Genomic DNA, 51,633 nt, shown 5'->3' with positions numbered 1-51,633 from the left:
TGCGACCACCAGCCCCGGCGCCGCCCCAGCCACCGGCACGTCCGCCGCCGCCGCCGCCGAAACCACCACCGCCACCGCGGGCCTCAGCTGTGAGAGGAAGCAGAGCAGTCGACAAAATCAGTCCAGCACTGAAGCTTAAAGTCAAAAAACGGTGCAGCATCATTACTAGGATTCAAATAATGTGGATAAAAAAATGGGGAATAATTAAGCTCGGAAGTTTCAACCGATCCAAGCATCAACTCCATGTGACCGGAGCGTGATGCCCATCAGTCTTGGCTGATGAGTTGCGCCGGCGTTCCAGAAGTTGCCAGCCGGCCACAGCGACCCCACCACCAAGAGCTAGAACGAAAAGATCCCGCATCCAACCCGGAAGTCGGCCCGCCAAGCTCTCCGGCAGGGGAGTGCCCTTGGGATCGGGGCCGTAGGCCACTTGGCATGCTGCATTGAGCAGCTGGGCCTGGGAAGCGGTGCTCGGTACCTGACCATCCAGCAGGCCCTGCTGGCAGTTGGCCGCACCCTTCACTGGCGGACTGCCAGCCACCGCATAGCTGAAGTCGGTACCGCCGGAGCCCACTGAATCCACCGTGGCGTAGTTGAGCTGGTACTCGCTATCAGGCACATCAATCACCGGGGATTGCTGTTCGGAAGCCGTATTCACCAGATCGGTGATGACCTCTGCCCCCGCCAGAGCTGCCAGCCCCCAACCAGCAGAGGAGCCGCCCCACCAATCCCAGGAATCCGGCCCCCAGTTATACCAGCCATACCCCCAAGGGCGACTGCCCCAATAGCCGTCATCTCCCCAACTCCTGTTCCAATCTCCATAGTTACGGTTGTAAAAGTTGTTCTCCAGATTCACTTGGCGATTAAAGCGATCGTTATCGAATTGATTGCCAATCCGATCATTATTCCAGCCACCTTTGTTGAAGCGGTTGAATTGATCGGGTGAGATGTTGTGCCCCGTCCACGAGCTCCGGCTACCTGCGCCGTAAAGGTGACTACTGCCGCGATAGCCTTGATCGAGGTTTCGGTCGGCTGGTCGATCGGCCCAGCTACCAGCGGAACCTTGGGTTTCACGATCAACGTCTGGGGCCGCGCGTTCCACAGGGGCCGAATCAATCCGGGGTGCAGCTTCCATAGGTGGAGCACTGAAGCGGTAGGAACCACCCCCACCACCGCCACCGCCACGAAAACCACCGCCCCCGCCCCCGCTGCCACCGCGGGCCTCCACCAGCGAGGGTGTAGCTAGGCCCCCCACCAACAACACTGAAATCCCAAGTGCGTACCAACGCTTCATCGGCAAGCTGGATCACCCAGCGATTTGAGTCGTTTCTTTGCTAGCGAATCGCTCCAGCAGCATTAGAAACTGCAGGGATCTGTTACAGAGCCCTGCTTTCCCATTCCAACGGCCACACTGACGTTGGAGCGGGGGCGTCCGAGGGTGGGGGGCAGGTGGCAACGATTAGCCAGCATCTGCATGCCAGCAAAGACATCAACCGAGCGCAGCACCAGACGGGGCGGCTGTCGACAATGACGGCCCTCGTCAGATCTCAAAACCCAACTTTTACCTTCACTGGCGCCTCGGGATCCATGTCCACCTGGATCGGTTTGCTCTCATCCACCTTGACCTGGATCGGCTGGGCATTGCTTACCTGCACCTCCACCGGCGTTCTGTTGGTCATGCTCAGATTGATCGGAGCATGCTCAACCACTTTCACCGCCAGGCTGCGGGTGTGTTCAATCTGAACCGCCCTTGGCATGTTCAGCTCCCCCTTGACCTTGCCGCTGAGTTGCAACGGCTCCGTAAAGCTGTGCTCCAGCTTCACCTGGATTGGATGTTTGCTGAGGCGCTCCAAACCGGCGAGTGCCATACCGCCGAGCGCTAGTGCTGTGACCGGCCAGCGCAGCTTCAGCCAGTGGGGAGTCATGCAGACGGTTAGAGCGATCCCAATTAAATGACGCAGAGCGTGAAATGCCTACGCGGCGGCGGGCGAGCCTGCTACTCGGCTACCACTGGGTGAACCGCTGTCCTGCTGATGCCCTCAGTTCGCCGTGTTTTTCGCCGACGGTGACGGCTTCGGCATCGAGATGGTGCAGGCCCTCGACGCTGCCCATGCCCAGGACATAGCCCGCGCCCAACACCCCACGGGGCGGCTGTTAGCAGTGCCGGCTGAGGGGCTAGGACCGTCACCAGCTGCTTACGGCGTGGCTCAGGGGGGAGGGGTTAGGTGAGGGGCGCCAAGGAGCTCCTCGCTCGCAACCACTATCCGGTAGTACTCACCGTCTTCTGAGCAGCACATATCGGCGTAGTAACGCTCAACCACCGCATAGGCCGCGTCGTAGCTGTCGAAAACCTGACCGGCTATGCCGTCACTGATGCCGTCGTCACGGCAGATCCCGTAGCTCCTCATGGCATTTGTCACTCTTCGTGCTTAGACGACAACGCCAGCCCCCGGGCCTCAGCCGGGTATGAACAGATCCCCCGTCACCGCATGAACTTCGAGGCCGGGGATGATCGCCAGCGGAATAGGGTCGCGCGTCCCGGAGCTGCCGTCAGGATCAAATAGCAGTGTCTTATTGCCTTCGTCCCAGATCAGCATGTCGCCGACTACCCCCTCACGCAACTCCCCGCCCTTGAACAATCTGCGCATGCCTTTGCCTCGCAGCAGAAGATCATCCTCCTCAGGGTTGAAGTCCGTTAGCCAGTCGTGGGATCCACGTTTGGAAATGAGAACGAACCCATCGATCCCTGCCCCACCTCTGCATTCATCGATGCCCCGGCCGCCTGCGATGCGGTTGTCGCCGGCGTTGCCGATGAGCACGTTGTCCAAGCGGTTGCCGTTGAGGTTGAGATCGCCTTCCCCGGTGAGTTCGGCATGGCGCGCGCCATGATGCCGGCGCTGCTTCAGGTCGAGATTCTTGGTGTCGCTGACAGCGGTTTGCCCCATCGTGATCCCCGGTGGGGTTCCCACAAGGGGCGAGTCGGTGATCTGCATGACAGGTTCCTCCACGATCGGCGGCTCACCGTCGTCACGCCTAACCTCGAAGTTCTGCTCTATATTGAAATAGGCTGGTTTGCCAGTTTCCGGATCGCTGCTAGAGCCAGCGCCGCCTCTTGTCTCGTCCGTCACGACTGGCAGGAGCATGGCGTCGTAGAAATCCGACTGAGTAGTCATTGATCCGTCGGCGTCGGTGAACTCCCAGAGACCTTCGTAGCCGCTGATGCTGCCGTCATCGGCCCTAAGGCCGATAAGTGTGTAATTAATGAGGCTGCCATCCACGCTGGTGCAGACGCTCTCCAGCAACCAGTCCTCGATGCTGTAGACCTCGGTTGAGGAATGTTGCAGCTCGTCGTTGCTGTATTGCTCGCTGCTGACCCCGTAGGCCACCGCGAGGCCGCTGGGGTGGGGGGCCTCCGTTCCTGGCGTGCGCAGCAAGCTGCTGCGGAAGCCGTCGCTAGTGCTGTGGGTGCTGCTCAGCAGGTTGCCGGCCGAGTCGTAGATCTCGATCGCTTCCTCCTCGTACCCGCCGGGCGAGAGGAACACGGTCCGCGAGCGCTCGCCGATGCTCTCGCCGCTGTCATCGAGAAGGTCGGTGCAGCTCCCGTTCTGCTGGTAGCCGTCGCTATTGGTGTATAGCCAACTGGTCCGCCGATCATTGAGGTCGAAATTCTCGATCCACTGATCGAACTCGCCGGTACTGATACGGCGATAGCCGATCAGCGTGCCGTACTCATCGGTGAGATCGATCCGGTTGGTCTGCTGCTGTTCGGGTAACGAATAGTCAGGCGATGGCAGGTTCGCCATGTCGGTATCGCCTGAAATCTGAGGTTCGCTTCTTGTTTCGAGCATCTAAAATTTCCTGGCTAGCTCTTCAGCCTACCAATGCTTGCCGCTAGTGGGGCGGAGAAATTGATGAGATTTCGCTGGTGCGGCTAGCGTTCCAATCGATTCGCGCCAAGCTCCCGGCCCATCTAGCCATGCCCAAGTTCGCGGTGTTCTTTGCTGACTGTGCAGGCTGCGGCATCGAGATGGTGCAGGAGCTGGACGCTGCCCACGCCGAGGACATCGCCCGAGCACAGCATCCGTAGGGGCGGCTGTCGGCAGTGCCGGCTGAGCTACTCGTCGGCCAGGACCGTCACAAGCTGCTGCGGGCGTGGCTCAGAGGGTAGGAGTGAAGGGGTGCATTACACCCCCCTCCACAGGACTCGGTTGAACTGATCCGCTTCCCGGGCGTTTTATGGCAAGAGTTGCGCGAAACGTCAAGCAAGGACGCGTTTGAACCAGGAGATGGCGACAGGGCCTTGCCCTCGCTGAGGACATCACCAAGGCGCAGGACCCCACGGGGAGACTGTCAGGCGTGCCTGCAGAGCGGCTCAATGGTCAGGGCTGCCACAAACTGCTGAGCGCGTGACTCAACGGTGAGAGATGAATAAGGACCTCGATGGCGAAGGGCTCACCAACCGACCCAGTTCCTAGACAACACAACTAATGATCAACCTCTGCGACCCATTGGGGAGCAACTCGCATCTAGCCCTGCCGCTGGAGTTTCCTCCACAGCTCCCTGGCGTCGTTACGGCGCATGTGACTGCGGGTCTTGAGCAGCGGTGGTGCGCCAGGCAGCGGCCGGCCTGAATCGACGAAGTACATCGGGTATGCGCTCCAGCTCTTGGGATCGAAGTGGAACCGCATGGTGTTGACGGACTTGGGGTCCTGGATCCACGCTTGCTTGCTCATCCAACAAGGTGGTAGTTCTGAAGTACTAGCACCCGCTGTGTCTCTACCGCGCAGGTTTGTTGGGCAGGCCTCCATTGCAGAAATTGGCCGCAATGGCTGTGCGATCACCGCCCTTGATTCTGGGACTGGTTCGCTCCAGCCATGCCAGCCCAGCGTCGTAGCACTAGTTCCACCGGTAGGACTGGCCAGCAATTGGGCCAAGCGACAAGGCAATCGAGACTGAGCTCGCTGTGGCGACCAAGGCCAGGAGAGGGAACAGGTGAGCATTGATCATTTCCCGAACGCTGAGCTTGCGTCCTTCGTGATCAGCCATTTGAGGAGGTATCGAGAAGTTTTCCATTGTGTATGGACTCGCTGCTAGGCCGATTGCTCTCGAAGCAGCAAGGGCTTTGTAACGATTTTGATGCGCTGCAGGTGTCTTCGCTTGGCTTTTTCTTGGCCATCACCATTTTGATGGACTGGAGCGCGCATGCCCCAGCTCTGTTCAAGCCATCTAGGGCTCCTGTGGTCCGCATTGGATTTTTGGAACGCTTGCTAGGCAAATTGTTAGGCAACTCAATCTCAGAATAACTGCTACTATTGACACGGCAGCGGACTTAAAATCCGCAGACGGCAACGTTGTGGGGGTTCAAGTCCCCCTGCCCCCATTGGTTTTGGTTGGACTTGCTTGGTGCTGATTCGAGAGGTTTTAAGTGGTCGCTGGAAGCTGCTGCTGCTGGTGAGCGCTGTGGCGATTGTGGTGCCGCCTGAGGCTGCGGGCCCTTTCAAGCTCCCCTATTTCCTGCTTTGCGGCCTCGCCCTGATCCCTCTGGCCCAGATCACAGCTGAGCTGGTCGATCGCCTTGTGCACCGCGTTGGTGAGCGGTTGGGAGGGCTGTTGAACGTCACCCTGGGCAATTTGCTTGAGCTGGTAATCGCCTTGACGGCCTTGAAAAGCGGCCTCTACGACCTGGTGGTGTTGAGCATCGCTGGTGCCGTCATCACCAACAGCCTGTTGGTGCTCGGTGTCAGCACGATCGTGGCTGGCCGGCGTGAGTTGGTGGTGGATCTCAATCGCCACAGTCGTGGCCTGAGCACCCGCCAGTTGCTGATAAGCGTGATTTTGATGTCGGTCCCCTCGATCTTCTTCTGGGACTCGATGCACCCGATCACCGAGGGCAGCAACACATTTGATCTATTTGCCGTCTACTCCCTGATTGTGGCGGTGATTGTGATGGTGGCTTATCTGCTTTCCTACCTATATCAACTGGGTACCCATCGGGGGCTCTTTACTGTTGAGCGGGAGCTGGCAGAAGCAAGTGCTACTAGCGAGTCCCAGGGGTCCCTTCTGGCAATTATGGGGGTGCTGGTTTTGGTGGCCCTGGCCATTGCCGGGGTTTCGGAGCACTTGGTAGCTGGACTTGAAGATCTGGTCAAAGGCAGTGCGGTCACCCCCCTATTTGTGGGCATGTTGTTGTTGCCGTTGTTTTCGGCAATTCCAGAAGCTCTGGTCGCCTTTCGGGCGGCCAGTAGAGGTCGCATGGCCCTGGCGATGGCCAGCACCGTCGAATCCAGCGTCCAGTTGATGTTGTTCGTATTGCCCGTTCTGGTGCTGCTCGGACCGCTGATGGGGCGTTTCTTGCACCTCACCTTCCCGCCCCAGGCCCTGGCCTGCCTTGGGGCCACCGCCTTTGCAGTGCACTGGGTCACGGAAGGGGATTCCCTGACCTGGTACCAGGGTTTGCTGCTGCTCAGCATCTATACGGCCCTGTTCGTGGGTGCTTTGTTGCTCAAACCCATTATTTGAATCGCTCAAGCGAAGGGGTACCTGCTTTCGGGTTATGGTTGAGGGGTCTGGCAGAAGCCGGCTAGCTCTAAGAGCTTGCGCAGGCCAGAACAAGCACCATGCATCCCCTGCGCTTCCTGGGGAAGGCCGATCAGTCTGACAAGTCAGATCTGTCTGCCAAGTCAGCTCAGTCCAGTTTGATTGTTCTGCTTAGCGATTGCTCCGTGTGAATTCCCCTTAGGGGAATGGCAATCCTTCGGTGCGAGATCCATATCGATTCGTTTTTCCATGTTTCTTGTTTCCCCGTCCCCATCTCGCTCCAGCCGTACCAGCTATCCCAGCTGCCCGCTTCACGCCCGTCCCCAAGGACGTCCCAGCGCCCAACCGCTCACTTGGGAGGAGTTGCTCGGCCAGCGCTGAGCAGGGCCGCAAAGTGGCTGCCCTCGTCTCCAGGGGTGTCGGAGGTGTTTAACAGCACATCAAGATGCTCGCCCCAGCGCACCGTCAACTCATGCAGTACGGCGTCTTGGTCAGAACCAGCAAGCCAGAGGGTGTTGAGAAATACCGTTTGGCTGCTTGCTGAAAAATGGCTGCGGGCCCCTGGCAATTCGTCGTCTGCCATCAACTCCACCTTTGGCAGACCACTGAAATCGCCCTGGGCTCGGGCCTCAGCCAAAGCGGTCAGAGCCAACGGCTCCATACCTAACCCCAGGCCTTGACCTGCTGCTGCCAGAGACCAAGCAGATCTTGGAGCTTGGTTGCAGTCATGGGGACTGCAGGCGCTGCCGCTGCAGATAGACACGAATCAACTTTTCGTCCATCAGCCCCTGGCGCGCCAGAGGTGCTTCATTGCAGCGCTCGAACAGTCCCAGCAATGTGGAGGCTTGGAAGCTGAAGCCCTGGTCGGCGGCTATGGCCACCACATCGGGAGCCGTTATCACTTCGTTTAGCTGGTCGCGCAGGGCAGAATCCTTCTGAATCTGGCCCAGAAAGGTAAAGAGACTTTCGAGCTCGTCGGGCTGGCCGGAGCCAGCTGCGGATGTTGTGGCGTCCGGATCAATCACTCTGAATGTCTGCCCGAAATCAAGGCAAAGCGTAGGTCGCAGCCCCTGGATTGAGCCCTTTCGGCGGGTGACCGTACAGAATCCCCATATCGATTCCTTGGCAGCCCTTCACCGATGCCCCTTTTGCCCAGCGCCATCGAAATCATCGTTGGCATCGTGCTGCTATTTGGTGGCGGCGAATTGTTTGTGGGTGGGTCCACGGCCGTGGCCCTGTTGTTTGGCATTCCCCAGATCGTGATCGGGCTCACGGTGGTGTCTCTCGGCACCAGCGCCCCAGAGCTGTTCGTGAGCTTGATCTCTACGATTCAAGGCGGCGATGATATCGCCGTTAGCAACATCGTTGGCAGCAACATTTTCAACGTGCTGGTTGTGCTTGGGCTCAGCGCCCTGGTGGTGCCGCTGCGAGTTAAGAGCCGGTTGGTACGCCGCGATGTGCCATTGCTGCTTGGTGTGTCGATGGCGGTGTGGGGCATGGCCTCCGGTGGCCGGCTCACTTGGCAGGCCGGTTTGGCCCTGCTGGTCGGCACGGTGATCAACATCGTTTGGGAGATGCGCACTGCCGGTGAAAATCCTGATGAAGGTGATGATATTGACGAAAACGATCGGGCTACACCGGCTGTAGCTGGGGCCAAATTGGCTGGCGGCCTTGTGTTGCTCGTGGTTGGATCCCAGATCTTGGTGAAGGGGGCCACCGCCGCTGCCGTGGGCTTGGGCGTCAGCCAAACAGTTATTGGCCTCACGATTGTGGCCGCCGGCACCTCGATGCCGGAATTAGTTACCTCACTTGTGGCTGCTTATCGCGGCAAGGCAGACCTGGCAATCGGCAACGTGGTGGGCAGCAACCTGCTCAACCAGCTGGTGATCCTTGGGCTTTGCGGTGTGGCTTCCGGTGGCCAGGGCCTCACGGTGGATCCGGTGATGGTGAACCGCGATTTCCCAATCATGGTGCTCACCACCCTGGCTTGCTTGCCGATTTTCTGGAGTCATGGCGTGATCAGCCGCCTTGAAGGTGGAATCTTGGTAGGTCTCTACGGCCTTTATCTGGTGGAGCAGGTGCTTACTAATACGGTCACATCAGCAGTTGATGAGTTCAGATTTGTGGCCCTAGTGGCAATCCTGCCGCTGGTGTTTGTGTTTCTCGTGTGGCAAACCCTGCGCTGGCGTCATCAACGGCACGCATGAGCCTCCTGGCATGCGGTGGTGTGCAAGCCCTCTTGAATCCCTCTTTGCAATCACCTAGGAGTGGCGGGCTTTTTTGCCGCCTGCCACCAGCCAGGCGCTCAGGGCCAACAACAACACGCTGCCGCTGAATACCAGCAGGTTGGTGGTGCTATGGATTGGGAAGACCAACATGGCCTTGAAGGCCGACACTATCAACGCCACTACGATCACCTTTACCAACTTTTCCTTGAGGTCATCGAGGCTGCGAATGTCGAGCAGGCCGCTGCCGCCGTCTTTGCCGTCCTCGTGCGCCGCTTCAATGTTGGAGATCAGCAGCTCATACACCCCGTAGCCAAAGATCATCAGGGCGATGCCGATCAAGTAAAGGTCGACTCCTCCCACCAACTTGCCCAGCTGCAGGGCGATTGCGTAACTGGTGTCGCCTGAGCCTTTGAGCAGCGCTTTCAGGGCCCCAAGCACCTCCAAGGTGCCGGCAAGGTATGCGGCTGCAGCACTGAGCAGGCTCATCACCACCGGCACAATCGCGATCAGCCGGAAGCGCCACAGCCAACGCTCAAATATCCACTCGAGGCGTTGTTGACGGTTAGCCATAGCTCTGATCAATAGCATTAATGGCGCCACCCTACCCTTGATGTAACACTGGTCCGACAGCGGAATTATCCATGGTCCAGCTTCACCGGTTCACTGCCGCCGTACCCCTGATCGCGTCCCTGGCCCTGGTGGGCTGCGCCAGTGATGGAGGTGGAGTTCAAAGCCAGAAAATGGCCGCAATTAAGGCTCGGGGTAGCTTGATCTGTGGTGTGGACGGCAAGCTGCCGGGTTTCAGTTTTGTGAGTCCTGACGGCAGCTACAGCGGCCTGGACGTAGACATTTGTAAGGCAACAGCGGCTGCGGTTTTATCGGATCCTGCCAAGGTCACTTACCGCGACCTCAGTGCCACCGAACGCTTTGCGGCTCTGAGCAGCGGTGAAGTTGACCTACTTTCCCGCAACACCACCATGACCCTCAGTCGCGATGCGCCTGGCGGTAATGCTCTCGCCTTTGCCCCCACCACCTTCTTTGATGGCCAGGCCGTGATGGTGCCCGCCACCAGCGGCATTCGATCCCTTAAGGACGTTGCCGGCAAGCCGATCTGCGTGGAGACCGGAACGGCATCAGAACTCAACCTGGCCGACCGTATGCGGGAGCTCAATGCCACCTACACCCCACTCAAATTTCAGTCGGGAGATCAGACCTACGCGGCCTACCTGCAGGGCCGCTGCGTTGCCGTCACCACCGATCGCTCCCAGCTAGCAGCAAAGCGAACCGGTTTCCCGAAGCCCTCTGAACACATCCTGCTTCCAGATGTATTGAGCAAGGAGCCCCTCAACCCTGCCACTGTTAATGCCGATCCGGCCTGGGCTGATGCCGTGCGCTGGGTCGTTTACAGCCTCATTCAGGCTGAGGAGATGGGCATCACTGCCGCCAACATCGACGCAAAGGTGGCTGAGGCCAAAGCAAACAAAAACCTTGCCCAGCTTCGCCGCTTTTTTGGAGTGGAGGGCGATCTTGGCAAGCAGCTGGGGTTGCCTGCCGATTTCGTGGTTCGGACCGTGAAGGCTGTGGGTAACTACGGCGAGGTGTTCGAGCGCAATGTGGGCACGGGATCGCCCCTCAAGCTGGAGCGAGGTGTGAATCAGCAATGGCGTCAAGGGGGCTTGATGTATTCGCCTCCCTTCCTGTGAGTTCCGTTAGCGCCGGCACACTGCCATGACGAGCCGATCTGAAGTCACCCCCTGGTGGCGCAACCGCCGCTACCTACCCTGGCTTGTTCAGGGGGCGGTGGCTCTGGTAATTGGGGTGGTGGTGGCATTTCTGCTCACCAACCTGCTGCTCAACCTCACCGCCCGGGGCCTGCTGCTCAGCTGGAGCTGGCTGGGGCAACCAGCGGGATTTGATCTGGCTGAAACAATCCTGCCGTTTGATGCCAGCCTTCCCTACTGGCGAGCCATGCTGGCGGGATTGGTCAACACCCTGCGGGTAGTGATCGCAGGCTTGGTGGGTGCGACTGTCCTCGGCACCCTTATAGGCACTGCTTCTTTCAGCAGCAATGGGCTGCTGCGCAGACTGGCTCGGGTGTATGTGGAGGTGATTCGCAATATTCCCCTGCTGCTGCAACTGATCTTTTGGTATTTCGTAGTTTTTTTGGCCTTGCCGAATGGCCGTGACGCTCTGCAACTGCCGGGGCTAGTGCTCGCTAAATCAGGACTGTTTTTAGGCTCCCCCGAATTGGTAGATGGGGTTTGGCAGGCCCCTCTGCGCTTCACCGTTGAATTTGGGGCCCTGCTCACCGGGCTGGTGGTTTATACCGCTGCCTTTATCGCCGAGGTGGTGCGCGGCGGTATTGCCTCTGTGCCCAAGGGACAGTGGGAGGCAGCCACCTCATTGGGTTTTCCGCCCCTGCTGACCCTGCGGCGAATCGTTTTGCCCCAAGCCTTGCGCGTAATTGTGCCGGGGCTCAACAGCCAATACATTTCACTGGCCAAGAATTCCTCACTGGCAGTGGCCTGCGGTTTCACCGATCTCTATTCAGTTTCGGAAACGACCCTGAATCAAACCGGCCGTGCCATTGAGGTGATGTTGATCTTGTTGGGTTCTTATTTAGTGATCGACCTCGTGATTTCTGCCCTGATGAACGGGCTGAATGGCTTGGTGCAGCTGAGAGAACGCTGAAATGGCAAGTACAGCTCCTCTGGTGGTGCGAGCGAGTCCCTTGCGCAGATTGCAAAAGGAGCTCTTTGGCAGCCGACTCGATGGCTTGATTTCAATCGCCCTGCTGGCCGCCCTGCTGGCAGCGGCCTTGGGCTTTTTCCGCTGGGCCCTATTCCAGGCCCAATGGGCCGTGCTCAGTGCCAACAGCACCCTGTTTGCTGTAGGTCGCTATCCAGTGGAGCAGCAGTGGCGCCTATGGCTGCTCACTACCTTGCTGGCCCTGGCAACTGGGCTGAGTTGGGGTCTGTTGAGGGCTTTTCCCGGCTCCGGTGCTGTTCGTGCTCTTTGGCCCCGCAACGACCGCTGGGCCGCCGCAATCCTGGGGGTGCTCGCCCTCTGGCGGCCCATGGCCCTACAGCTAACCCTTGCCATCCAGGCGCGTTGGTGGGGGATTGCGGGTCTGTTGCTGCTGGCCCGCTGGGCGGCGGGGCGCTACGGGCCAGCCATTCCCCAGGCTTGCCGCCGGCTGATTCCCCTGCTCTGGCCCCTGCTTTATCTGGTGGGCATGGTGCTGATTAGTGGCGGCCTGGGGCTGGTGCAGGTGCCGCCTTCCGAGTGGGGTGGCTTGCTGCTCACGGTGTTGATGGCCACCTTTGCCATCCTGTTGTGCTTTCCCCTGGGGGTGCTGCTCGCCCTTGGTCGCCGCAGCGAGCTGCCGCTGCTGCGCTGGGGCTCGGTGATCTACATCGAGTTCATCCGCGGGGCACCACTTATTACCCTGCTGTTTCTGGGGCAGAACATCCTCGGCTTCCTGCTGCCAGGCGGCCTGGCTCCCGATCGGGTTTGGCGGGCTGCCTGGGTGCTCACCTTCTTTGCTGCCGCCTATGTGGCTGAGGCGGTGCGATCAGGTTTGGTAGCGGTGCCAGCGGGTCAATTGGAGGCGGCCCGTTCCCTGGGCCTGCCGGTGCCCCTTGCTCTGGTGCATGTGGTTCTTCCCCAAGCCCTACGAGTTGCTCTGCCAGCCACGGTGGGCCAATTCATCACCCTGCTGCAAGACACCACCTTGCTCTCCTTGATCGGCCTGCTTGACCTACTCGGCACCGCCCGTACGGTGATGGCCAACCCAATGTTTCTTGGTAAGAACGCGGAGGTGTACTTAGTGCTCGCCATTTTGTTTTGGAGTTGCTGCGCGGCCCTTGGGCTGGGCAGTCGCGCCTTAGAAACTCGTCTTAATCCCCATTCCCCTTCTGCGCCGCAGGCATGATCAGCTCCCCCGCCCTGATGATCGAGGCCCGTGGGGTCGAGAAGTGGTATCCCAACGGCTTCCATGCCCTGCGGGGAGTTGATCTTTGCGTCCACCAGGGCGAGGTGGTCGTGATCATGGGTCCGTCGGGCTCAGGTAAGAGCACCTTCCTGCGCACCTTCAATGCCATGGAGGATTTTCAGAAGGGCTCAATCGTGGTGGATGGCATTGAAATCAGCGACGATTTGCGCCGCATAGATGCGATCCGCCGGGAGGTTGGCATGGTGTTCCAGCAGTTCAATTTGTTTCCCCACCTCACGGTGCTCGACAACCTCACCCTGGCGCCGGTGAAGGTGCGCAAGCGCCCTAAAGCTGAGGTGGAGCGCCAGGCCCTGGAGTTGTTGGAGCGGGTTGGGATCGCCGAGCAGGCCCACAAATTTCCAGGCCAGCTTTCCGGCGGTCAGCAGCAGCGGGTGGCGATTGCTCGCTCGCTTTGCATGGAGCCCCGCATCATGTTGTTTGACGAGCCCACCAGTGCCCTAGATCCCGAGATGGTGCAGGAGGTGCTGGCAGTTATGCAGGAGCTGGCCCGCGACGGCATGACCATGGTGGTGGTAAGCCATGAGGTGCGCTTTGCGCGTAAGGTTGCAAGCCGAGTGGTGCTTATGGCTGATGGCGAGGTGGTTGAGGTGGCGCCGCCGCAGCAGTTTTTTACTAACCCGCGCCATGAGCGCAGTAAGCAGTTCCTCAGCCAGATCAGCTGAGTCTTCCCTAATTAGTCCACCCCAACTGCTCCTGCTTTCATGACAACTCCCATGCCCCACAACTGGCATACCATCGATGGGCAAACCTGCCTGCAGGAGCTGCAGTGCGGGGATGCTGGGCTGAGCACGGCGGAGGTAAGCCGGCGTCTGGCCGCTACTGGCCCCAACCGGCTTGAACTTGCAGCTGGTCGCAGCAACTGGTTGATCCTGTGGGACCAGTTCAGCAACGTGATGTTGATCATGTTGCTGGCGGTTGCGGCAGTTTCCGCCGGAGTGGCCTATGTGGAGCAGAAGTTTCCTAAGGATGCGATCGCGATTGTGGTGATCGTTGCTCTCAATGGGCTGCTGGGCTATCTGCAGGAGAGCCGGGCCCAGAAGGCGCTGCTGGCTCTGCGCGATATGTCCCAACCCCAGGTGCAGGTGCGCCGCGACGGCCAGTGGCAAAGGTTGTCGAGTGAGGAGCTGGTGCCGGGCGACCTGATTCGCCTTGAGGCCGGCGATCGGGTGCCGGCTGATGGGCGCCTGCTGGAAACGGCTGATCTGGGCGTGCGAGAAGCCGCCCTCACTGGTGAGTCGGAGGCGGTGTTTAAGCGGGCCGATCTGGTGCTGGAGCCTGCCACGCCTGTGCTGGAGCGCCAAAACTGCCTGTTCCAGGGCACCGAGGTGGTGCGGGGCCGCGGGGTGGCGGTAGTGACCTCTACCGGCATGGCCACTGAGCTGGGGCAGATAGCCACCTTGATCAATAGCGCCGGCGGCGAGACCACCCCCCTGCAGGAGCGGCTCGATGGCTTGGCCAAGGTGCTGGTTGGCACCTCCCTGGCCCTGGTGGCAGTTGTTGTGGGCCTTGGGTTGCTGCTGGGTCAAGACCCGTTCGACCTGCTCGAAGTTTCCCTGTCGATGGCGGTGGCGATTGTGCCGGAGGGCTTGCCGGCAGTTATCACCGTCACCCTGGCGATCGGTACCCAGCGCATGGTGCAGCGTGCTGCCCTGATTCGGCGCTTGCCGGCGGTGGAGGCTTTGGGTTCTGTCACCGTGATCTGCTCCGACAAAACCGGCACCCTTACCCAAAATCGCCAGGTTGTTCAGGAGCTGCGCTTCGGTAATCAGTCGGTGCTGGTGGGTGGCCAGGGCTACGAACCCACCGGCGAATTCACGACCTCGCCCCTGGCAACACCGGAGGGTGCCTTGGCCGGGGCCCATCCTGGTTTGCAGAATCTGCTGCTGCAGGCGGGCGTGCTCTGCAGTGATGCCGAGTTGCGTCAAGGAGCAGAGGGGGCCTGGGAGGTGCTTGGCGACCCCACGGAAGGAGCCTTGGCCGTGGTGGCTGGTAAGGCTGGTTTCGACGATTTCGAGCTCAGGCAGCGCTATGCCCGCAAGGCCGAGATTCCTTTCAGCTCAGAGCGTCAGTTGATGGCGGTATGGGTGAATGACCCGGATGGCAGCCTCCAGGCTCCCCTCGGGGCAGCGGCAGAAGGCTCCCATCAGCTGATGATCAGCAAGGGTGCCCCTGAAGTGATCCTGGCTAGCTGCAGCAGCTGGCTGGATGGTTCCGGGGTAGTGGCGCTCAGCCCCAATCAGCTCCAGTGGTGGATCGATCAGGCCCGCGACCTGGCGGCCTCTGGTTTGCGGGTGCTGGCCTTTGCCTGTTCTCCCCACCATTCCAGTCCGGACCAAGACCTCTCTGGTTTGGTGTTGATTGGCCTGATGGCCCAGCTGGATCCGGCACGGCCCGAGGTCACTGAGGCGGTGGCGATCTGCCGCGGTGCTGGCATTCGGCCCGTGATGATCACTGGCGATCACCCGCTCACCGCCAGGGCCATTGGTTCAAAAATTGGTCTAACCACCCTTGATGGTGAGGTGGTGCTGGGGCGTGAACTGGAAGCTTGCAGTGATGAGGAGCTGCGCGCGGTGGTAGCTCGCTGCAGTGTCTATGCCCGGGTGCCGCCTGAGCAGAAGCTGCGCATCGTTAAGGCCCTGCAGGCCAATGGCCAGGTGGTAGCGATGACGGGAGATGGGGTTAACGACGCCCCTGCCCTTAAGCAAGCCCATATCGGTGTAGCCATGGGCATCACTGGCACGGAGGTGAGCAAGGAGGCATCCGACATGGTGCTTTTGGATGACAACTTCGCCACGATTGTTAGCGCAGTGGAGGAAGGGCGACTGGTGTACGCCAATATTCGCCGCTTCGTTAAATACATTTTGGGTAGCAATGTCGGCGAGTTGGTCACGATTTCGGCGGCACCCCTGATTGGTCTGATTGGCGTTCCTCTAACTCCTTTGCAGATCCTCTGGATGAATCTGGTTACAGACGGGGTGCCGGCCCTAGCTCTGGCCCTCGAGCCGGCGGAGGCCGGCCTGATGGACCGGGACCCTGCTCGGCCGGGTGAATCGATCTTTGCCAGGGGAATTGGTCGCTACATCGTGCGAGTTGGTGTGGTGTTCGGCTTAATGACGATTGCCATGATGGTGTGGATATATCGCACCCAGGGAGTTGATGGCCCCTGGAAAACCATGGTGTTCACCACCTTATGCCTGGCCCAAATGGGTCATGCCCTGTCGGCTCGTAGTGATCGCCCCTTGTTGCAGGTGAACCCCTTCAGTAATCCCTGGCTGCTCTGGGCGGTGGTGTTCACCAGTGGCCTCCAATTGCTGCTGCTTTATGTGCCCTGGCTGTCCCGTTTCTTTGGCACAGAGCCCCTGGCCTTTGCCGATCTGATGGTGTGCGTTGGGGTGAGCCTGTTGTTCTTCACCTACCTCGAGGCTGAGAAGGTTTTGCGGCAGTGGTGGAGCCGCCGCCGGGCTAATACCCCTGCTGCAATGAATTGATGGCCGATCTTTCCGCCTTGATGGAGAAGCTCCCCCAGCTTCTCCTGGCGGCGGTGGATGCTAACCCGCTTCTGGGATATGGGGCAATTGCCCTGGTGATGTTGCTGGAAAACCTGGTGCCACCTATTCCTTCGGAGGTGGTGATGCCGCTGGCAGGCTTTCTGATCCAGCAGGGAAGGCTGCAGCTGTTTCCTGTAGTGCTGGCTGGCCTGTTGGGAACGGTGCTCGGGGCTTGGTTTTGGTATGGAATCGGCCGTCTAATCAACGAGGAGCAGCTGGAGCAGTGGTTGGCAAACCATGGCCGCTGGTTTGGCTTGAGGCCTGCGGACCTGGCCCGCAGCCGCCGCTGGTTCAATCGCCACGGAGTAGCGGTTGTGTTTTGGGGGCGGATTATCCCCGGGGTCCGCACGCTGGTGTCATTACCGGCAGGTATCGAGTTGATGCCCCAGCCTTTGTTTCTGATTTGGACTACGGCAGGCAGTCTGATTTGGATACTGCTGCTAACTGTTGCCGGTCAGACGCTTGGCGCTGGCTACGCAGGCGTTGCAGCTGCTCTCAAACCCTTTACCAGCGTGCTGGTTGGGATCCTTTTGGTGGCGGCAGCTTGCGGATTGCTGTGGCTGCTTTTGAAGTGGATTAGCAAGAAATTCCACTGGCGGTGAAATAAGTGTTTGATCCAGTTGCGCCTAGATCCTAAATTGGCGGCAAACCAATAGGGGCACCAGCAGGGTCATCACCACGGTGAGGGGGAAGCCGTAGCGGGCCACATCCAAAAAGCGATAGCGGCCGGGGCCAAACACCATCAGGTTGGTTTGATAACCAACCGGGCTTAAAAAGCTCTGGCTGGCCCCAAACAGCACGGTGAAGATCAGCGCCATCGGCGCAATGCCAAGGCCTATGGCCAGTTTGCCGGCGATCGGAATCACCATGGCTACTGTGGCGGCATTGCTCATCACCTCGGTTAGCAGCGTGGTGAACAGGAACACTGCCGCGACTGCCCAGTAGATGGGCCAGTCATCTAGGCCGCTGAGCAGTCCCTTGGCCATGGCTTCGGCCAGGCCTGTTTTCTCAAGGGCCACACTGAAACTGCCCAGGGATCCCAGCAGCAGGATTACATCTAGTCGGATTGAGCGCTGCAGTTCACCGCTGCGCAGGCAGCCTGTGGCCACCATCGCCACGGTGCCAAGCAGCACTGAGGCCACAAGGGGAATTAGTCCCAAGCTCGGCAGCAGGATTGCCAGCACGGCAATCACCAGGGCCAGGCGCTTGCGGCTCACCGTGGGCAGGTCGTCTTCTAGCTGTTCCAGCACCACCAGATCGTTGTTGGCTTGAAGACCGCGAATGGCGTCCTTGGGCCCCTGGAGCAGCAGCACATCGCCCTCGCGCAGCACCGCCTTGCCAAGGCGCTCCCTAAGCACGGAGTTTCCGCGGCGCAGGGCTAGCACTGTGGCGTTGTAGCGCTGGCGGAAACGCAGGTCGCGCAGGCAGCCACCAGCCAGGCTCGATCCGGAAGGCAGCAACACCTCCACCATGCGCTGGCTGCCAGAAATGGTATCTGCGGTGTCTGGGCTGTCGGGGGTGGGAGCAAGCACCACCATTTGCTCCTGCTGAAGGCGCAGTAGATCGGCCCGGGTGCAGCGCAGCAGCAGCCGGTCTCCCTGCTGCAGGGGGCGGTCGGCGAGGGGTGGGGTGAAACGTTCTGGGCCCCGATGCAGTTCGAGCACATCGACATCGAAGCGTCGTTGCAGCCGGCTGCCATGCAACGACTGGCCGATCAATTCCGAGCTGGCTGGAATCATCACCTCGGTGAGATAGCCACTGCTGGTTATATCGCGGGCTAGGTCATCGTCATCGCTGCCGCGATCTGGCAGCAAGCGATCTGATAGCAGGGCCATCACCAGGCTGCCCACGAGCCAGACGCCGATGCCGATTTTTGTGAAGCTGAACAGGCCGAAGGCGCCATAGCCGAGCTTTTCGCTGACTTCGCTGGCCAGCAGGTTCACAGAGCTGCCCAGCAGGGTGAGGGTGCCACCCAGCACCGTGGCAAACGAAAGGGGCAGCAGCACCTTGGAGGGAGATATGCGGCGGCGGTGGCACCAGCCCTCCACTACCGGCAGTAGCGAGGCCACGATTGGGGTGTTGGGCACAAAGGCCGATACCGGCCCCACCACTGCCGACAACAACACAATCATGCGCTTGGGGCTACGCACCGCATCGGAGCCGATCAAGCCGCGCAGGCGATCGAGGGCACCGGAACGAAACAGCCCCGCTGAAATCGCAAACAGGGCCATCACCGTAAGCAGGGCCGGGCTGCCGAAGCCCTGGAGGGCTTCTCCCGGTTTGAGTACCCCAGTGGCCATCAGCAGACCTACCGCTAGCAGGCCCGTGACTTCTGGGGGGATCACTCCCCACACAAACAGCACGATTGAGAGAGCCAGCACCACCAGGGTGATGAGAGCCCCGGGCTGGAGTGAGGCCTGCAGAAGGTCGGCCACAAATATCCCTCGAACATAGAGACCTTAAACCACGGTACCCTGATCGGGATAGGGGGTTTAAGTGGGGACTGGTTTGGGCCGCGCCAGCGCATCTCAGCTGCCTGGCAGTTTGGCAAGGGCTTCGCTGGCGCCCATCACCACCAGCAGCTCGCCCGCCTCGAGCACGTGGGAGGCGGGGGGGTTCACCGTGAGCTGGTTGTCAGGTCCGGCGGCCAGCACGCTCACGTTGTAGTTCTTGCGCAGGTTGATCTCCCGCAGCGACTGGCCGATGAAGGCCTGGGGCACCCGGATCTCCTCGATGCTGTTGCGGTCGTCGAGGCGCAGCCGCTCCAGCAGGTTGGGCCGCACCAGTTCCATGCCTAGGCGGTGGCCCTGCATCTTTGAAGGAAAAACCACCCGATCGGCGCCCACCCGCTGCAGCATTTTCATGTGCAGATCACTGGTGGCCCGGGCGATCACCTGCGTCACCTTGCTGCCGGGGCTGTCTTTAACAATCAAAGTGGCCGTCACACTGGCCTCGATCGGCTCACTCATGGCCACCACCACGGTGGTCATGTCGAGTACGCCAGCGGCCCGCAGGGCTTCCTCGTCGGTGCAGTCCACCACCCGCGCCTCGATGGCGGGGTCGATTTGACGCAGCTCATCTATGGCCCGCTGGCTGGCATCGATCGCCAGCACTTCAGCCCCGGCCTTGATCAGTTCGCTACACACGGCGGAGCCAAATCGCCCCACTCCGATTACAGCGAAGCCACCTTTGATGGCGCCTTCAGACGGATTCCAATGCCACCAGTTCGTCATGGAGTGAGCCTGTTTAGGGAATTCAGATGTAGATCTCTTCGCGGGGGTAGCCCACGCGGGGTTGGGGCCGGTTGCCGTAGATCGCTGAGAGCAGTAGCAGGATGCCCAGTCTGCCGACAAACATTCCCACCATGAGCACAAGCTGGCCCCAGCGGTTGAGTTGGGCGGTCACGCCCAGATCCAGGCCCACGGTGCCGAAGGCAGACATGCAGGTGAACAGCTTTTCGAGGAAGTTGAAGCTGGTGCGGGTGGGCTCCCCGGATGTGGTGGGGCCAATCCCCAGCAGCAGGGCCATCAGAATCACGAAGATTGCTGATGCCAGGGTGACCCCCACGGCTCGCAGCACAACAGTGTCGGGAATCTGACGCCGGTGAATCACCACCTCTTCCCTCCCCTGCAGGGTGGAGCGAGTAGCTCCCATCAAGGTGGCAAAGGTGGTGGTTTTGATGCCGCCGCCGGTGCCGCCTGGGCTGGCACCAATGAACATCAGCACGACCAGCAGCAGCAGGCCCGCATCCGAGAAGGTCTGAATCGAGAGCGGCACGGTGTTGAACCCGGCCGTGCGCGCCGAGATCGACTGGAACAGGGTGACTTGGATATCCTGCCACCACTGCAGATTATCGATTACGCCACCGGCGGCGAATTGTTCGGTGAAAAGCAGGCCCAGGGCCCCCAACACGATTAACAAGGCTGTGCTGCGCAGCACCAGCCTGGTGTGCAGGCTCAGCCGCCGCAGCCCTTGCAGGCGAGCACGGTTGGTCCAGAGGTCGTTGATTACCCGCCAGCCGATGCCGCCTACCACGATCATCGAGGCGATCACGCCATTCACCACCGGGTTATCCCGGTAGCGCACCAGGTTGTCGCCCCAGAGGCCGAAGCCGGCGTTGTTGTAAGCGCTAATGCAGTGAAAAAGAGAAGCCCAGAAGCGCTCAAGCGGGTTGGCGATGTCGGTGAAGCCGAAGGCGTAGAGCACCACCGTGCCCAGCCCCATCACACAGAAGCCCGTGATCAGGATGCTGTTGAAGGTTGGGCCGATGCCGCCTACCCCGAATTCATCCAGGGCGCGGCCCCTATCAAGCCTGTGGCGCAGACCCGAATGTCCCTGCACGAAGCCCTGCAAAAAGGTGGTGATCGCCATTAGGCCAAGGCCGCCGGTGATGATCAATCCCGCCAGTGTCAGTTGGCCGAAGGCCGTGAGATCGCGGCTCACATCAATGATCGAAAGGCCAGTCACCGTGATTGCCGAGGTCACGGTGAACAGGGCTTGCCATAGCCCCACGTCATCGGTGGAGCAAAGGGGGCTGGCCAGCACCAATGTGCCGATGGCGATCACCAGGGCGCCGGTGACCAGCGTGAATTGGGGCACCGTGAGGCGCTGGCGCCAAGTCTTAAGAGCGGTCCAGGGTGTGCTGGTCAGGCTGTTGTTGCGTTTGTGATGCCTACCCTAATCACAGTTCTGCGCCTGGATTTTCCCTTTGATTCAGCAGTTGATCGACGGGCTGCCAGACCTGATCAGCGCCGCGGTGGAGACCAACCCCCTGCTCGGTTACGGAGCGGTTGCTTTGGTGATGCTGCTGGAAAACCTCATCCCACCGATTCCCTCAGAAGTTTTGATGCCCTACGCGGGCTATCTGGTGCATGCGGGCCGGCTGCAATTACTCCCCACAGTGGCGGCCGGACTGGTGGGCACCGTGCTGGGTGCCTGGTTTTGGTACGGCATTGGCCGCTGGGTAAATGAGGAGCGGATCGCTGGCTGGCTGGCTAGCCGGGGCCGCTGGCTGGGCATCCAGCCAGATGACCTAGCCAATAGCCGCCGCTGGTTCAACCGCCATGGCTCGGCGGTGGTGTTCTGGGGACGACTGATCCCAGGGGTGCGGACCCTGGTGTCTGTGCCGGCTGGCATTGAATTGATGCCCCAGGCGAAGTTTCTCGCCTGGACCACAGCGGGCAGCCTGATCTGGACCACCTTGCTCACCCTGGCGGGCAGGGAGATGGGCCAGGCTTACGGCCAGTTGGAGGGTCTGCTGGCCCCCTGGGCCGGAGGGATCAAGCTGGTGTTGGAGATTGCGCTCATCTGCGCACTGCTGGCTCTGCTGAGGCTGTGGCAGCTACGCAGCCGGGCAGTTGGCAGTGAAGGCCAAGAACCTGGTGGACCCAGCTAATTGATCTTTTCTATTTGAGATTCCGTATGTGATGGTGTGGATATGGAGCTGACCATCCCTGAAACCAGGGTGTGGAACACAGGCACTCCAGCCACCATCAACACAAACATAAACGTGGATAGCTGGCGCCACTGGGAGGCAAGCTGATCAGATGATGGTTCGAGTGGGTGGCTGCAATCGCTGCAGATCAGCATCTTCTTGGAGCGCCCCACCTTGGTGAGTAGGCGGCAGCCGCATTTTGGGCAGGCCATGGTTTTTACAGAGTGGAGAAGTTTTTAAAGAGTGGAGGAGTATGGAGCTGAGAGGGACTCCAAGTGATCTCGACGATTGATAAGCACTTCTACTGACACCGATTGGATTTGATCTACTTTTGCCGCCCCAAGCCGATGCGTCTGTTTCTATCGTTACCGATCCGAAGGCGTATTCGTCATCTTTCACATGCCTGAGCTGTTGAGATTTCTATTACCTGGTTGACACGATGACTGTTGCTCTGCTTCAAACCGCCTGGTTGGTTCCTTTCTATCCCTTGCTGGCGGCCCTTTTGTCGCTGGCCTGGTCGCCGGGGTTGATCTCTCGCACCGGCCCGCGCCCCTGCGGCTACCTCAACTTGGCCATGGTGGCCGTGGCCTTCAGCCACAGCTTGCTAGCGCTAACGGCCTTGCACACCAATGCCGCCGCTGGGGCCCAGGCCCTCTATAAGCCCGTGAGCTTCAGCTGGACCTGGCTCGAGACGGCAGGTCTAAGGGTCGGCTTCGACGGGCTGGTGACCGAGCCAGTACTGATCGCCATGACCGTGATCACCGGCTTGCACCTGCTGGTTCAGATCTACGCCATCGGCTACATGGAAATGGACTGGGGTTGGCCCCGCTTCTTTGGCTGCCTGAGCTTCTTTGAGGCTGGCCTGTGTGGTCTGGTGCTCACAGATTCGGTGTTTTTCAGCTACGTAATTCTCGAGTTGCTAACCCTGGGCACCTACCTGATCGTGGGCACCTGGTACAACCAACCCCTGGTGGTGAAAGGGGCTCGCGACGCCTTTCTCACCAAGCGCATCGGCGACCTGATCTTGCTAGCGGGGGTAATTGCCCTGTTGCCGGTTAGCGGCACCTGGAATTTTCATGGCCTGCAGGGATGGGCCGCCGATCTCACCAACAACGGCCAACCCCTGCCGGCTGGATTCACGTTGATCCTGCTAGCACTGATCGCCGGCCCCATGGGCAAGTGCGCCCAAATTCCTCTGCACCTCTGGCTGGATGAGGCCATGGAGAGCCCCCTGCCCTCCACCGTGCTGCGCAACTCGGTAGTGGTGGTTGGTGGCGCCTGGGTGCTGCTGCGCCTGGAGCCCCTCATCGAACTGAGCCCGCTGGTGCAGGCCGTGCTGGTTGCCGTTGGCGGCACCACGGCGGTGGTGGCCTCGTTGATCGCGCTGGCTCAGGTGGATGTAAAGCGAGCCCTCTCCTTCTTGGTGAGCAGCTGGCTTGGTTTGCTGTTTGTGGCGGTGGGTTTGGGTGGCACAGCGGTGGCCGATCACCTGCTGCTCGTTTATCCGCTGCCGATGGCCCTGATCCTGATGGCCATTGGCACCATCGTGATCAGCAACGTGACCCAGGACCTCACCCAGCTGGGTGGGCTTTGGAGCCGGCGGCCGCTTATGGGCCTGGCCTTCCTCACCGGGGCAGCTGGCCTGATGGGACTGCCTCCCTTCGCCAGTTTTGCCGCCTTGCGCGAGCTGCTTGCTCTCACAGCAGCCAGCGGCCATCCCTGGCTGCTGGGTGGCTTGGTGCTGCTCACCAATTGCCTGATCAGCGCAGGCTTGATTCGTGTATTCGGCCAAATCTGGGGCGGTCGCCCCACACCCTTCACCCAGCGCTCCGCCGAGGTGTTGTGGTTGATGGTGTTGCCCACCACCGTGTTGATGGGTATGGAGCTGCACCTGCCTCAATTGTTGGTGCGCAATGGCGTATTCAGCCTCACTCCCCTGCCCGGTTGGGGGCCGCTGGCCTGGCCTCTGCTGGTATCGACCCTGGTGGGAGGGGGTTTCTCCGCTGCCTTCTACCTGCGGCCCCACGGCCTGGCCCGGCTGCCCCAGGCCCTCTCAGGCCTGCAGGAGTGGCTCGCCCACGACATGCAAACCGAGCGCTTTTATCACCGCACCGTGGTGGCTCTGGTGCTGGCCTTAGCCCGCTTTGGCGCCTGGAGTGATAGCCGCCTGGTGGATGGTTTCAGCGGTGGCACCGGGGCCGCAGCCATGGCTGGAGCCCGCCGGCTAAGCCTCACCACCTCCGGCCGCTCCCAGGCTTACGCCCTCAGCCTGGTGCTGGGGGTGCTGCTGATGGCTGCCTGGCTGTTGGCCAGCCCCGCACCCTTACCCCTGTCCTTGCTGCCGTGACCTCTTCCCCGCTGCTGCTACTGCTGCTGATCCCCGGGGTTGCGGGTTTGCTGCTGTCCCGATTGCCGGAGGGGCGTCCCGCCTTGGTGCGCTCCCTGGCCGCCCTGGCCGCCCTGGCCCAGTTTTTGGTTGGGGTGTACTGCTGGCTGCAGCCCCCCGCCGACCTCAGCCTTACCTGGTTGCCTCGCCTGGGCCTTGCCCTGGAGCTCGGTCTCGATGGCATCTCCCTGCCCCTGGTGCTGCTCACCGCCCTGCTTACTGCTATGGCGGTGTTGGCCTCTCCTGCAGACCAGGGCCGCTCGCGCCTCTACTTCTCCTTAATGCTTGCCACCAACTTCGGGGTGGTGGGCGCCTTCCTCGCCCGCAATGCCTTGTTGTTTGTGCTGGCATTTGAGCTGGTGTTGATCCCCACCACGCTGCTGGTGGCTATATGGGGAGGGGAGCGACGAGCAGGAGCTGCCACCCGCTTCCTGCTTTATGGCGCCGTTTCTGGCCTCAGCCTGCTTGCTGGGGTACTGGCCTTCGGTTGGTTGGGTCAGGGCGCTGCCACCAGCACCGTGAGCTTCAGTTTTGAGGCCCTGGCGGCAACGCCCCTCGCTCCAGCTGCCCAGGCCTGGGTGCTGGCCCTGCTGCTGCTTGCTTTTGGCCTGAAGTTGCCCGTGGTGCCGCTGCACGGTTGGCAGCCGTTCAGCTACAGCCAGGCCCCTGCTCCGGTGGTGATGTTGCTTGGTGGGGCCGTTTCCAAGCTTGGTGCCTACGGCCTGCTGCGCTTTGGTGTGGGCCTATTGCCAGACGCCTGGACAGCTTTTTCCCCCTGGATCGCTGCTGCTGGTGCCGTTAGCGCCGTGTATGGCGCCCTTAACGCTGTTGCGGCTACAGATATGCGCCGCCTGATGGCCTACAGCTCGCTTGGCCATATGGGCTTGCTGGTATTGGCTCTGGCTGCCGCTACCCCCTTGAGCCTGCAGGGGGTGATGGCTCAGGTGATTGCTCACGGCTTAATAGTGGCCCTGCTATTTGCCTGCGTTGAGCTAATCCAGCGCAAGACCGGGACCACCGTTATTGCCGAGCTATCCGGCCTGCTCAATCCGATTAGGGGCCTGCCCTTCACGATGGGTTTGTTGTTGCTTGCCCTGATGGCCGCCGCTGGCATTCCTGGACTGGCTGGCTTCCCTGCAGAACTTCTTGTGTTTGAGGGCAGCTGGACCGTCTTTCCTAGGGCAACGTTGGTGTGCCTGGTGGCCTCTGGTTTTACTGCTGTTTATGCGGTGCGGCTATTCAATCGGGTTGGTTTTGGCCGGCTCGATAATTCCCGAGCTGACTGGCAGGGCACCAGCCTGGGCGAGCGATTGCCGGCCGTTGTGCTCACCCTGCTGGTGCTACTTACCGGACTATGGCCCCTAGGACTAACCGGCTGGAGTGAAACCGCCACCGCTGCCCTTGCCCTCCGCACCCAACTGCCCGTATGACACCCATCGTTTCGACCCCGGGTGTCCGCACACCCCTGATTCCTCCCTCAACCCATCCCTACGCAGAGGTGATCCACCGGCTTGAGGCGGGAGGATCAATGCTGCCTGATACCCCCGAGAACCTGCAGCAGATCATCGGTATCTATAAGGCCTACGCCGTGCCGATGGATTTTTATTGGCGCGATCTTTTGTATATCGCTGAGCGGGTATTTCTCAATCCGCTTCCCGCATTCAAGTATTTTATTTCTAAGGAGTATCTCGATCTCCCCAATAGCTACTCCGGTGATCAATCCAAGCTGCGTATCTGGCGCGGCGGTGAAAAGGCCCATCCGGAGCTACTGGAGTTTATGGAGCGGGGTGAGACCCGCCGCATGCCCAAGCTGCTGCATCACCTTTGGCACGACCGGGTGAACATGGAATTCGCCGAGGCCTGCATGCAGGCCATGTTCTGGCACCAGGGCATGGGCGGCCGCTTCAACGACTTCCTGGAGAGCGACGTCTACAAGGCCAATGCCGATCGGGCGATCAAGGCCTACTTCAAGGGCAATTTGGTGATGCTGGGGCTCTATAAGCTGTTCCCGGATATGTTTATGGAGCAAGTCAAGCAACTCTCCTTCTACGCCAACCTCGGCCTATTTTGGGAGGTGATGGCACCGGTGTTCTTCGAGATGAGCGACCTCTACGACGAGGGGAAGCTCACTTCCGTTCCCGAGGCGATGGACTTCCTCGTCAACGGCATCTTCGCGGTGGCGGGGCGGCCGATTTACCACCATGTGTTCATCCGGGGCGAGTGCTTCGAGATCATTCCCAAGAGCGAGGGCTTCACCTGGCTCTATGAGGCGGCGTTGCCCTATGTGGAGGCGGTGTTTTACCGCACCTCACCGTTCCGCGGCACCAAGAGCTACAACGCTCAGGCCGGACAGGTGCCGGCCGATCAAGCCGACTTCCACTACGGCATCCTCTATGCCGATGTGTTCCCGGTGGGATCCGCCGGCATTCCGCCCACCCTGCTGATGCAGGACATGCTGCATTTCCTGCCCCCCTATCTGCAGGAGCTCTACAAGCAGCATCGCCGCGGCGAAGAAGATCAACTGATCCAGTTGGGCATCACCTTTCAGCGCTCGATGTACAACGTCACCTCGGCGGTAATCCAGGCCCTCCGCTGCGCCCTGCTCTATCCCCTCGACGACACCGACCCGGAGCATCTTGCGGCCAACCGCCGCTTCTTTGAGGCCCAGATGGATCGTTTCCTGCGGCCCGAGGCGCGCCTTCCCGACATTCAAACCCAGGATTACCGCTAGGAGAGCTGCCATGGCCACGATTCTGGAAACCGCCCTCGCCGCCGGCGCCTTCAACACCCTGCTGGCGGCCGTCGATGCCGCCGGCCTGCGCGGCGCCCTGGAGGGCCCGGGCCCCTTCACGGTGTTTGCCCCGGTGGACGATGCCTTTGCTGCACTGCCTGCGGGCACGGTGCAAACGTTGGTAGACAACCCACCCCAGTTGGCTCGAATCCTCAAGTACCACGTGCTGGCTGGTGCCTACACCCGCGAGGCCCTGGTGGCCCAGGCCGAGTGGCCGAGCTTGGAGGGGGCTCCGATCCCGATCCGCCGTAGCGAGCCCTTTGAGGTGAAGAACGCCACAGTGGTAACCGCAGACATTGCCTGCGACAACGGCATTGTGCACGTGATTGATCGCGTGATCCTGCCGGGCTGATCACCTTCGCCACCCTCGCCCCGCTGGCTCCCTTGGGTTCCTCCCTGCTCACCACCCTGCTGCTGTTGTTGGTGGGGGCCCTGCTGGCCCGGTTGACGGCCACCCGGCTCGCCCGCTGGGCAGTGCCGGCGATCGTGCTGGAGCTGGGAGTTGGCTTTGCCCTGGGCAACACCGTGCTGCCTTTTGAGCAGATCCGCTCCCTCTCCGGTCTGCTGGAGCTGGGGGTGCTCACCCTGTTTTTTCAGGTGGGTCTGGAGGTGCGCGGCGGCTTGTTGGGCTCCCGGCCAGCGGCAGTGCTGCGCACGGTGTTGCTGTCGGCGCTAACGCCGCTGCTGGCCTGGTGGCCGCTGCAGCAGGCATTTGGACTTTCCACTGCCACCACCCTGCTCTTTGTGGCCGTGCTCAGCGCCACCGGCACCGGGGTGACCCTGCGGGCCCTCGGCCAGCTCGGTGCCTTGAAAACCCCCTCCGGTCGCCTGCTTGTGGGGGTGTCGGTGCTCGACGATCTGCCCGCGATCGGCCTGCTCACCTGCTCTCTGCTGTTGGCGGGCACCCGCCTGGGCGGTGGCGCGGCTACGGCCGGGTCCGGTTGGCTGGTGCTGCTCGGCCCAGCCTTGGCCCTGTTGAGCGTGCCGCTGTCGAGCTGGTGGTTGCGGCGCCACGGGCCCTGGCAACCGGGGCCCTTAGGAATGTTGCTGCTGTTGATCGGCTGCAGCTGGATCGGTGAGGTCACCGGGGTGACCAGCCTGCTGGGGGCGCTCTGGGGTGGGGTGCTTTTCAATCGCCTGGCGCCCATGGGGGAAGGGAGCACCGAGGCCCGCGAGCTTCGGGGCAACCTGGCCCTGCTGTCGGAGGTGTTTTTGCCCCTCTATTTCCTAGGGGTGGGGATGCGCATCCAGGCGGGCACCCTGTTGCAGCCCTCGGCCTGGTGGCTGGCCCTGGTGCTCTTGCTGCTGGCGATTGGCTGCAAGTTGATCTGCGGGCTTGGCATCAGCGGCCGGGATCAGGTGGCCGGGGTGGATCGCTGGGTGGTGGTGTTTGGCCTTATCCCCCGGGGCCTGCCTGGTCTGGTGTTTGCCTCCACTGCCTTGGCCAGTGGGGTGATCACCGCCGCCCAGTTCTCCGCCCTTGTGCTCATGGTGAGTGGCACCACCGTGCTGGGCCTGCTTTTGCTGGGCCGGCGTTTGGCAGCTATGGCGTGTCCATTGCCTGCTTCACCACTGCGTAGCAGCGATCAAGCTGGTCTTCGCTGATGCCCAGGGGCGGCAGCAGGTACACCACGTTGCCCAGGGGGCGCAGGTACACGCCCTGCTGCAGGCATTGGCGCTGGATCTGTTTGCCGACGGGATTGAGGTAGCTGGCTTCGCCGGCGTCCACATCCCAGGCCGCCATGGTGCCGACGCAGCGGGGGCGCCGCACGAGCGGGTGGGCGGCAAGCTCTTCCAGCAGTGGCGTGTGGCGCACCTCGAACTGCTGGAAGCGCTCGGGGTTGGCCTGAAGCAGATCCAGGCTGGCAAGGGCAGCTGCACATCCGAGGGGATTGGCGGTGAAGCTGTGGCCGTGGAAGAAGGTGGCCTCCGGCCGTTCGCTGATGAACCCCTGGTAGAGGCGCTCGCTGGCCATCGTTGCCCCCATCGGCAGGAAGCCACCGGTGAGGCCTTTGGAAAGGGCCATCAGGTCGGGCTGTATGCCAGCCCGGCGGCAGGCGAACAGGTCGCCGGTGCGGCCGAAGCCTGTGAACACCTCATCGGCAATCAGCAGGGATCCGGCAGCCTGGACCCGCTCGGCCACGGCCCGCAGGAAGGCCGGCCGCACCACCCGCATGCCGCTCGCCCCCTGGATCAAGGGTTCGAGGATCACTGCCGCGGTGGGCGTCTCTAGGGCCTGTTCGAGCTGGCGTAGGGCGACCTGTTCTCTTTGCTCCACCGCGTCGTCGCCCCAGTGGCTGTGGGGCCAGGCCACCCGGGCTACGGCAAATAACAGCGGCTCATAGGGGTCGGTGAACAGGGAGCGCTCCCCCAGGGCCATCGCTCCGAAGGTGTCGCCGTGGTATGCCCCCTCAAAGGAGATCACCTGGCGGCGTTCGCTGCCCTGGTTGCGCCACCACTGCCACGCGATCTTGAGGGCCACTTCCACGGCGGTGGAGCCGTTATCTGAGAAGAACAGCCGCTCGAGGCCCGTGAGCGCACTGAGTCGGGTGGCGAGTTGCTCGGCGGGTTCGTGGCTGAAGTTGGCGAAGATCACCTGCTCCAGCTGCTGGGCCTGGCGGGCGATCGCCGCCGCAATGGCTGGCTCGGCGTGGCCGTGCAGGGTCACCCACCAGCTGCTGATGGCGTCGATCAAGTGGCGACCATCACTCAGCTCCAGCTCACTACCTCGGGCCGCGCGCACCTGCAGCGGCTCGGGGCTGCTGGCCACCTGGGTGGTGGGGTGCCAGAGGTGGGGGTGCCAGGTCACAGGGTCAGGCTTCAAGGTGATCAATGAAGCGCACCGAAAGTCTCCGGATAGTTGCGTTGGCCCTTCGTTCTAAACCTCGGGCCGTGTCTCGTGTGTTTCCCATCTGCCGAGCCGTGGAGCTCACGCTCAAAGGTTCCCCTGCAGCGATTCCGTAGCGCAATCGCTGCAGTTCGGCCTCCTGTTCTGGCAGTTCATCGAGCAGCTGAAGCCGCCAGGGCATTGCTGATGGCGTCGCGAATCAACCAGGTGGCGTAGGTGGAAAAGCGGTAGCCCTGGCCGGGATCGCATCGTGTAGGTGGAGCGCCCCCGCCATGACGGACTCTCCGCAGCCGATCCGGGCCACTGCCCGTGGTGTAATCCCTGAGGAATTTCAGCCGTTGCTGGAGCGACCAGGTGCCCACTGCTGGATCAGCTGTTCGAGGCGTACCAGCTGGTAGCGGGTCTGCTCGTTGGGCTGTTGGATGTAGGCGCTCCGCAGCTGATCCAGCTCCGCGTCAAGCGAGAGCAGCACGGGGTGGTTCTCGTTCACGGAGCAAATCCAGGACCTACCACCAAATCCTAAGCCTTTATTAAATTTCGGGGATGGTCGGTCGGGTTTCGATTGGCTCAGGCTCTGATCGGCTCAGGTTCCGATTGGCAGTGGGCCGTCCCGGTCGGAGCGGAAGGTGAGAGGCATGGATGGCACATGCCGCTGAATCAACTCCAGCAGCTGCTTGAAAACCTCGCGGGTGTGGGGGGCGGTAGTGCCCATGGCTTCGCGACTCAGCAGCACCAGCTCCAGCACCTTGCCATCTGCTTTTGATTGCACATCGGCGAACAGCTGCATGCGCTGGGTTTCACCGCCACCGCGGATCATGGCGCTGAGGTGGGCTGGTGTGCGGTGCTCGATCTCCGCTCTGAGCCCCTCCAATACAGGCTGGAGGGCTTCCAGCATGGCGGCGGCATCCAGCGGCACGCCGGGTTTGAGCACCACTAAAAACCGCGCCACAGCCACTCCCTTATCAATTCACGCTACCTGTTGCAGCCTGCCCAGCTGGTTGGTCCGGATCCAGAGGTAATCCCTGCACGGCCAGGGCGAGGCGCCGGGCCAGCAGCAGCGCCGGATAAAGGCGCTTTGCTCTCCCCGGTGTGGCGAGGATCGGGCCGAGCAGCTGCAGCAGGGTGGCGCTGGGCTCCAGCCGGCTGCAAATCCACTGAATCGCCTCGGCTCCATGCAGCACCCGGCCCTCTGCCAACACCACGGCACCCTGGCTCAGGTCCCAGCCCTGCTGCCGCAGCTGCCGCCGCAGTTCGTGATCGCTGCGGCCATCGCGGATCGCCAAGTTCGGGATGCCACTGCGCAGTTCTGACAGCTCAGCGAAATGGCGGCAGAAGGGACAGCCGCCGTCAAACACCAGTACCGGATGGTCAAGTGCCGGGGGGCCAATCATCGGCTGCAGCCTTGGAGATCGCTGTCATCCTGAAGGCCTAGCGGTTTAGTTGTTGTGTATGCCCAGCTCGGGCCCGGAATCCATCGCCGTGATCGGGGCCGGGGTATCGGGCTGCGCTTTCGTTGCCCAGCTGCGCCGCTTGGGTTACACCGGAGCCCTCAGCCTTTGGGAGACAGGGCGAGGCCCGGGCGGACGGGCCAGCACCCGGCGCTTCCGCCAGGATCATGGGCTGCGCATCGATCACGGGGCGCCCCTGCTCAACATCACCGGCGCAACGGAGCCGCTGTTGTTGCAGCCCCTGCTGGCGGGGGGCTGGATTGAGCCGTGGCCTGGTTTGATCGCCCAGCTTCAGGGGGAAGCGACCCTGCGGCCAGGCCAGGCTGATGCCCTGGGGCTCGGCCAGCTCTACCGGGGTCGGGGTGGCATGGATCATCTCTGCAAAGGACTGTTGAGCCTGGCCGGCGAGGCTGGCGAAGCGTGGCAGCCCCACTACGGCACCCTGGTGCGCCACCTCGATTGGAAGGATGGTCTCTGGCAGCTGCTGGATCGGGAGGGGGAGTTGCTGGGGCAGGCCCATTGGCTTGTGCTGAGCAGCACCCTGCTGGCCCATCCGCGCAGCAGGCAGATTTTTGGCTGGGAGGAGGTGCCCCTCAAGCAGGCCGCAGAACGACTGGGCGACCTCCGACTGGAGCATGCCCTCACTGTGATCGCCGGCATCCGCGCTGAGGCCCGCAGCAATCTGCTGGTGCTGCTTGAGGCAGCCGCGGCAGGACCTTGGGCCAGTCTTCCTTTCAGCCTGCTTCATTTCGATGCTGCAGCCCAGCAGCGCTGGGGGCTGCAGCGGATCACCGTTCAGCCCTTGGCCGACGGGCGCTGCGCCGTGGTGGCCCATTCCAGCCACTCCTTTGCCGCCGATCACCTTGATGTCTATGGCACCCATTCCGCCGTGGCCCGCATGCTTCAGCTGCCCCCCGATGAGGGCCGCGAAGATACGGTGATCACTGCCCTCACCACCGCTCTTGAGCAGGTGATGGCCCCCTGGTTGCCTGGACTAAACCTCGCCACGGCTGATCGCCAGCTGATGCGCTGGGGTGCCGCTTTTCCCCTGGCGCCCGGGCTGCCCTCCGAACTCAGTTGCTGCCCAAGCAGCCGGGTGGGATTCTGCGGCGACTTCATCGCCGGGGTGGGATTTGGGCGGATTGAGGGTGCCCTGCGCAGCGGCGAACAGCTGGCCCACGAGCTTTGTGCACTTGCCTAAAGCTGCGTGCTGCCGATCATTGCGATAGGTGCAGCCTTGCTACAGATCGCCCAAACGGTGTTGATTGCGATTGCAGCCATTGCTGCGGTGGGGCTATCAGTTGGGAGGTGAGACGTCTTGGATGTCTTGCAGGCGATCACCTTCCCGGACTGCGATGCGGCCCCTTTCACCACAAGCGGCACTCAGCAGTGCTGTTCACGGCCCGCCGCGCCGTTGCCGGAGCCTTCCCGTGGTTCCTGCCCAGCAACTTGATGTGGTGAACCGGGCTGCCCACTACTTCGCCCATCATTTTTCCGAGCAGATCGAGCTGGAGGTGGTGGCTGATTCGATCGGGGTGAGTGCTGAGTGGCTCGATCTCTGCTTTGACCACTGCCGCGGTAAGACACCGTTTCAGACGCTCCAGCACATTCGACTCAGCCGGCTATTTGAGGGGATTGCAGCCCAACCGCAAACCACCCTTGAGCAGCAGGTGCACCGCTGTGGCCTGGCTTCGGTGATGGCAGCCAATCGGCTGTTTGAGGAGTTGTTCGGCATTGGCCTTGCACCCTTTCGTCGGGTTTGTCGCCGCGCCGAGGCTGATCGCTTGCTGCGACAGCGGAGCTGCTGAATCCTGGGACCTTCAACCTCCATCTGGATCGCGCTGGTCAGTGGCTGGGGGCTGGTTTCCTGCCTCGGTCTGGCGGTGATGCTGGTCCTACTGGAGCGCAGCTTCAGTGCGGCCCCAGCTCTACAACCAGCTCCATCAGGAAGCTCCCTTGCCCCTACCTCCTGCACCGTGGTGGTGCCGGCTTACAACGAAGCGGACAACATCAGCGACTGCGTGCGGGCAATCCTCGCCAGCGAGGCGCCATGTGAGAACTGGGCATTGATGGTGGTTGATGACGACTCAAGCGACACCACTGCGGCCTTAGCCCTGCAGGCGGGCGCAGGCGATCCACGCTTTGGCCTGCTGTCGGCGGGTGCCCGTCCCCCGGCAGAGCGCTGGGTGGGTAAAAACTGGGCCTGTTTTCGCGCCAGCAGCGAGCTCGAAAGCGATTGGTTGGTCTTCATCGATGCGGATGTGCGCGTCGCTCCGGGAGCGCTGCGGGCCGCCTTGACAGACGCCATTGCCCACGGGGCCGATTTGCTCACCCTGGCGCCGCGGCTCACCTGTGGCTGCCTGGCCGAGTGGCTGGTGCAGCCGATCATCGCCAGCTTGCTGGGACTGGGTTTTCCAATTGAGCGCGCTAATGATCCCTGCGATCCCTTGGCCTTTGCGGCGGGTCCGTTTCTGCTGTTCCGCAGCCAGGCCTACAGAGCCATTGGTGGCCACGCTGCCGTGGCCGGCGAGGTGGTGGAGGATCTCGCCCTGGCTCGGGCGATCAAGGGCCAGGGCTTCCGCCTGCGCTACCTGCTGGGGCTCGACTGGTTGACCCTGCGCATGTACCGAGACTTGGCCTCTCTCTGGGAAGGCTGGACCAAAAACTGGCTGCTTGGCCTCGATGGTGATGTGGCGAAGGCCTTGGCGGCTGGTGCGGTGGTGCTGCAGCTCTACGCCATTCCCTGGTTGTTGCTGCCCCCAGCCCTTCTGTTGGCCTGGCGATCGCCCCTGCCCCTGTCCTGGTTGCCGGCCCTGGCGGCCCTGCTGGCCATCGCGCTGCAATTGGCGATCCGGCTCTGGAGTCGTCGCCATTTCGGCACTCCCCTCAACTGGTGGTGGTTGGCGGGTCTGGGTGGGCTGTTGATCGGCGCCATGGCCCCGGTGTCTGTGATCAAGACCCTCAGCGGCCGGGGCTGGACCTGGCGGGGTCGCTCCTTGCACATGTAGCAATAGCCCCATACGTTGAGTGCCCACCGCCAGCGGGGTTTCCCCAGGCATGCCCAGCCCATTCAACGAATGGATGCCCGAAGTGGTGGTGTTTCACCCCACCCGCTTCGAGGAGGCGCAGTGGATCGTGCACCACCTGCGCGAGCGCAAGACCGTGCTGGTGCACGCCGGGGCGATGGAGCGCAGCGAGGCCCAGCGGTTGATTGATTTCGTGGCTGGTGGTGTCAGCGCTATCGATGGACAGGCCGAATGCCTCGACGATCTCACCTTCGTTTTCGTCCCAGAGATGGTGGCCTTGCGGCGGGATCCCGCACCGCCGTGATCCAGGCTGCACCGCTCTGCCTCCTAGGCTCAAACCCATTCTGGGAGTGGGCTGAGTGCCCCGTCTACGTCGCTTTCTGTACTCCCTCGGGCCCGTCCTGACGATTGCGGCCCACCTCGGCTGCCTGCTGCTCTTTTGGACCGGTCTCAGCCTCGGTGCGGCCCTTTGGGCTTTGGGGCTCTACTTGGTCCGCATGCTGGCCACCACAGCCATCTATCACCGCCTGATCACCCACTCCAGCTACAAGGCGCCCCGTCCCGTTGCCTGGATCGGTGCCTTTGTGGGGGCTTCGGCAGGTCAGATGGGCCCTAGCTGGTGGAAGGCCCACCACCAAACCCATCACCGCCACGTCGACACTTGCGCCGACCCCCACACCCCCCTTGCTCCTTCAGCGGGATGGAGGGGCCTGTGGCGCTCCCAGGTTGGTTGGTTGTTGTCTTCAAGTTTTTTCCCCACAACCCTGCCGGCCGATGTGGAGGCAGATCCGGTGTTGCGCCTGATCGACAGGCTCCATTTTGTGCCCGTGCTGCTGCTGGCCGGGCTGTCTTGGCAGCTGGGCGGACTGCCTTGGCTGGCGGCCTTCTGCCTAAGCACAACAGTGCTCTATCACGGGGTGGCCAGCGTTAATTCCCTGGCCCACCTGCAAGGTGATCAGCCCTTCGCCACCGGAGATGCCAGCCGCAACAACCTGTTTGTGGCCGTGATCACCCTGGGCGAGGGCTGGCACAATCTTCACCACGCTTTCCAAGCTTCGGTGCGTCAGGGAATCACCCTGCGGCAAGGGCGAGTGCGGCTATTGCCAGATCCCACCTACCGCTTTATCCGCCTGCTGGAGCGTTGCGGCTGGGCCTGGGATCTAAGGATCCCCAGTAATCACGCCCTGCTTGCCCGCGGCGCTGAGAGCTAAAAAGCGCAGGCCACAAGGCTCAACTGCAGCCAGCAACCTCCTGGAGCCAGCTTTTCCACAACCACATTCTTGTGCTGATCGTGGGCTACCAAATGGGCGAAGGTTTCTGCGTCGTCTCTGGTGTTGAAGCGAGCTGCTTGCACCTGCAGCGGCACGCTTTGCTCGCGTTCTACGGCAGCGCGTACGCGATAACGACCCGAAGCGATGGGATCATCCATAGGTGGATTCTGGATCCAATTTCTGGAAATTGCGCCAGCCTTCAGAGTTTCAGAGAAATTGATGGCTGGGGTGAGTTAAGCCAGGGTGTGTAAGCCAGTTCAGGGTCGCAGCAATTCGGCAACCAGTGGCTCCAGCGCCGCGGGATGTTGCAGCAGCTGCTGGTGGGTGCGCACGGGCAAGGGCTGCCGCGGGCCCAGCGGTAATACGGCGCGCCAACCAGGCAGCACCATCAGGTCGGCAGCGCAGTAGAAGCTGCAGCATTCCACGCCGTCTAGCCCCTCGAGATTTGTGTTGAGCTGGCGCAGCAGCGGGCTGCCCCATTTCATGTCGGCAATGCCAGCCAGCAGCCAGCTTGGCCAGGGCTGAGCTGTGAGAGTGCCCTGCTGGGGGCTACCGACGCTGATGAAGCGGCGGGTGCGCGATCGGCCGCCCTGAAGTTGGATCCAGGTACGGCCGATCACGCCACCCATTGAGAAGCCCAGCAGGTCGATTTGGGTGTGGGGACCAAAGGTTGCTTCGATTTGGCGGCCCAGCCGGTGAGCTAACTCCAGGATCGGAGTGGCACCGAGGCGATTGGGTAGGTAGGGGATAAGCAGTGGGGATCGCCGCTCATCCAGCTGGATTTTGAGGCGATCAAACAGGCGTGGCGTGTCCCACAGACCGTGCACCAGCACCAAGGGAGGAGCGCTTGCCATGGGCTCAGGCTAAGAAGCTGGTTGGTTTGCATCAAAAAGCCGCCCCCGAAGGGACGGCCAATGGATCACCTGAGTGACCAGGAAATCAGCTTTTGCGAGCGGGGCTCAGTAGCGGCTGCCGCCACCGCCGTAGCCACCACCGTTGTAGCCACCGCCACCGCCGAAGTCGCGGCGACCGCCGCCACCACCACCGCCGCCACCGCCACCGCTGCCGCGGGGCTCAGCTTTGTTGACGCGGATGGCGCGACCCATCCACTCAACATCCTGGAGATCTTCAATTGCCTTGGTCTCTTCGGCCTCGTTGGCCATTTCGACAAAGGCGAAACCGCGCTTGCGGCCGGTGTCGCGGTCGAGGGGGAGGCTGCACTTGCTCACCTGTCCGTACTGGCTGAACAGATGCTGGACATCTTCCGCTTCCGCATCGAAGGAAAGATTGCCGACGTAAATGGTCATGAACTCAGAAACTATGAATTGATCCTTCGACGGCCCAACAGAAAGTGGTCAGCTCGCTAGAGAGAAATCTTTGAATCACTTCTTACCATACATGGCCGCCTAACGCTTTCGTCGAAACTGCCCCTCACAGGATGTGCCGTGACCAGCGGTGTGATGCCAAATCATCAAACCCTGGCTAGGGATGGGGTGTTCCAAGCCTTGCATCGCCATGTCGAAAGCCCAGCTCACAGCCTTCATGGTCAAGGTTGATGCCGATACGGCCCTAAGGGCCCGGGTTGATGCCGCCGGCAGTGTCGACGCGGTCGTGGCGATTGCCCTGGAGCAGGGCCATGCCTTTTCTCCTGCTTCCTGGTCCCGCGCCCAGCGTCCCTGAGCGCAGTCGCGCCTGCTTAGGGCCAGGGCGTGAAGGTGGCGGGCTGGTATTTGACGATGCCGATCCGCCAGCGCCGCTGGGCCAGTTGCTTCAGGCTGGCTAGCAACTCTTCAGTTGTGCCACCGGCGATCCAGTCGGCCTTGATCAATGGCAACCGCTCGCTCATCACTTCGAGCGGCATCTCCAACAGCAACAGGCTGTCTTCAGCAGCGGCGCGCCGCAGGGCACCCTCGTCACTGCGCTGCCACAGCCTCAGCAGCAGCTCCAGGGCAAGGGTGCGGCCTGCTTCGCCGGGTTCGCCGCCGCTGGCTTCCCTCTGGGACTTGCCGGTTAGGGGCAGGGCACGCTTGCCATCGAGTTCGACTAGGGCCAGGGCCACCAGGTATGGAGCGTCTGCCACGGAAATCTCTGTGAGTCGCCACACCATGGCGAGGGGCGCGGATTCAGTGTGGAAACTGACACGCATTAGGTCTTCTGTTGCCGTTGGCGGATGGGGCTGCCCCACAAGCATTTGCCGGGACTAAATTTTCAGCCGTTCGCTCACAACTCCTTTCCAGGGAGCCAGCGCCATGTCGAGCATTGTTGACCAGTTGGTGACCTATCGCTCAGCTCTGGCGGAGGCCACGGAGCGGGGAGATCAGGCCGTTGCCCGCAAGATCGAGCAGCAGATCAAGGAGCTGCAGGATTTTCAGGTGCGCCATCCTGAGGAAACCGAGGCTCCAACACCGTTTGAGGTGTTCTGTGACCTCAACCCATCGGATGTCAATTGCCTCGTCTACGACGATTGAGCCCTGGCTCAGTTGTTCGTTTTTGTAGATCTAACGGTTAGGTAGACATCACGTCCACACTTTTAAGGGCAGTGCCAAGCAGCCTCGTGAATAGGTCCAGCTGCTCTTGACTGCCCATCACAACAAGCATCTGGCCCGGGGCCAGGCGAGTGTCGCTACCTGGATTTGCCAGCAACTCTGGCCGCTGTTGGGAGTATTGGGAGCCCCGGTACTGCCTCGGCACATCGTTGGCTGCAGGCTGGGGGGGCACGATCGCCAGCACTAGGGCACCAGAGCGCGAGCCGAGCTGGAGCTCCGCAAGGGATGCTCCATTGAGGCTGCCCAGGTCGGCTGGGTCGCTACTCAGCAGAAATTCCTCCACCTCGCAGCCAGAGCCAGCCAAAAGATCCATGAAGGTCACCGCCAGGGGGCGTAGGGCGGTGGCGGCCATGGTGCGCCCCCCACTGACGTAGGGGCTCACCACTTGATCGGCGCCGGCTAGGCGCAGCTTGCGTTCCGCTTCTTCACTATCGGAACGGGCTATGAGCCGGCAGTTGGGCGCCATACCCCGGGCGCTCAGCACCACGTAGAGGTTGGATGCGTTGTTGGGCAGGGCCGCCACCAGGGCACGGCAGCGGTGGATGCCGGCATCCAGCAGGGTCTCGTCGAGGGTGGCGTCGGCCATCAGCACGGCCAGCCCCCGCTCTTCTGCTGCCTCACGGCGCTCCGCGTCCATCTCCACCACCAGCAGGGGAACGTTTTCCCTGGCAAGTTGTTCGGCGATCTCGCGGCCGATGCGGCCATAGCCGCAAAGGATCACATGGTTATGCATGGTGGATAGCCAACTACGGAATCGGCGCTCGCGCAGGCGCCGGAAGTAACCGGATTCAGACAGGCCCAGTACCCCTTGGATACTGATCTGCACCACCACCAGGCCGCCCAGGATCAGCAGGGTGGTGACCACCCGCCCACCCGCGCTCAGGATCTGGGTGTGCCCGTCGCTAAATCCCAGGGTGCTGAGGGTGATCAGCACCATCCAGTAGGAATCCCCCCAGTCCCACCCCTCACTGAGGTGATAGCCGATGGCGCCGGCATTCACCAGCATGGCCAGCGACAGGGGAGCTCGCCAGGGTTTGCGTGCTCGCCGAGAGGGTGGTCGCCTGGGGACGATTGACCAGAAAGGCTTGGGCATGGGACCTGGACCCGGTGCTCCAGATCACGCAACCCAGATTATGGGCCGCAATTAGTTACGGCTTGTGGGCTGATCCCGAACATTTGTAGGGGTTGTCGACAGTTGGCCTGCCAGCTCCGTTAACCCTTAATGGTTCTTTCCGCAGGGGTCGCCTGGATGGGCGAGTCTTCGGTGATTGGTGACATGACAACTGGTTTGGCTGAGCAGCCGCCCCTACAGCTGCTTAAGGAGAGCGGTCAGCGGGAGGTGTTCTGCGGACTCACCTCGATTGTCTGGCTGCACCGGCGCATGCCGGATGCCTTTTTTCTAGTGGTGGGCTCCCGCACCTGCGCCCACCTGGTTCAGAGCGCCGCCGGCGTGATGATCTTTGCCGAGCCCCGCTTCGGCACTGCGATTTTGGGGGAGCGTGATCTGGCCGGCCTGGCCGATGCCAATGATGAGCTCGACCGGCTGGTGAAGGATCTGCTGGAGCGGCGCCCCGAAATCCGCACCTTGTTTCTGGTGGGCTCCTGCCCCAGCGAGGTGATCAAGCTGGATCTGGCTAAGGCTGCCGAGCGGCTCAATACCCAGCTAACCGGCCGGGTGATGGTGCTGAACTACAGCGGCAGCGGCATCGAAACCACCTTCACCCAGGGGGAGGACCAAGCCCTGCTGGCGATGGTTCCCCTGATGCCCAGCAGCGAGGTGGATCAGCTGTTGATCGTCGGCACCTTGGCCGATGCGGTGGAAGACCGGCTGGTGCAGCTTTTTGGTCGCCTGGGTATTCCGGTGGTCACGAGCCTGCCGCCGCGGCGCTCCACCGAGCTGCCCCCGATTGGTCCCGGCACCCGGGTGCTGCTGGCCCAGCCCTTCCTCTCGGCTACGGCAAGGGCCCTGGTGAGCCGCGGCGGCCAGCTGCTTACGGCTCCTTATCCGTTTGGTGTGGAGGGCAGTCGGGCGTGGATGGCGGCGGGCGCCGCTGCCTTCGGGGTGGCCCCGGCCCTGGTGGCCGAGGTGCTCGATCCGCTGGTGGAGCGGGGCCAGCGTGCCATCGCTCCCCACCGGGAGTTGCTGGCCGGTAAGCGGCTTTTTCTGCTGCCCGATTCCCAGCTGGAGCTCTCCTTGGCGAGGTTCCTGCAGCGCGAGTGCGGCATGGAGCTGGTGGAGGTGGGCACGCCCTACCTCGATCGCCAGCTGCTCGATGCGGAGCTGGCCCTGTTGCCACCTGGCACCCGTATTACCGAGGGGCAAGACGTGGAACGCCAGCTGGAGCGGGTCCGCGCCGAGCGGCCAGATCTTGTGGTGTGTGGCCTCGGCCTGGCCAATCCCCTGGAGGCCGAGGGCATCGCCACCAAGTGGTCGATTGAGCTGGTATTCAGCCCCATCCACGGTTGCGACCAGGCCGGCGATCTAGCCGAATTGTTTGCCCGCTCCCTGCGCCGCCGCGCCGCACTCTCCTTTTCCTGACCACCCGTCTCACTAATCAGTCATGGAACTCACCCTCTGGACCTACGAAGGCCCCCCTCACGTGGGTGCCATGCGCATAGCCGCCTCGATGGAGGGGGTGCACTACGTGCTGCACGCCCCCCAGGGCGACACCTATGCCGATCTGCTGTTCACGATGATTGAACGGCGGGACAGGCGCCCGCCCGTTACCTACACCACCTTCCAGGCCCGCGACCTGGGTGGCGACACCGCCGAGCTGGTGAAGAGTTCGATCGCTGCAGCCGTGGAGCGCTTCCAGCCCGAGGCGCTGCTGGTGGGCGAGAGCTGCACGGCCGAACTTATCCAGGACCAACCTGGCTCCCTGGCGGCGACCATGGACCTGGGCGGCATCCCGGTGGTGAGCCTGGAACTGCCGGCCTACTCCAAGAAGGAGAACTGGGGTGGCGCTGAAACTCTCTATCAACTGGTGCGAGGACTGCTCAAGGCCCAGGTGCCACCGCCCGGCGAGCCCAAGCCCGACCCGACTCGCTGGCGTGCCGAGGGCCGGCGGCCGCGGGTGAATCTGCTGGGACCAAGCCTGCTGGGTTTCCGCTGCCGCGACGATGTGCGCGAGATCAGCCAGTTGCTGGCTGGCTATGGCATTGATGTGGCGGTGGTGGCGCCCTTGGGGGCCCGTCCGGCCGACCTCATGCGGATCCCCACGGCTGACGCCAATGTGAGCCTTTATCCCGAGCTGGCGGGCCCGGTATGCAGCTGGCTGGAGCGCAGCTTCGGCATGCAGACGGTGAAGACAGTGCCGATCGGTATCGGCGCTACGGCCGCCTTTTTGCGGGAGCTCCACGGGGTGCTGGGTTTGGAGCTGCCCGCTGAGCTTGAAACCGCAGCCGATGGCACCTGCGCCGCTGAACGGCGCTCGCGGCTGCCTTGGTATTCGCGCTCGGTGGATTCCACCTACCTCACCGGTAAGCGGGTTTTCATTTTTGGCGATGCCACCCACGCCATCGCTGCAGCCCGCATCGCCAGTCGCGAGCTGGGCTTCAAGGTGGTCGGCCTGGGGAGCTACAGCCGCGAGCAGGCAAGGGAGGTGCGGGCGGCCGCCCAGGAGCTGGGGCTGGAGGCGTTGATCTCAGACGACTACCTGGCCGTGGAGGCGGCGATGGCGGAGGCGGCTCCGGAGCTGGTGCTGGGCACCCAGATGGAGCGCCACAGCGCCAAGCGCCTCGGCATCCCCTGTGCCGTGATCAGCTCACCGCTGCACGTTCAGGATGTGCCAGCGCGCACCTCGCCCCAAATGGGCTGGGAGGGGGCAAACGTGATCTTCGACAGCTGGGTGCATCCGCTGATGATGGGTCTGGAGGAGCACCTGATCGGCATGTTCCGCCACGATTTTGAATTCGTGGATGGACACCTCAGCCACCTAGAGGGTGCCAGTGCCCCCGCCAAGCACCCCACTGCTACGGCCACAGCCACTGCTACTGCCACTGCGCCAGCCAGCATTCCCGGCGATGGGGTGATCGTTTGGAGCCCGGATGGTGAAGCTGAGCTGGCCAAGATCCCCTTCTTTGTGCGGGGCAAGGTGCGTAAAAACACGGAGGCCTACGCCCGCGAGCAGGGCCTAGCTCTGATCGACAGCGAAGCCCTTTATGAGGCCAAGGCCCATTTCGCTCCATGATGGGCTGGATGGCAATAGCAGGCCCGCGTTGCGGGGGTGACCCTGACGCTCCTTCACTGATTCCAAAAGCCCAGGGCTAAGTCTTACGGTTCTTAATTATTTAGCTAAGAGTTTCAGTTCCGATCTTTCCTGTTTCCCCAACTTCAATGACCACAACACTTAATCCTCCAGCCACTTCCAAGCCCGATGGCGAGGGTAGCGTGCAGGTACACCTTGATCCCACCATGGCTATCGAGGAGGGTGCCTTGGTGCTGGCGGTTTATGGCAAAGGTGGGATCGGTAAATCCACTACCTCTTCCAACCTTTCGGCGGCCTTCTCGAAGCTGGGCAAGCGGGTGCTGCAGATCGGTTGCGATCCCAAACACGACAGCACTTTCACCCTCACCAAGAGGATGGTGCCCACCGTGATCGATATTCTCGAAACGGTTGACTTTCATACTGAAGAATTGCGGCCCGAAGACTTTGTGTTTGAGGGTTACAACGGCGTGATGTGTGTGGAGTCTGGTGGTCCGCCGGCGGGTACTGGATGCGGTGGCTATGTCACAGGCCAGACGGTGAAATTGCTCAAGGAGCACCACCTGCTCGAAGAAACCGATGTGGTGATCTTTGATGTGTTGGGAGATGTGGTGTGTGGTGGCTTTGCCGCACCGCTTCAGCACGCCCACTACTGCCTGATCGTTACAGCCAATGATTTCGATTCGATCTTCGCGATGAACCGAATCATGCAGGCCATCAATGCCAAGGCCAAGAATTACAAGGTGCGTCTCGGTGGTGTGATCGCCAACCGCTCTGAGGAGACCGACGAAATCGACAAGTTCAATGCCCGTACGGGTTTGCGCACCATGGCCCATTTCAAGACCGTGGACGCGATTCGTAAATCCCGCCTCAAGAAGTGCACCATCTTCGAGATGGAAAGCACACCGGAAGTGGATGCGGTGCAGCAGGAGTATCTGAACCTGGCCCAGCGGATGCTCGACGACGTCGAGCCCTTGGAGGCCGAATCCCTCAAGGATCGGGAGATTTTCGACCTGCTCGGCTTCGATTGATGGATGGGGGATCTACCCCACGCCAGCAGAGCTACGGCCAGCTGCTGATCGTCTGTCTGCTGTTGCTGGTTACTTTCACCCTGCCCCAGCAGTGGAATCGGCTCGCCTCGCTGGGCTACCTGCTGCTGGCCCTGGTGATGATCCGGGGCCTGGGCAATCCCACCGGCAGTTTGCAGTTCGGCACCCTGCCACGACGCTTGTTCAAGGGGCTAGGGGTGGCGGCGATTGCCGTTGGTCTGCTCTGGTATCTCACCCCGCTCGATCTGCGCAGCACCGGCATCCCAGTGATTGCCCTCTGGGCCCTGTTCAGTGGTTGGAGTGCCATTCGCCTGATCAGGGGCCTGGCCCAGGAGCGGCGCGTCTCGGATGTGGTGTTGCGGGGGGCGCTGGCGGGCTACCTGATGTTGGGGCTGGCGGCCGGCTTGCTCTGTTGTGCCCTGGAGACCATCGATCCGGCCAGCTTCAGCAACGTGAACCTCTCGGCGCAGGATCTGGGCCAGAGCAGCCCAGTGTGGGGCCTCAATTTTGTGCGACTCAACTATTTCGCCTTTGTGAGTCTCACCACCATGGGCTATGGCGATGTGACCCCCCAGACCCCCCAGGCCCAGATGGTGAGCGTGGCGATCGCCACCGCAGGCACCTTCTACGTGGCTGCGGTGATGGGGGTGTTGATCAGCCGCCTAACTGTGCAGGAAAGCCAGCAGCCTTAGGGTTGCCCCGCTCCCAGCCCTTGATGATGCGATACATCACGGGAACAACAAACAGGCCCAGGAAGGTAGATACCAGCAACCCAAAGAACACCACCGTGCCGATGCTCACCCTGCCGCCTGAGCCGAAGCCATTGGCGAAGAGTAGGGGTATGCCTCCTGCAAGGGCGGCGAGGGCGGTGAGCAGGATTGGCCGCAGGCGGGCGATAGCCGCTCCGCGGATCGCCGTGTCTAGATCCAGGCCTTCGGCCATGCGCTGGTTGGCGAATTCCACGATAAGGATGGCGTTCTTGGCCGTAAGGCTCACCAGCATCAGCAGGCCCATCTGGCCGTACACGTCCAGCGGCAGGCCCCGCAGCAACAGGCCGCCGACCGCTCCCAACATGGCCAGAGGCACGGTCACCAGAATGATGAAGGGGTCGGCGAAGTTTTCGTAGAGGGCTGCTAGCACCAGCACCATCACCAGGATTGCCAAGGCAAACACCCGTATGTTGCCGCCACCGGCGCGCGACTCTTCCCGCGCCAGGCCGGCCCATTCCAATTCGGTGCCGCCGCCGAGCTGCCGCTGCACTTCCATCAGGCTGGCCATGGCTTGGCCACTGCTCACGCCAGGGCGGGGCAGGGCCCGGATGCTGATCGAACGCACCAGTCGGGTGTGGTTGATTGAGGTTGGGCCAGTGTTTTGTTCGATCCGCACCAATTGGGCCAGGGGGATCAGCTGGCCATCGCGGGTTTTCACCTGCAGAGCGAGCACGTCATCGGCGCTGCGGCGCGAGGCGCCGTCAAGTTGCACGATTACCTTGCGCACCTGGTCGCTCTCAAAGCTGTCATTGACGTAGTCACTGCCGAAGCTGGCTCCGAGGGTGTCGACCACGGTGCTGAGATCCACCCCGAGCGAGGCCATCTGCAGCCGATCTGGCACCAGCTGCACCAGGGGTGCACCGGCGGTGAAGCGGGTTGAAACCCGTTCAAAGCGATTGGTGGCTTGGGCGGCGCGGATGAAGGACTGGGCTTGCTGCTCGAAGTCAGGCAGGCTGAGTTGACCGTTGCTGTTGTCCAGCAGTTCAAGCTCGAGCCCCCCTTCTGAACTGAAACCCCGCACGGAGGGTGCCTCGCTGAGCTGCACCACTGCACCGGTGATGCGGCGGCGCAACTTGCCCTTGAGTCGCTCTCCCACGGCCCGTGTAGCCGCCTCGGGGCTGCGGCGCTGCTCGATTGGCGCCAGGCGCAGGAAGAAGTTGCCCTTGTTGGGGCTGCTATCGCCAAAGGAGCGCCCCGCATAGAAATTGGCGCGGGTGATCAGGGGTTCTTCAGCCACCACCTGGCGCACCTGCTCCAGCACCCGTTGGGTCTGCTGCAGTCCCAGGCCATCGGCCAGGATCACCACCCCCCGCAGCTGACCGTTGTCTTCCTGGGGGATGAAGGCTTTGGGCAGGGCTTGCAGGGCGAATCCTGTGATCAGTAGGCCGCCCAGCAGTAGGGACACCACCAGCCGCCGCCGCTCCATAGTCCAGGCCAGCCAGCGTCCGTAGGGCACCTCCAGCCCCTCGAGCCAGCGCCGCGGTGGGTCGATCCAACGCAGCAACCAGGCCGGTTCGCGTTGCTGGGGGTTTAGTAGTCGGCTGCTGGCCACCGGCGTGAAGCTCAGGGCATTGAGGGTGGAGAAGGCAATGGCGCCGCTGATCGTGATTGCGATCGGGGCGTACAGCCGGCCCAAGCTGCCCCCCAGGCCAAGCACCGGGATGAACACCACCACCAGGGCTATAGAGGTGGAAACCACGGCCCCGCCGAGCTCGGCCATGGCTTCGCGGGCGGCCTGCAGGGGGGGCTTGCCGTCCTCTAGGCGGCGGCCAATGTCCTCGCTCACCACGATGGCGTCGTCCACCACCAGCCCAGAGGCCAGCACCAAGCCAAACAGGGTGAGGGTGTTGAGCGATTGGCCGGCAAGCTTCAGCAAGCTCAACGAGCCGATCAAGGCCACTGGCACCGCTGCAGCTGTGATCAGGGCCAGGCGGCTGTTGCCAAGGCCAAGAAGTAGCACCAAGAACACCAGCAACACCGCATCGCGCAGGCTGTCGAGGGTGCCCTGGATGCTGCCGCGCACAAAGTCGGCCTCATCAACAATCAGCTGCTGATCCACCCCCGGTGGAAATTGGGGTGCGAGCTCATCTAGGGCTGCATTCACCGCCCTACTCACGGTGATGGCGTTGCTGCCGTCGCGCTGGTAGATCACCACGGCTACCGCCGGCCTGCCCTGCAGGTTGGTGGCGATCGTGTCGTAGCTCTCGCTGCCCAGGCTCACCCGGCCCACATCCCGCAGCAGGGTGACGCCGCCATTAGCGCTGCGGGCCACCACCAGCTGTTCAAATTCCGCTGGACTACGCAGGCGCCCCTCCATGCGCAGCGGCAGGGTGAGCTCCTGGCCGCTGGGGCTGGGGGCTTCGCCCGTTTGGCCCAAGGCAGCCAGCACGTTTTGCTGCTGCAGGGCCGCACGCACATCGGTAATGGTGAGGCCTCGCTCCTCGAGTTGGGCCGGGTTGAGCCAGAGCCTGAAGGCCAGGCTGTTGCCACCTGAAAGGGTGACGTTGCCCACTCCAGGCACCCGCTGCAGCCTCTCTTTCACCACCTGATCGAGCCAACCGCTCAAAAAGGTTTCGCCATAGAGCTTGGGATCAGCACTGAAGCTCAGCACCATCAGCAGGTCGTCGGAGCTGCGCCGCACCTGCACCCCGAAGCGCGCCACCGGTGCTGGCAGCTGGCGGGTTATCACCGCCACTTCGTTCTGGGTGTTGATCTGGTTGAGCTCGGGGTCGCCGCCCTCGAATCCCAGGGTGATGGAGCTGCCGTTGGCGGAGCTGGTGGAGCGGATGCTGTCGAGCCGCTCGAGGCCGTTCAGCTGTTGTTCCAGCAGGGCTGTGACCCCCTGCTCCACAACCTCTGGGCCGGCGCCTGGGTAGGTGGCCCGCACCGTGACTCGGCCGGGAGCAATCGGTGGCAGGTTTTCCACCTGCAGCAGCGGTAAACACACCAGCCCTATCAACAGCACCAGCAGGCTCACCACCAGGGTGAGCACGGGCCGGCGCAGAAAGGGATCTGAGATCGATTTCATGGGAGCCTTTGCGTTGCGCTGCTCGGGCCGGGATGAATGATCAGCCGAGATCGCGCTTCAGCACAACGCAGAGATAGTCAGGCGCTTTATAGCGACTAGGCAGGCAGATATGAAGTTGCTCCAAACGGCTCCAGCAGACGGTGCGTTGAATGGCGGCTACGGTTTTTCCTTCCTTTAAGAGAAGCCTAAGGGCCTTGCAATAAAGCGAATAATTGGCTTCGAGTTCCCCGATGGTGAGTCCCTGACTGCTGCTCATCGCACGGGTGGGCGTCCAAGAGTTGCAAAGACGCACTTATTACCCTACGGCTTCAGGGGGCGCCGAGATCAGGTTGAGCCGCCGGCAGAGCCGCGGCAGGGTGAGGCCTTGGGCTAGCAGGTTGATCAGCACCACAACGAACACGATGCTTTGGGCGTTGCGGGCTAGAGCATCGACGGAGCCTGGGTCGACACCACGTAGGTGACTGATCTGATCGACCGCGTTGTAAGAGAGGGCCAAAGGCACTGCCCCCCTTAGGCCACACCAAGAAACCAGCACGCTGTCCTTCCAGCGGAAGGGGGAGAGGGGTTGAAACACCAAGACGCTTATTGGTCGCACCACCAGCATCAGCACCGCGGCGGTTATCAAGCCAACAGGCAGGGCGGGAAGCAGGCTGCTTGGATTCACAAGTAGACCAAATATTAAAAAGATACAAATCTCGGCCATTGTATTGAAAGGCAGCAGCACCTCCTGAATCGATTCATGGTTGATATCGGCTTGGCGGTAGATCATGTTGGTCATCATCACTCCAGTGATGTACACCGAAATCAATCCGGATCCGCCTAGAAAGTAGCTGCAGCCATAGTCTACAAAGGCAATAGACATGGCCACAATCAGTAGTTGGGATCTGTCGTGGGCCAGCTCATTGATCACGAATTTGGCCACATAGCCAAACAGTGCCCCTATGACTAGGCCGCCGCCTACCTGTTGCACGAAGTTGCGCAGGCCGTTGAGCATCACCACAACAGGTGCTGCTTGCTCGAGGCTGGCCCCGGAGCTGGAAGTGCTGAACAGGCCCACGATCAAGCCGAATAGCAGCAGGGCCGTTGGGTCATTGACCGAGGATTCGAATTCGAGCAGGTGCTTGAGCCGTTCTGGCACCAGGTGACGCACCGAACTCAGCACGTTGATGGTGGCTCCGGCATCGGTGGAGCCCAGGCAGGCGGCAATCAGCAGGGCAGCCCCCAGGGGCATGGCGTCGCTGAGTCCTGGCGCTAGTTGGTTTCCACCAGCGGAAGAAAGCAGCCAGATCAGGGCGGCCAGCAGACCCGTGGCAATCGCCACCCCCCCTACCGCCAGGGCCAGGCCATATTCCAAAAAGCCTCGAATGGTTTTGACATCCGTTTTCAGCCCCGCATAAAAAAGCAGCAGGGCTAGCGCGAATACATGCAGGCTTTCGGCCTGTTCATGGGTGACGTTGAGGCTTTGGATGTTGATCGCTAGGCCCAGCAGCAGCACCCCGAGAATCGCCGGGATCCCGATCTGGACCGAGAACCGGCTGATCGCCAACGTGCCTAAAAACAGCAGGCCGATGAACAGCAGCTGGCCCTCCAAGGGCACCCCATTAAGACCTGGTGCCTGAGCAAAGAGGGGTGCCTGAGCAAAGAGGGGTGCGATCACGACCGGACTGAGTCGTCGTGATTCGATCCGAGGCTCGCGGCCTGGGCTTCGCTGAGGCGGCCGGCCCGCTGCAGTACAGCGGTGATCTGGGCGATGTCCAGCACGGAATGGCAGCTGTAGCCCGCCGCCGCCAGCCGCTCCCGGGCGCGGCGATCATGGTCGCCGCCATGGTCGATGAACACCACAACGTCTTGCACCGTCAGGCCCGAGCTCTCCAGCTTGCCGATGCCCTCCAGGACGCTGCCGCCTGTGATCAAGATGTCGTCTACCACCACCACCCGGTCGCCCTCCTCAAAGTCGCCCTCGATCAGGCGCCGGGCGCCATGGGCCTTCACCTCCTTGCGGGGATAGATCAGCGGCTTGTGCAGTTGCAGTGAAAGACCAGTGGCGGTGGGCAGGGAGCCGTAGGGGATGCCGGCGATGCGGTCAAATTCGAGGCCCTGCAGCTTGCCGGCATAGGCGTGGAGCACTCGGTGGAACAGGTTTGGGTCGGAGATGATCTGGCGCAGATCGACGTAGTAGTTGAAGACCGCGCCCGAGGCTTGTACGTAATCGCCGAATAGCAGGCAGCCGATGTCGAACAGATCAACAATCAGGCTCTCGAGCGGGTCGGCGCTTGGTTGCTTCTCAGGTAGCCAGAGGGCGCAGGTATCCGGGTTGCCCTTGTGGTGATTTTCCAGCCACTGTTGCCGCTTGGCCGTGATCTGCTGTTTGAGCGCCTCGGCTCGACTGGCCATGTCGTCTTCTACCAGCAGGTTTTGAGGTAGGGGCAGCAGCAGCCCATCGGCGGCGGCCCCCAGGCCGGCTTGGAGCATGGCGTCGAGCTTTTCCTCTTCCCCCCAGAGGCTGCGCAGGATCAAGAAGCGCTCCGGCGCTTCGGCCCGCACCCGCGCCAGGATTTGCGGATCACTGGTTCCCACCTCCAGCAACAGCTGGTCGGGGGTGGCCCACAGCTGGGTCTCGCGCACAATCTGCAGGTATAGGGGTGTCTCCTCATTTGGGTAGTGCTGGATCTGGCGCGCCGCCTGGTTTGAGCTGTGGCAGGTCATCACCACGGCCTTGTCTGGATAGAGCAGGAAGGGGGCTGCGATGTCTTGGCCGGCAAGGGGGGAGAGGGTCACCGCATCGGCGCCCAGGTCCTTGAACAGGTAGTGGGCCAGGGCCGAGGAGGAGTTGAGATCGCCGTGTTTGGCGTCGATGATCAGGGGCAGATCGCGGGGTACCAGGTCGCGCACCTCCAGCAGCAGCTCCAGTCCCACCGGCCCAAGGGCCTGATAAAAACCAAGGCTGGGCTTGTAGGCGCACACATGGGGCGCTGTGGCCTCGATCACCGCCTTGATCCAGTGGCGGGCCTGGCTGAGGAAGGAGCGGCCCGCCAGGCCCCGCCGCGCTGCCCAGCTCTGCAGCATCTCCGGGTTGGGATCAAGCCCGGTCACCAGCAGCGACTGGCGGTCGGCGATGGCGTCGGTGAGTTTGACGAAGAAGCCCATCGCCCGCAGGCTGTTAGGGCTCGTTGTTAAGTCAGCCGTTGGCCTGTCCGCCGGCTGGTGACACAGCTCTTTGCAATCAGCCGCACCATCAACCCTTCCTCATCGGCGGCCACCCGCAGCCAGCGCAGCCCCGGCAACCAGGCCAGGGCCTGCTCCAGTTCGGTGGCGAGGGCGTCGTCGTGTTCGCCGATGCCGCCGCTGAGGGCGATGGCCTCCACTCCACCCAGGCTGGCTGCCATGGCCCCAATCCCTTGCAGTAGCCGGTGGCGGAACACCGCGATTGCCAGCTGGGCGCCGCGGTGCCCCTCGCCAGCCTGGAGGCGCAGCTCCCGCATGTCTCCGCTGAGCTCGGATAGCCCCAGCAGGCCGCTCTGGCGGTTGAGGGCCATATCCAGTTCGGAGACGCCCATTCCCTGGCGCATTAGGTGCAGCAGCAGCCCTGGATCCACGCTGCCGCTGCGGCTGGCCATCACCAGTCCCTCGAGCGGCGTGAAGCCCATCGTGGTGTCGACGCTGCGCGGCTGGCCCTGGGGATCGATTTCGATCGCGCAGAGGGAGCAGCCGGCGCCGAGCTGGCAGCTGATCAGGCGGCGGATGTCTGGATCTCGGGCCGCGACCGTTTCGCCCACGTGCTGGTGGTTGAGGCCGTGGAAGCCAAAGCGGCGCAGGCCCTGCTGGCGCCAGGGCGCCGGTATGGCGTAGGTGGAGGCGGCTTCGCTGAGGCTGGCGTGGAAGGCGGTGTCGAAGCAGGCCCACTGCTGGATGGCGCTGCCCTCCAGCTGGCCCTCCAGCTGGCCCTGCAGCCAGTTGATGGCCTCCAGCGCTGGACCGTTGTGCAGTGGGGCCAGGGGCACCAGGTTTGCTAGCTCCGCCAGCACCTGCGGGGTTAGCAGGGTGGGAGCGCTGAAGTGGGCACCACCGTGCACGATCCGGTGAATTACAAGCTGGGGTAGGGGCTCAAGGGCAGCGAGCAGGGGGGAGAGCCACTGCTCCAGAAGTTCAACCAGCGGCTGGCCGCCCGCATCGGCCTGGGGAAGACCCCAGCTGCGCTGCTCTTGCCAGAGCCGGCGGCCGCTCGTATCGCAGAGGGCCAGCTTGATGCTGGAGCTGCCCGTGTTCACCACCAGGGCGTGGGTCATGCGATCGGGTGCAGGCCGGTATCGGGCATAGCCTGGCAAGGCTGCGTTAGAGCCGCCATAGATGCCAGTCCCTGGCGCAAATAGCCGCTGGCGTCCATGACACCCCCATGACGCTCTCCGGCAGTTCCCTGTTCAACGCTGCCGGCGGTCTGGGACTGTTTTTGCTGGGTATGGGCCTGATGACCGAGGCCTTGCGCAGCTTGGCGGGCAACAGCCT

53 protein-coding genes are annotated in these 51,633 nt (G+C 62.1%); 26 read left to right on the top strand and 27 right to left on the bottom strand.

Annotation, left to right across the window (positions count from 1 at the left end; genetic code table 11):
• Window positions 1-235: 235 nt before the first annotated feature.
• Both KBY74_RS02575 and KBY74_RS02570 read right to left on the bottom strand, forming a co-directional pair.
• On the bottom strand, window positions 236-1,294 hold the full coding sequence (locus tag KBY74_RS02575) for a hypothetical protein (RefSeq protein WP_254941375.1): 1,059 nt from the start codon (window positions 1,292-1,294) through the stop codon (window positions 236-238).
• Between the two features lie 253 nt (window positions 1,295-1,547).
• A complete protein-coding gene (locus KBY74_RS02570; RefSeq protein ID WP_254941374.1) occupies window positions 1,548-1,925 on the bottom strand; it encodes a hypothetical protein in 378 nt (125 codons plus the stop codon).
• A gap of 124 nt (window positions 1,926-2,049) precedes the next feature.
• Here KBY74_RS02570 and KBY74_RS02565 point away from each other — a divergent pair, with 124 nt between their 5' ends.
• Complete coding sequence (locus tag KBY74_RS02565) at window positions 2,050-2,229, top strand: hypothetical protein (RefSeq protein WP_254941373.1); 180 nt, start codon at window positions 2,050-2,052, stop codon at window positions 2,227-2,229.
• On the opposite strand, the gene KBY74_RS02560 is transcribed toward KBY74_RS02565, so the two are convergent.
• From KBY74_RS02560 to KBY74_RS02550, 3 genes are all read right to left on the bottom strand, one after another.
• Window positions 2,208-2,408: a hypothetical protein gene (locus KBY74_RS02560; protein WP_254941372.1), complete on the bottom strand. Its 201-nt coding sequence runs from the start codon at window positions 2,406-2,408 to the stop codon at window positions 2,208-2,210. The two genes, KBY74_RS02565 and KBY74_RS02560, sit on opposite strands and share 22 nt — an antisense overlap.
• Before the next feature lie 48 nt (window positions 2,409-2,456).
• Window positions 2,457-3,848, bottom strand: a complete 1,392-nt coding sequence (locus tag KBY74_RS02555) for a hypothetical protein (RefSeq protein WP_254941371.1) — start codon at window positions 3,846-3,848, stop codon at window positions 2,457-2,459.
• Between the two features lie 678 nt (window positions 3,849-4,526).
• Window positions 4,527-4,733: a DUF1651 domain-containing protein gene (locus KBY74_RS02550; RefSeq protein WP_254941370.1), complete on the bottom strand. Its 207-nt coding sequence runs from the start codon at window positions 4,731-4,733 to the stop codon at window positions 4,527-4,529.
• Window positions 4,734-5,403: 670 nt separating this feature from the next.
• Here KBY74_RS02550 and KBY74_RS02545 point away from each other — a divergent pair.
• A complete protein-coding gene (locus KBY74_RS02545) occupies window positions 5,404-6,519 on the top strand; it encodes a calcium:proton antiporter (protein ID WP_254941377.1) in 1,116 nt (371 codons plus the stop codon).
• Window positions 6,520-6,886: 367 nt separating this feature from the next.
• On the opposite strand, the gene KBY74_RS02540 is transcribed toward KBY74_RS02545, so the two are convergent.
• Window positions 6,887-7,189 carry a hypothetical protein gene (locus KBY74_RS02540; protein WP_254941369.1) on the bottom strand — a complete coding sequence of 101 codons (303 nt, stop codon included), beginning with the start codon at window positions 7,187-7,189 and terminating at the stop codon, window positions 6,887-6,889.
• A 73-nt stretch (window positions 7,190-7,262) separates the two neighbouring features.
• Window positions 7,263-7,562, bottom strand: coding sequence for a Nif11-like leader peptide family natural product precursor (locus tag KBY74_RS02535; protein WP_254941368.1), 300 nt, complete (start codon window positions 7,560-7,562; stop codon window positions 7,263-7,265).
• Window positions 7,563-7,676: 114 nt separating this feature from the next.
• Here KBY74_RS02535 and KBY74_RS02530 point away from each other — a divergent pair, with 114 nt between their 5' ends.
• Window positions 7,677-8,744, top strand: a complete 1,068-nt coding sequence (locus tag KBY74_RS02530) for a calcium/sodium antiporter (protein WP_254941367.1) — start codon at window positions 7,677-7,679, stop codon at window positions 8,742-8,744.
• A gap of 54 nt (window positions 8,745-8,798) precedes the next feature.
• Here KBY74_RS02530 and KBY74_RS02525 read toward each other — a convergent pair whose 3' ends face one another.
• Entirely contained in the window at window positions 8,799-9,335 is a 537-nt protein-coding gene (locus KBY74_RS02525; RefSeq protein ID WP_254941366.1) for a YqhA family protein, read from the bottom strand.
• 71 nt (window positions 9,336-9,406) lie between these two features.
• Between KBY74_RS02525 and KBY74_RS02520 the strand changes: the two genes are divergently transcribed.
• From KBY74_RS02520 to KBY74_RS02495, 6 genes are read left to right on the top strand one after another with little or no spacing between them, the layout of a single operon-like run.
• Window positions 9,407-10,468, top strand: a complete 1,062-nt coding sequence (locus KBY74_RS02520) for an amino acid ABC transporter substrate-binding protein (RefSeq protein ID WP_106502863.1) — start codon at window positions 9,407-9,409, stop codon at window positions 10,466-10,468.
• A gap of 25 nt (window positions 10,469-10,493) precedes the next feature.
• Complete coding sequence (locus KBY74_RS02515; RefSeq protein ID WP_106502864.1) at window positions 10,494-11,456, top strand: ABC transporter permease subunit; 963 nt, start codon at window positions 10,494-10,496, stop codon at window positions 11,454-11,456.
• 40 nt (window positions 11,457-11,496) lie between these two features.
• The gene (locus tag KBY74_RS02510) at window positions 11,497-12,699 is read left to right on the top strand and encodes an amino acid ABC transporter permease (RefSeq protein ID WP_254941365.1); all 1,203 of its coding nucleotides are present in this window, start codon (window positions 11,497-11,499) and stop codon (window positions 12,697-12,699) included.
• On the top strand, window positions 12,696-13,442 hold the full coding sequence (locus KBY74_RS02505) for an amino acid ABC transporter ATP-binding protein (RefSeq protein ID WP_106502866.1): 747 nt from the start codon (window positions 12,696-12,698) through the stop codon (window positions 13,440-13,442). The genes KBY74_RS02510 and KBY74_RS02505 overlap by 4 nt, the downstream gene beginning before the upstream one ends.
• Before the next feature lie 39 nt (window positions 13,443-13,481).
• On the top strand, window positions 13,482-16,268 hold the full coding sequence (locus KBY74_RS02500; protein ID WP_254941364.1) for a cation-transporting P-type ATPase: 2,787 nt from the start codon (window positions 13,482-13,484) through the stop codon (window positions 16,266-16,268).
• Entirely contained in the window at window positions 16,268-16,930 is a 663-nt protein-coding gene (locus KBY74_RS02495) for a DedA family protein (RefSeq protein WP_254941363.1), read from the top strand. Before KBY74_RS02500 ends, KBY74_RS02495 begins: the two co-directional genes overlap by 1 nt.
• A gap of 24 nt (window positions 16,931-16,954) precedes the next feature.
• Here the strand turns inward: KBY74_RS02495 and KBY74_RS02490 are convergent, their stop codons facing one another.
• The 3 genes from KBY74_RS02490 to KBY74_RS02480 form a co-directional block, all read right to left on the bottom strand.
• Entirely contained in the window at window positions 16,955-18,763 is a 1,809-nt protein-coding gene (locus KBY74_RS02490; RefSeq protein WP_254941362.1) for an SLC13 family permease, read from the bottom strand.
• 93 nt (window positions 18,764-18,856) lie between these two features.
• Window positions 18,857-19,561 (bottom strand): TrkA family potassium uptake protein, encoded by a 705-nt coding sequence (locus KBY74_RS02485; protein WP_254941361.1) that lies wholly within the window; start codon window positions 19,559-19,561, stop codon window positions 18,857-18,859.
• Between the two features lie 22 nt (window positions 19,562-19,583).
• Window positions 19,584-20,978, bottom strand: coding sequence for a potassium transporter TrkG (locus KBY74_RS02480; protein ID WP_261360227.1), 1,395 nt, complete (start codon window positions 20,976-20,978; stop codon window positions 19,584-19,586).
• Window positions 20,979-21,036: 58 nt separating this feature from the next.
• Between KBY74_RS02480 and KBY74_RS02475 the strand changes: the two genes are divergently transcribed.
• From KBY74_RS02475 to KBY74_RS02450, 6 genes are all read left to right on the top strand, one after another.
• Window positions 21,037-21,723 (top strand): DedA family protein, encoded by a 687-nt coding sequence (locus KBY74_RS02475; protein ID WP_254941359.1) that lies wholly within the window; start codon window positions 21,037-21,039, stop codon window positions 21,721-21,723.
• Window positions 21,724-22,201: 478 nt separating this feature from the next.
• Window positions 22,202-24,109 (top strand): NAD(P)H-quinone oxidoreductase subunit F, encoded by a 1,908-nt coding sequence (locus tag KBY74_RS02470; protein ID WP_254941358.1) that lies wholly within the window; start codon window positions 22,202-22,204, stop codon window positions 24,107-24,109.
• Window positions 24,106-25,578, top strand: a complete 1,473-nt coding sequence (locus KBY74_RS02465; protein WP_254941357.1) for an NADH-quinone oxidoreductase subunit M — start codon at window positions 24,106-24,108, stop codon at window positions 25,576-25,578. The genes KBY74_RS02470 and KBY74_RS02465 overlap by 4 nt, the downstream gene beginning before the upstream one ends.
• Complete coding sequence (locus KBY74_RS02460) at window positions 25,575-26,879, top strand: CO2 hydration protein (RefSeq protein WP_254941356.1); 1,305 nt, start codon at window positions 25,575-25,577, stop codon at window positions 26,877-26,879. The genes KBY74_RS02465 and KBY74_RS02460 overlap by 4 nt, the downstream gene beginning before the upstream one ends.
• A 10-nt stretch (window positions 26,880-26,889) precedes the next feature.
• Entirely contained in the window at window positions 26,890-27,291 is a 402-nt protein-coding gene (locus KBY74_RS02455) for a fasciclin domain-containing protein (protein WP_254941355.1), read from the top strand.
• A 32-nt stretch (window positions 27,292-27,323) separates the two neighbouring features.
• On the top strand, window positions 27,324-28,544 hold the full coding sequence (locus tag KBY74_RS02450; protein WP_254941354.1) for a cation:proton antiporter: 1,221 nt from the start codon (window positions 27,324-27,326) through the stop codon (window positions 28,542-28,544).
• Here KBY74_RS02450 and bioA read toward each other — a convergent pair.
• The 6 genes from bioA to KBY74_RS02420 form a co-directional block, all read right to left on the bottom strand.
• Window positions 28,483-29,748, bottom strand: coding sequence for an adenosylmethionine--8-amino-7-oxononanoate transaminase (gene bioA, locus KBY74_RS02445; protein WP_254941353.1), 1,266 nt, complete (start codon window positions 29,746-29,748; stop codon window positions 28,483-28,485). The two genes, KBY74_RS02450 and bioA, sit on opposite strands and share 62 nt — an antisense overlap.
• A 4-nt stretch (window positions 29,749-29,752) precedes the next feature.
• A complete protein-coding gene (locus tag KBY74_RS02440; protein ID WP_254941352.1) occupies window positions 29,753-29,968 on the bottom strand; it encodes a sigma factor-like helix-turn-helix DNA-binding protein in 216 nt (71 codons plus the stop codon).
• The gene (locus KBY74_RS02435; RefSeq protein WP_254941351.1) at window positions 29,940-30,149 is read right to left on the bottom strand and encodes a hypothetical protein; all 210 of its coding nucleotides are present in this window, start codon (window positions 30,147-30,149) and stop codon (window positions 29,940-29,942) included. The genes KBY74_RS02440 and KBY74_RS02435 overlap by 29 nt, the downstream gene beginning before the upstream one ends.
• Window positions 30,119-30,277, bottom strand: a complete 159-nt coding sequence (locus KBY74_RS02430) for a hypothetical protein (protein WP_254941350.1) — start codon at window positions 30,275-30,277, stop codon at window positions 30,119-30,121. The genes KBY74_RS02435 and KBY74_RS02430 overlap by 31 nt, the downstream gene beginning before the upstream one ends.
• A 93-nt stretch (window positions 30,278-30,370) precedes the next feature.
• Window positions 30,371-30,736, bottom strand: coding sequence for a hypothetical protein (locus KBY74_RS02425; RefSeq protein WP_254941349.1), 366 nt, complete (start codon window positions 30,734-30,736; stop codon window positions 30,371-30,373).
• Between the two features lie 13 nt (window positions 30,737-30,749).
• Window positions 30,750-31,178 carry a DCC1-like thiol-disulfide oxidoreductase family protein gene (locus tag KBY74_RS02420; RefSeq protein ID WP_254941348.1) on the bottom strand — a complete coding sequence of 143 codons (429 nt, stop codon included), beginning with the start codon at window positions 31,176-31,178 and terminating at the stop codon, window positions 30,750-30,752.
• A gap of 58 nt (window positions 31,179-31,236) precedes the next feature.
• On the opposite strand from KBY74_RS02420, the gene KBY74_RS02415 reads away from it, so the two are divergent.
• From KBY74_RS02415 to KBY74_RS02395, 5 genes are all read left to right on the top strand, one after another.
• Window positions 31,237-32,436, top strand: a complete 1,200-nt coding sequence (locus KBY74_RS02415; RefSeq protein ID WP_254941347.1) for an NAD(P)-binding protein — start codon at window positions 31,237-31,239, stop codon at window positions 32,434-32,436.
• Between the two features lie 229 nt (window positions 32,437-32,665).
• A complete protein-coding gene (locus KBY74_RS02410) occupies window positions 32,666-33,043 on the top strand; it encodes a hypothetical protein (RefSeq protein WP_254941346.1) in 378 nt (125 codons plus the stop codon).
• 78 nt (window positions 33,044-33,121) lie between these two features.
• On the top strand, window positions 33,122-34,243 hold the full coding sequence (locus KBY74_RS02405) for a glycosyltransferase family 2 protein (RefSeq protein ID WP_254941345.1): 1,122 nt from the start codon (window positions 33,122-33,124) through the stop codon (window positions 34,241-34,243).
• Window positions 34,244-34,292: 49 nt separating this feature from the next.
• A complete protein-coding gene (locus tag KBY74_RS02400) occupies window positions 34,293-34,565 on the top strand; it encodes a cell division protein SepF (RefSeq protein WP_254941344.1) in 273 nt (90 codons plus the stop codon).
• A 55-nt stretch (window positions 34,566-34,620) separates the two neighbouring features.
• Window positions 34,621-35,472: an acyl-CoA desaturase gene (locus tag KBY74_RS02395; RefSeq protein WP_254941343.1), complete on the top strand. Its 852-nt coding sequence runs from the start codon at window positions 34,621-34,623 to the stop codon at window positions 35,470-35,472.
• On the opposite strand, the gene KBY74_RS02390 is transcribed toward KBY74_RS02395, so the two are convergent.
• The 3 genes from KBY74_RS02390 to KBY74_RS02380 all read right to left on the bottom strand — a co-directional run bounded on the left by KBY74_RS02390 (window position 35,469) and on the right by KBY74_RS02380 (window position 36,839).
• Window positions 35,469-35,690 (bottom strand): hypothetical protein, encoded by a 222-nt coding sequence (locus KBY74_RS02390; protein ID WP_254941342.1) that lies wholly within the window; start codon window positions 35,688-35,690, stop codon window positions 35,469-35,471. The two genes, KBY74_RS02395 and KBY74_RS02390, sit on opposite strands and share 4 nt — an antisense overlap.
• A 99-nt stretch (window positions 35,691-35,789) precedes the next feature.
• Window positions 35,790-36,386, bottom strand: coding sequence for a triacylglycerol lipase (locus KBY74_RS02385; RefSeq protein WP_254941341.1), 597 nt, complete (start codon window positions 36,384-36,386; stop codon window positions 35,790-35,792).
• Between the two features lie 105 nt (window positions 36,387-36,491).
• Window positions 36,492-36,839, bottom strand: a complete 348-nt coding sequence (locus KBY74_RS02380; protein ID WP_106501512.1) for an RNA-binding protein — start codon at window positions 36,837-36,839, stop codon at window positions 36,492-36,494.
• A gap of 208 nt (window positions 36,840-37,047) precedes the next feature.
• Here KBY74_RS02380 and KBY74_RS02375 point away from each other — a divergent pair, with 208 nt between their 5' ends.
• Window positions 37,048-37,212, top strand: a complete 165-nt coding sequence (locus KBY74_RS02375) for a Nif11-like leader peptide family natural product precursor (protein ID WP_254941340.1) — start codon at window positions 37,048-37,050, stop codon at window positions 37,210-37,212.
• Window positions 37,213-37,228: 16 nt separating this feature from the next.
• Here KBY74_RS02375 and KBY74_RS02370 read toward each other — a convergent pair whose 3' ends face one another.
• Window positions 37,229-37,639: a hypothetical protein gene (locus tag KBY74_RS02370; RefSeq protein ID WP_254941339.1), complete on the bottom strand. Its 411-nt coding sequence runs from the start codon at window positions 37,637-37,639 to the stop codon at window positions 37,229-37,231.
• Window positions 37,640-37,781: 142 nt separating this feature from the next.
• On the opposite strand from KBY74_RS02370, the gene KBY74_RS02365 reads away from it, so the two are divergent.
• Entirely contained in the window at window positions 37,782-38,000 is a 219-nt protein-coding gene (locus KBY74_RS02365) for a CP12 domain-containing protein (protein ID WP_106501514.1), read from the top strand.
• Window positions 38,001-38,037: 37 nt separating this feature from the next.
• Here the strand turns inward: KBY74_RS02365 and KBY74_RS02360 are convergent, their stop codons facing one another.
• Window positions 38,038-39,171, bottom strand: a complete 1,134-nt coding sequence (locus KBY74_RS02360) for a TrkA family potassium uptake protein (RefSeq protein ID WP_254941338.1) — start codon at window positions 39,169-39,171, stop codon at window positions 38,038-38,040.
• 183 nt (window positions 39,172-39,354) lie between these two features.
• On the opposite strand from KBY74_RS02360, the gene KBY74_RS02355 reads away from it, so the two are divergent.
• The 4 genes from KBY74_RS02355 to KBY74_RS02340 all read left to right on the top strand — a co-directional run bounded on the left by KBY74_RS02355 (window position 39,355) and on the right by KBY74_RS02340 (window position 44,024).
• Window positions 39,355-40,617 carry a ferredoxin:protochlorophyllide reductase (ATP-dependent) subunit N gene (locus tag KBY74_RS02355; RefSeq protein WP_254941376.1) on the top strand — a complete coding sequence of 421 codons (1,263 nt, stop codon included), beginning with the start codon at window positions 39,355-39,357 and terminating at the stop codon, window positions 40,615-40,617.
• Between the two features lie 22 nt (window positions 40,618-40,639).
• The gene (locus KBY74_RS02350) at window positions 40,640-42,268 is read left to right on the top strand and encodes a ferredoxin:protochlorophyllide reductase (ATP-dependent) subunit B (RefSeq protein ID WP_254941337.1); all 1,629 of its coding nucleotides are present in this window, start codon (window positions 40,640-40,642) and stop codon (window positions 42,266-42,268) included.
• Between the two features lie 146 nt (window positions 42,269-42,414).
• Window positions 42,415-43,314, top strand: coding sequence for a ferredoxin:protochlorophyllide reductase (ATP-dependent) iron-sulfur ATP-binding protein (gene bchL / locus KBY74_RS02345; RefSeq protein WP_106501518.1), 900 nt, complete (start codon window positions 42,415-42,417; stop codon window positions 43,312-43,314).
• A complete protein-coding gene (locus KBY74_RS02340) occupies window positions 43,314-44,024 on the top strand; it encodes a potassium channel family protein (RefSeq protein ID WP_254941336.1) in 711 nt (236 codons plus the stop codon). Before bchL ends, KBY74_RS02340 begins: the two co-directional genes overlap by 1 nt.
• Here KBY74_RS02340 and KBY74_RS02335 read toward each other — a convergent pair.
• The 5 genes from KBY74_RS02335 to KBY74_RS02315 are packed head-to-tail and all read right to left on the bottom strand — an operon-like array spanning window position 43,987 to window position 51,416.
• A complete protein-coding gene (locus tag KBY74_RS02335; RefSeq protein ID WP_254941335.1) occupies window positions 43,987-47,130 on the bottom strand; it encodes an efflux RND transporter permease subunit in 3,144 nt (1,047 codons plus the stop codon). The genes KBY74_RS02340 and KBY74_RS02335 overlap by 38 nt on opposite strands.
• A gap of 40 nt (window positions 47,131-47,170) precedes the next feature.
• Window positions 47,171-47,386 carry a DUF3136 domain-containing protein gene (locus tag KBY74_RS02330; RefSeq protein WP_094561403.1) on the bottom strand — a complete coding sequence of 72 codons (216 nt, stop codon included), beginning with the start codon at window positions 47,384-47,386 and terminating at the stop codon, window positions 47,171-47,173.
• 39 nt (window positions 47,387-47,425) lie between these two features.
• On the bottom strand, window positions 47,426-48,787 hold the full coding sequence (locus KBY74_RS02325; RefSeq protein ID WP_254941334.1) for a cation:proton antiporter: 1,362 nt from the start codon (window positions 48,785-48,787) through the stop codon (window positions 47,426-47,428).
• Window positions 48,784-50,277 (bottom strand): bifunctional orotidine-5'-phosphate decarboxylase/orotate phosphoribosyltransferase, encoded by a 1,494-nt coding sequence (locus tag KBY74_RS02320; protein WP_254941333.1) that lies wholly within the window; start codon window positions 50,275-50,277, stop codon window positions 48,784-48,786. Before KBY74_RS02320 ends, KBY74_RS02325 begins: the two co-directional genes overlap by 4 nt.
• Before the next feature lie 26 nt (window positions 50,278-50,303).
• Complete coding sequence (locus KBY74_RS02315; RefSeq protein ID WP_254941332.1) at window positions 50,304-51,416, bottom strand: acetate/propionate family kinase; 1,113 nt, start codon at window positions 51,414-51,416, stop codon at window positions 50,304-50,306.
• Between the last annotated feature and the right edge of the window lie 217 nt (window positions 51,417-51,633).

This window comes from Cyanobium sp. A1C-AMD, from assembly GCF_024346495.1.
In the GTDB taxonomy this organism is placed as follows: domain Bacteria; phylum Cyanobacteriota; class Cyanobacteriia; order PCC-6307; family Cyanobiaceae; genus Cyanobium_A; species Cyanobium_A usitatum.
Note: the sequence above shows the minus strand (reverse complement) of the source record. Positions and strands in the feature narration are given on the sequence as shown.

Excerpts from the sequence above, each read along its gene's own strand:
- KBY74_RS02385 (WP_254941341.1), bottom strand. The coding sequence starts at position 36,386 with ATGGCAAGCGCTCCTCCCTTGGTGCTGGTGCACGGTCTGTGGGACACG.
- KBY74_RS02520 (WP_106502863.1), top strand. The coding sequence starts at position 9,407 with ATGGTCCAGCTTCACCGGTTCACTGCCGCCGTACCCCTGATCGCGTCC.
- KBY74_RS02485 (WP_254941361.1), bottom strand. The coding sequence starts at position 19,561 with ATGACGAACTGGTGGCATTGGAATCCGTCTGAAGGCGCCATCAAAGGT.
- KBY74_RS02500 (WP_254941364.1), top strand. The coding sequence starts at position 13,482 with ATGACAACTCCCATGCCCCACAACTGGCATACCATCGATGGGCAAACC.
- KBY74_RS02440 (WP_254941352.1), bottom strand. The coding sequence starts at position 29,968 with ATGCCCTGGCGGCTTCAGCTGCTCGATGAACTGCCAGAACAGGAGGCC.
- KBY74_RS02420 (WP_254941348.1), bottom strand. The coding sequence starts at position 31,178 with ATGATTGGCCCCCCGGCACTTGACCATCCGGTACTGGTGTTTGACGGC.
- KBY74_RS02415 (WP_254941347.1), top strand. The coding sequence starts at position 31,237 with ATGCCCAGCTCGGGCCCGGAATCCATCGCCGTGATCGGGGCCGGGGTA.
- KBY74_RS02330 (WP_094561403.1), bottom strand. The coding sequence starts at position 47,386 with ATGAGCAGCAGTCAGGGACTCACCATCGGGGAACTCGAAGCCAATTAT.
- KBY74_RS02525 (WP_254941366.1), bottom strand. The coding sequence starts at position 9,335 with ATGGCTAACCGTCAACAACGCCTCGAGTGGATATTTGAGCGTTGGCTG.
- KBY74_RS02400 (WP_254941344.1), top strand. The coding sequence starts at position 34,293 with ATGCCCAGCCCATTCAACGAATGGATGCCCGAAGTGGTGGTGTTTCAC.
- KBY74_RS02460 (WP_254941356.1), top strand. The coding sequence starts at position 25,575 with ATGACACCCATCGTTTCGACCCCGGGTGTCCGCACACCCCTGATTCCT.
- KBY74_RS02380 (WP_106501512.1), bottom strand. The coding sequence starts at position 36,839 with ATGACCATTTACGTCGGCAATCTTTCCTTCGATGCGGAAGCGGAAGAT.
- bchL (WP_106501518.1), top strand. The coding sequence starts at position 42,415 with ATGACCACAACACTTAATCCTCCAGCCACTTCCAAGCCCGATGGCGAG.
- KBY74_RS02470 (WP_254941358.1), top strand. The coding sequence starts at position 22,202 with ATGACTGTTGCTCTGCTTCAAACCGCCTGGTTGGTTCCTTTCTATCCC.
- KBY74_RS02550 (WP_254941370.1), bottom strand. The coding sequence starts at position 4,733 with ATGAGCAAGCAAGCGTGGATCCAGGACCCCAAGTCCGTCAACACCATG.
- KBY74_RS02390 (WP_254941342.1), bottom strand. The coding sequence starts at position 35,690 with ATGGATGATCCCATCGCTTCGGGTCGTTATCGCGTACGCGCTGCCGTA.
- KBY74_RS02555 (WP_254941371.1), bottom strand. The coding sequence starts at position 3,848 with ATGCTCGAAACAAGAAGCGAACCTCAGATTTCAGGCGATACCGACATG.
- KBY74_RS02495 (WP_254941363.1), top strand. The coding sequence starts at position 16,268 with ATGGCCGATCTTTCCGCCTTGATGGAGAAGCTCCCCCAGCTTCTCCTG.
- KBY74_RS02315 (WP_254941332.1), bottom strand. The coding sequence starts at position 51,416 with ATGACCCACGCCCTGGTGGTGAACACGGGCAGCTCCAGCATCAAGCTG.
- KBY74_RS02335 (WP_254941335.1), bottom strand. The coding sequence starts at position 47,130 with ATGAAATCGATCTCAGATCCCTTTCTGCGCCGGCCCGTGCTCACCCTG.
- KBY74_RS02505 (WP_106502866.1), top strand. The coding sequence starts at position 12,696 with ATGATCAGCTCCCCCGCCCTGATGATCGAGGCCCGTGGGGTCGAGAAG.
- KBY74_RS02375 (WP_254941340.1), top strand. The coding sequence starts at position 37,048 with ATGTCGAAAGCCCAGCTCACAGCCTTCATGGTCAAGGTTGATGCCGAT.
- KBY74_RS02455 (WP_254941355.1), top strand. The coding sequence starts at position 26,890 with ATGGCCACGATTCTGGAAACCGCCCTCGCCGCCGGCGCCTTCAACACC.
- KBY74_RS02570 (WP_254941374.1), bottom strand. The coding sequence starts at position 1,925 with ATGACTCCCCACTGGCTGAAGCTGCGCTGGCCGGTCACAGCACTAGCG.
- KBY74_RS02340 (WP_254941336.1), top strand. The coding sequence starts at position 43,314 with ATGGATGGGGGATCTACCCCACGCCAGCAGAGCTACGGCCAGCTGCTG.
- KBY74_RS02365 (WP_106501514.1), top strand. The coding sequence starts at position 37,782 with ATGTCGAGCATTGTTGACCAGTTGGTGACCTATCGCTCAGCTCTGGCG.
- KBY74_RS02350 (WP_254941337.1), top strand. The coding sequence starts at position 40,640 with ATGGAACTCACCCTCTGGACCTACGAAGGCCCCCCTCACGTGGGTGCC.
- KBY74_RS02360 (WP_254941338.1), bottom strand. The coding sequence starts at position 39,171 with ATGCCCAAGCCTTTCTGGTCAATCGTCCCCAGGCGACCACCCTCTCGG.
- KBY74_RS02320 (WP_254941333.1), bottom strand. The coding sequence starts at position 50,277 with ATGGGCTTCTTCGTCAAACTCACCGACGCCATCGCCGACCGCCAGTCG.
- KBY74_RS02575 (WP_254941375.1), bottom strand. The coding sequence starts at position 1,294 with ATGAAGCGTTGGTACGCACTTGGGATTTCAGTGTTGTTGGTGGGGGGC.
- KBY74_RS02515 (WP_106502864.1), top strand. The coding sequence starts at position 10,494 with ATGACGAGCCGATCTGAAGTCACCCCCTGGTGGCGCAACCGCCGCTAC.
- KBY74_RS02560 (WP_254941372.1), bottom strand. The coding sequence starts at position 2,408 with ATGAGGAGCTACGGGATCTGCCGTGACGACGGCATCAGTGACGGCATA.
- KBY74_RS02530 (WP_254941367.1), top strand. The coding sequence starts at position 7,677 with ATGCCCCTTTTGCCCAGCGCCATCGAAATCATCGTTGGCATCGTGCTG.
- KBY74_RS02405 (WP_254941345.1), top strand. The coding sequence starts at position 33,122 with ATGCTGGTCCTACTGGAGCGCAGCTTCAGTGCGGCCCCAGCTCTACAA.
- KBY74_RS02355 (WP_254941376.1), top strand. The coding sequence starts at position 39,355 with ATGACAACTGGTTTGGCTGAGCAGCCGCCCCTACAGCTGCTTAAGGAG.
- KBY74_RS02370 (WP_254941339.1), bottom strand. The coding sequence starts at position 37,639 with ATGGTGTGGCGACTCACAGAGATTTCCGTGGCAGACGCTCCATACCTG.